This window comes from Ramlibacter sp. (assembly GCF_041916345.1).
Classification (GTDB): Bacteria; Pseudomonadota; Gammaproteobacteria; order Burkholderiales; family Burkholderiaceae_C; genus Ramlibacter.
In genome coordinates this window covers 1-55,873 of sequence record NZ_JAYRZR010000020.1, presented here as the reverse complement: position 1 = coordinate 55,873, position 55,873 = coordinate 1, and the positions used below count along the sequence as shown (strand labels likewise).

38 protein-coding genes are annotated in these 55,873 nt (G+C 72.1%); 18 read left to right on the top strand and 20 right to left on the bottom strand.

Annotated features, from left to right (window positions below; genetic code table 11):
• Positions 1 to 768: YbfB/YjiJ family MFS transporter (locus ACE3T5_RS08020; RefSeq protein WP_374666288.1), on the top strand; the 768-nt coding region annotated here is incomplete at its 5' end.
• Here the strand turns inward: ACE3T5_RS08020 and ACE3T5_RS08015 are convergent.
• From ACE3T5_RS08015 to ACE3T5_RS07985, 7 genes are all read right to left on the bottom strand, one after another.
• Positions 747 to 1,958 carry a nitrate/nitrite transporter gene (locus tag ACE3T5_RS08015; RefSeq protein WP_374666286.1) on the bottom strand — a complete coding sequence of 404 codons (1,212 nt, stop codon included), beginning with the start codon at positions 1,956 to 1,958 and terminating at the stop codon, positions 747 to 749. The two genes, ACE3T5_RS08020 and ACE3T5_RS08015, sit on opposite strands and share 22 nt — an antisense overlap.
• 8 nt (positions 1,959 to 1,966) lie before the next feature.
• Positions 1,967 to 2,665 carry a transglutaminase family protein gene (locus ACE3T5_RS08010; RefSeq protein ID WP_374666284.1) on the bottom strand — a complete coding sequence of 233 codons (699 nt, stop codon included), beginning with the start codon at positions 2,663 to 2,665 and terminating at the stop codon, positions 1,967 to 1,969.
• Positions 2,662 to 3,447, bottom strand: a complete 786-nt coding sequence (locus ACE3T5_RS08005) for a 2-keto-4-pentenoate hydratase (RefSeq protein WP_374666282.1) — start codon at positions 3,445 to 3,447, stop codon at positions 2,662 to 2,664. Before ACE3T5_RS08005 ends, ACE3T5_RS08010 begins: the two co-directional genes overlap by 4 nt.
• A gap of 9 nt (positions 3,448 to 3,456) precedes the next feature.
• Positions 3,457 to 4,248: an SDR family NAD(P)-dependent oxidoreductase gene (locus ACE3T5_RS08000; protein ID WP_374666281.1), complete on the bottom strand. Its 792-nt coding sequence runs from the start codon at positions 4,246 to 4,248 to the stop codon at positions 3,457 to 3,459.
• 2 nt (positions 4,249 to 4,250) lie between these two features.
• Positions 4,251 to 4,895, bottom strand: a complete 645-nt coding sequence (locus tag ACE3T5_RS07995) for a glutathione S-transferase family protein (RefSeq protein ID WP_374666279.1) — start codon at positions 4,893 to 4,895, stop codon at positions 4,251 to 4,253.
• A gap of 80 nt (positions 4,896 to 4,975) precedes the next feature.
• Positions 4,976 to 5,431 (bottom strand): hypothetical protein, encoded by a 456-nt coding sequence (locus ACE3T5_RS07990; RefSeq protein ID WP_374666277.1) that lies wholly within the window; start codon positions 5,429 to 5,431, stop codon positions 4,976 to 4,978.
• Between the two features lie 128 nt (positions 5,432 to 5,559).
• Positions 5,560 to 6,555, bottom strand: a complete 996-nt coding sequence (locus ACE3T5_RS07985; RefSeq protein WP_374666275.1) for a Bug family tripartite tricarboxylate transporter substrate binding protein — start codon at positions 6,553 to 6,555, stop codon at positions 5,560 to 5,562.
• A 167-nt stretch (positions 6,556 to 6,722) separates the two neighbouring features.
• On the opposite strand from ACE3T5_RS07985, the gene ACE3T5_RS07980 reads away from it, so the two are divergent.
• Entirely contained in the window at positions 6,723 to 7,322 is a 600-nt protein-coding gene (locus ACE3T5_RS07980; RefSeq protein WP_374666273.1) for a 3'-5' exonuclease, read from the top strand.
• A gap of 27 nt (positions 7,323 to 7,349) precedes the next feature.
• On the opposite strand, the gene ACE3T5_RS07975 is transcribed toward ACE3T5_RS07980, so the two are convergent.
• Genes ACE3T5_RS07975 through ACE3T5_RS07965 form a run of 3 tightly spaced genes read right to left on the bottom strand, consistent with a single transcriptional unit; the run spans position 7,350 to position 9,275 of the window.
• Positions 7,350 to 7,727 carry a translation initiation factor Sui1 gene (locus ACE3T5_RS07975; RefSeq protein WP_374666271.1) on the bottom strand — a complete coding sequence of 126 codons (378 nt, stop codon included), beginning with the start codon at positions 7,725 to 7,727 and terminating at the stop codon, positions 7,350 to 7,352.
• Positions 7,728 to 7,744: 17 nt separating this feature from the next.
• Positions 7,745 to 8,080 (bottom strand): cytochrome c, encoded by a 336-nt coding sequence (locus tag ACE3T5_RS07970; RefSeq protein WP_374666269.1) that lies wholly within the window; start codon positions 8,078 to 8,080, stop codon positions 7,745 to 7,747.
• Positions 8,081 to 8,135: 55 nt separating this feature from the next.
• Complete coding sequence (locus tag ACE3T5_RS07965; RefSeq protein WP_374666267.1) at positions 8,136 to 9,275, bottom strand: ABC transporter substrate-binding protein; 1,140 nt, start codon at positions 9,273 to 9,275, stop codon at positions 8,136 to 8,138.
• Between the two features lie 169 nt (positions 9,276 to 9,444).
• On the opposite strand from ACE3T5_RS07965, the gene ACE3T5_RS07960 reads away from it, so the two are divergent.
• The 3 genes from ACE3T5_RS07960 (at position 9,445) to ACE3T5_RS07950 (ending at position 13,831) form a co-directional block, all read left to right on the top strand.
• The gene (locus ACE3T5_RS07960) at positions 9,445 to 12,183 is read left to right on the top strand and encodes a S8 family peptidase (protein ID WP_374666265.1); all 2,739 of its coding nucleotides are present in this window, start codon (positions 9,445 to 9,447) and stop codon (positions 12,181 to 12,183) included.
• Positions 12,180 to 13,046, top strand: coding sequence for an alpha/beta fold hydrolase (locus tag ACE3T5_RS07955; protein ID WP_374666263.1), 867 nt, complete (start codon positions 12,180 to 12,182; stop codon positions 13,044 to 13,046). Before ACE3T5_RS07960 ends, ACE3T5_RS07955 begins: the two co-directional genes overlap by 4 nt.
• A gap of 89 nt (positions 13,047 to 13,135) precedes the next feature.
• Positions 13,136 to 13,831 carry a helix-turn-helix transcriptional regulator gene (locus ACE3T5_RS07950; protein WP_374666261.1) on the top strand — a complete coding sequence of 232 codons (696 nt, stop codon included), beginning with the start codon at positions 13,136 to 13,138 and terminating at the stop codon, positions 13,829 to 13,831.
• A 21-nt stretch (positions 13,832 to 13,852) separates the two neighbouring features.
• Here ACE3T5_RS07950 and ACE3T5_RS07945 read toward each other — a convergent pair whose 3' ends face one another.
• Positions 13,853 to 17,608 carry a PAS domain S-box protein gene (locus ACE3T5_RS07945; protein WP_374666259.1) on the bottom strand — a complete coding sequence of 1,252 codons (3,756 nt, stop codon included), beginning with the start codon at positions 17,606 to 17,608 and terminating at the stop codon, positions 13,853 to 13,855.
• A gap of 144 nt (positions 17,609 to 17,752) precedes the next feature.
• On the opposite strand from ACE3T5_RS07945, the gene ACE3T5_RS07940 reads away from it, so the two are divergent.
• Genes ACE3T5_RS07940 through ACE3T5_RS07920 form a run of 5 tightly spaced genes read left to right on the top strand, consistent with a single transcriptional unit; the run spans position 17,753 to position 24,097 of the window.
• Entirely contained in the window at positions 17,753 to 19,117 is a 1,365-nt protein-coding gene (locus tag ACE3T5_RS07940; RefSeq protein WP_374666257.1) for an ATP-binding protein, read from the top strand.
• Positions 19,118 to 19,157: 40 nt separating this feature from the next.
• Positions 19,158 to 21,323 carry an FAD-dependent oxidoreductase gene (locus tag ACE3T5_RS07935; RefSeq protein WP_374666255.1) on the top strand — a complete coding sequence of 722 codons (2,166 nt, stop codon included), beginning with the start codon at positions 19,158 to 19,160 and terminating at the stop codon, positions 21,321 to 21,323.
• Positions 21,324 to 21,334: 11 nt separating this feature from the next.
• Entirely contained in the window at positions 21,335 to 22,150 is an 816-nt protein-coding gene (locus ACE3T5_RS07930; protein WP_374666253.1) for a DUF547 domain-containing protein, read from the top strand.
• On the top strand, positions 22,134 to 23,489 hold the full coding sequence (locus tag ACE3T5_RS07925) for an acetyl-CoA carboxylase biotin carboxylase subunit family protein (protein ID WP_374666251.1): 1,356 nt from the start codon (positions 22,134 to 22,136) through the stop codon (positions 23,487 to 23,489). Before ACE3T5_RS07930 ends, ACE3T5_RS07925 begins: the two co-directional genes overlap by 17 nt.
• The gene (locus tag ACE3T5_RS07920) at positions 23,486 to 24,097 is read left to right on the top strand and encodes a YHS domain-containing (seleno)protein (protein WP_374666249.1); all 612 of its coding nucleotides are present in this window, start codon (positions 23,486 to 23,488) and stop codon (positions 24,095 to 24,097) included. The genes ACE3T5_RS07925 and ACE3T5_RS07920 overlap by 4 nt, the downstream gene beginning before the upstream one ends.
• A gap of 2 nt (positions 24,098 to 24,099) precedes the next feature.
• Here the strand turns inward: ACE3T5_RS07920 and ACE3T5_RS07915 are convergent, their stop codons facing one another.
• The 3 genes from ACE3T5_RS07915 to ACE3T5_RS07905 are packed head-to-tail and all read right to left on the bottom strand — an operon-like array spanning position 24,100 to position 26,483.
• Positions 24,100 to 24,759, bottom strand: coding sequence for a YHS domain-containing (seleno)protein (locus tag ACE3T5_RS07915; RefSeq protein ID WP_374666247.1), 660 nt, complete (start codon positions 24,757 to 24,759; stop codon positions 24,100 to 24,102).
• Positions 24,760 to 24,817: 58 nt separating this feature from the next.
• Positions 24,818 to 25,924, bottom strand: a complete 1,107-nt coding sequence (locus ACE3T5_RS07910) for a transglutaminase family protein (RefSeq protein WP_374666245.1) — start codon at positions 25,922 to 25,924, stop codon at positions 24,818 to 24,820.
• Positions 25,925 to 25,964: 40 nt separating this feature from the next.
• On the bottom strand, positions 25,965 to 26,483 hold the full coding sequence (locus tag ACE3T5_RS07905; protein WP_374666243.1) for a TlpA family protein disulfide reductase: 519 nt from the start codon (positions 26,481 to 26,483) through the stop codon (positions 25,965 to 25,967).
• A 96-nt stretch (positions 26,484 to 26,579) separates the two neighbouring features.
• On the opposite strand from ACE3T5_RS07905, the gene egtD reads away from it, so the two are divergent.
• Positions 26,580 to 27,539, top strand: coding sequence for an L-histidine N(alpha)-methyltransferase (gene egtD, locus ACE3T5_RS07900; protein WP_374666241.1), 960 nt, complete (start codon positions 26,580 to 26,582; stop codon positions 27,537 to 27,539).
• A gap of 71 nt (positions 27,540 to 27,610) precedes the next feature.
• Here egtD and senA read toward each other — a convergent pair whose 3' ends face one another.
• Complete coding sequence (senA, locus tag ACE3T5_RS07895) at positions 27,611 to 28,819, bottom strand: selenoneine synthase SenA (RefSeq protein ID WP_374666239.1); 1,209 nt, start codon at positions 28,817 to 28,819, stop codon at positions 27,611 to 27,613.
• Between senA and senB the strand changes: the two genes are divergently transcribed.
• The 5 genes from senB to ACE3T5_RS07870 are packed head-to-tail and all read left to right on the top strand — an operon-like array spanning position 28,807 to position 36,837.
• Entirely contained in the window at positions 28,807 to 29,811 is a 1,005-nt protein-coding gene (gene senB / locus ACE3T5_RS07890; protein ID WP_374666237.1) for a selenoneine biosynthesis selenosugar synthase SenB, read from the top strand. The genes senA and senB overlap by 13 nt on opposite strands.
• Before the next feature lie 26 nt (positions 29,812 to 29,837).
• On the top strand, positions 29,838 to 32,153 hold the full coding sequence (gene selD / locus ACE3T5_RS07885) for a selenide, water dikinase SelD (protein WP_374666234.1): 2,316 nt from the start codon (positions 29,838 to 29,840) through the stop codon (positions 32,151 to 32,153).
• A gap of 34 nt (positions 32,154 to 32,187) precedes the next feature.
• On the top strand, positions 32,188 to 33,099 hold the full coding sequence (locus ACE3T5_RS07880; protein ID WP_374666232.1) for a patatin-like phospholipase family protein: 912 nt from the start codon (positions 32,188 to 32,190) through the stop codon (positions 33,097 to 33,099).
• A gap of 35 nt (positions 33,100 to 33,134) precedes the next feature.
• Complete coding sequence (locus tag ACE3T5_RS07875) at positions 33,135 to 33,779, top strand: TVP38/TMEM64 family protein (protein ID WP_374666230.1); 645 nt, start codon at positions 33,135 to 33,137, stop codon at positions 33,777 to 33,779.
• Positions 33,780 to 33,831: 52 nt separating this feature from the next.
• Positions 33,832 to 36,837, top strand: a complete 3,006-nt coding sequence (locus ACE3T5_RS07870; protein ID WP_374666228.1) for an AAA family ATPase — start codon at positions 33,832 to 33,834, stop codon at positions 36,835 to 36,837.
• Positions 36,838 to 36,863: 26 nt separating this feature from the next.
• Here the strand turns inward: ACE3T5_RS07870 and ACE3T5_RS07865 are convergent, their stop codons facing one another.
• The 3 genes from ACE3T5_RS07865 to ACE3T5_RS07855 form a co-directional block, all read right to left on the bottom strand.
• Positions 36,864 to 37,706, bottom strand: coding sequence for a glutathione S-transferase family protein (locus tag ACE3T5_RS07865; protein WP_374666226.1), 843 nt, complete (start codon positions 37,704 to 37,706; stop codon positions 36,864 to 36,866).
• Positions 37,707 to 37,751: 45 nt separating this feature from the next.
• Positions 37,752 to 42,452 carry a hypothetical protein gene (locus ACE3T5_RS07860; RefSeq protein WP_374666224.1) on the bottom strand — a complete coding sequence of 1,567 codons (4,701 nt, stop codon included), beginning with the start codon at positions 42,450 to 42,452 and terminating at the stop codon, positions 37,752 to 37,754.
• 160 nt (positions 42,453 to 42,612) lie between these two features.
• Complete coding sequence (locus ACE3T5_RS07855; protein WP_374666222.1) at positions 42,613 to 42,894, bottom strand: hypothetical protein; 282 nt, start codon at positions 42,892 to 42,894, stop codon at positions 42,613 to 42,615.
• A gap of 190 nt (positions 42,895 to 43,084) precedes the next feature.
• Here ACE3T5_RS07855 and ACE3T5_RS07850 point away from each other — a divergent pair, with 190 nt between their 5' ends.
• Positions 43,085 to 44,068 carry a hypothetical protein gene (locus ACE3T5_RS07850; protein WP_374666220.1) on the top strand — a complete coding sequence of 328 codons (984 nt, stop codon included), beginning with the start codon at positions 43,085 to 43,087 and terminating at the stop codon, positions 44,066 to 44,068.
• A gap of 8 nt (positions 44,069 to 44,076) precedes the next feature.
• Here ACE3T5_RS07850 and ACE3T5_RS07845 read toward each other — a convergent pair whose 3' ends face one another.
• Complete coding sequence (locus tag ACE3T5_RS07845; RefSeq protein ID WP_374666218.1) at positions 44,077 to 44,643, bottom strand: histidine phosphatase family protein; 567 nt, start codon at positions 44,641 to 44,643, stop codon at positions 44,077 to 44,079.
• Between the two features lie 63 nt (positions 44,644 to 44,706).
• On the bottom strand, positions 44,707 to 46,302 hold the full coding sequence (locus tag ACE3T5_RS07840) for an MFS transporter (RefSeq protein ID WP_374666216.1): 1,596 nt from the start codon (positions 46,300 to 46,302) through the stop codon (positions 44,707 to 44,709).
• 204 nt (positions 46,303 to 46,506) lie between these two features.
• Here ACE3T5_RS07840 and ACE3T5_RS07835 point away from each other — a divergent pair.
• Positions 46,507 to 55,873 (top strand): YDG domain-containing protein (locus tag ACE3T5_RS07835; RefSeq protein ID WP_374666214.1); only part of this gene is annotated, 9,367 nt, incomplete at its 3' end.

Below are 55,873 nucleotides of genomic sequence, written 5' to 3'. Positions count from 1 at the left end.
ATCGTCGTGAGCGGCCTGGTCGCGAGTGCGCTGGTGGCCGCGCAGGTTCCGGCGGCCAGTGGCTGGCTGGGCTTCGGCGTGCTCGCGGCGGTACTGAGCGCGCTGGTGTGGCGCGTGCTCGATCCCGCCTCGGTGCCGCACGCTGCGCCGCTCAACCCTGCGGCCACTGCCAGCAGCGTGGCACCGCCGGCGGCTGGCCAGGCGGAGGTGGCCCTGCTCGCCCTGGCCTACGGCCTCGCCGGTCTCGGCTACATCGTCACCGCGACTTTCCTGCCGGTGATCGCGCGTCAGGCGCTGCCGGGCTCGCCCTGGCTGGATCTGTTCTGGCCGCTGTTCGGCGCCGGCGTGATCGGCGGTGCGCTCATCGCCTCGCGCCTGCGCGGCGCGATGGATCTGCGCACGCGCCTGGCGCTGTGCTACGGCATCCAGGCGGCCGGCGTCGCTGCCAGCCTGGTGAGCCCGACCCTGGCCGGTTTCGCGCTCGGCAGCCTGCTGCTGGGCCTGCCCTTCACCGCCATCACCTTCTTTGCCATGCAGGAGGTGCGGCGCCTGCGGCCCGCGCAGCCCACGCCGCTGATGGGCCTGCTCACGGCCATCTACGGCCTGGGGCAGATCGCGGGCCCGCCCCTGGCGGCCGTGGCGGTGGCCCGCAGCGCCAGCGCCGGAGCCGGCTTCGCGCTCGCCCTGTGGGTGGCCTGCGGCTCGCTCATCGTCGGCGCTGCGCTCTACCTCTGGCTGGTGCGCCGCTACCCCGCGGCCCGCGGCTGAGCGTCGCGCCCCAGCAGCGGCCGCAGCAGCCACAGGCCCAGCAACGGCCCGAGGGCGAGCCAGGGCAGCACCTGGGCCAGCGGGGCCGCCTGCGCCGCGCGCACGAACAGCTCGATCGTGGCCACGGAGATCGCGAAGCCGATGCAGTTGGTGAAGGTGAGCACGCTGCCCACCACGGCCGGCGGCGCGTTGCGGGCGGTCAGCGTGGAGAACTGTGGCGAATCGCCCGCCACCGTGACACCCCACACCAGCAGCCAGAGCGCGAACACCGGCCACGGCGCCGTCAACAGCCAGGGCGCGAGCAGCCCGCACAACGCGCCGGTACCCAGCTGCGCCCCGGCCACGCGCGCGCTGCCGAAGCGCCCCGCCAGCAGGCCGCCGCCCACGCAGCCCAGGGCGCCGGCCGCGATGACGAGAAAGGCCCAGGCGCTCACGCCCGTGGCGTGCAGCCGCGTGGCCAGCACCAGCGGCACCAGCACGTAGAAGGCGTACAGCTCCCACATGTGGCCGAAGTAGCCCAGCACCGAGGCACGCAGGCGGGCGTCGGTGAAGATCGCGCCCAGTGCACGCGGGTCCACGCGCGGGCCGGGCGGCACCGGGTGCGCAGGGAGCAGCAGCGCCACCGCCACCCCGCCCAGGGCCGCGAGCGCCGAGACGGCCAGCACCACGATCTGCCACGAGGCCAGCGGCCCGGCCCCGCCGACCGCCAGAGCCGCATCACCCCCCAGCGCCCGCAGCCCGTGCGGCAGTGCCGTGCCCAGCACCAGCGCGCCGATCAGCACGCCGAGCGCGGCACCCAGGCCCTCGCGGTACCAGCTCGCCGCGATCTTCATGCCCACCGGGTAGATGCCGGCCAGGAAGAAGCCGACCGCGAAACGCAGCGCCAGCAGCGCGGTGAAGGCGCCGTCCAGAAGCGCGATGGCGCCGTTGCAGAGCGCGCCGAGCAGCGAGCAGACCAGGAAGACGCGCGGCGGCGCGAAGCGGTCCGCGAGCATCAGCAGCGCAAAAGCGAGCGTGCCCGCCACGAAGCCGAGCTGCACCGCCGAGGTGGCGGTGGCCAGCGCCGCCGGCGGCAGCCCCCAGGCCCGCTGCAGATCGGGCATGACCGCGTTCACCGCGAACCAGAGCGAGGTGCCCGCGAACTGCGAGGCCACCAGCACCGGCAGCACGATGCGCGGGACGCGGGTCACTGGGCGCGTCAGCGTGCGACTTCACGGGCCACATCGGCCAGGAAGTCGCCGCCCGCCAGCGCACTGGCGGTCGTCTGGCCCTGCAGCCAGTTCGGGTACACCGCGCGGAAGTCCTCGATCATGGGCGCCAGCGGCACGTCGGTCCAGGCGCCGCGCTGCTTCAGGTACTCCATGTGCCGGTTGCCCGCCTTGTCGAAGGGGTGGTAGATGGAATCGCCGGTACCATCGAACTCCAGCGGCATCAGCCCGAAGCGATCGCACAGCTCGATGTTGAAGGCCGGCGTGGCCTTGCGCCAGGCGCCGTCGATCCACACATCCGTATAGCCATGCCACACGAAGACGTCGGTGGTCATGGACTGGCGCATGCGTTCCGTCGACAGGTGGTTGCGCACGTCGGCGAAGCCCACGCGGGCCGGGATGCCCACCGCGCGGCACGCCGCTGCCATCAGCGCGGCCTTGGGCACGCACCAGCCATAGCCGTTGGCCAGCACCTGGCTCGCGCGCAGGCCTTCCGGCGTGAGCACGATGCGGTACGGGTCGTAGCGGAACTGGTCGCGCACGGCATAGTACAGCGCCACGGCGCGCTCGCGCTCGGTGGCGCCCTGCGCATGGCGCGCGGCGAACTCGCGCACGGCGGGGTGGTCGCTGTCCACCATGTCGGTGGCGGCCAGGCAGGCCTGCGGGGCGGGATCGTGTTGGGGCGTCATTCGAATCGGATCGTCAAGGGTTCGAGCGGCGCGTCGAACGCCGCCTGCCAGGTTTCGCCGGGCTGCACGGGCCAGGCGTCCGTCCAGGTGCCGGTGGTCACGACATCGCCGGCGCGCAAGGCCGGTGCACCCGCCACGCCGCGCAGCGCGCGCACGAAGTGCAGCAGCGCGTGCAGCGGGCCATCGAGCACGTTGGCGCCGGTGCCGCGCTCGACCTCCGCGCCGTCGCGCTGCAGCCGCACGCCGGCGGCGGCCAGCGCGGCATCGAACGCCTGCGCGTCGGCGGGCAGCGCGGCCGCGTCGATGCGTCGCCCCACCAGCAGGCGCGCATGCAGCGCGCTGTCTGCCAGCGTGTCGGCGGTGGTGAAGCGCCAGTCGGCGCAATGGGATTGCACGATCTCGAAGCCGGGGGCGAACCAGTCGATGCAGTCGCGCAGGGCTTGCAGGTCAGCGCGCGGTGGCGGCTCGGCGCGTAGGCCGAACACGCACTCGGGCTCGATGCGCGGTTGCGCGGTGCCGGCCAGCTGGATCGTGCCCTCGCCTTCGCAGAGGTGCAGCGTGGTGTACCACACCGTGCCCCAGATCGGCTCGTGCACGCCGTAGCGCGGCCAGATCGTGCGGTTGGTGAAGCCGATCTTGAAGCCGCGCGGCTGCTCGCCGCGGGCCACGCGCAAGGCCCGCACCTGCAGCGCGCGGGCCAGGGCTTCTTCGTTCGTCAGGCCGCAGCCGCCCGGCCACAGCGTCGCTTCGTCAAGGTGGCGCAGCAGCTCGGCGGGGGTCATCAGGTGCGCCTACCGCGTGGGCACCCGCGCCGAGCGGCCGCCCAGGTGCATGCCGCCATCCAGCAGCAGCAGCTCACCCGTTGTGGTGCGCGCGCCCTCGATCAGCCAGGTGATGGCGTCGGCCACGTCCTCGGGGGTGGCGGCCGTGCCCAGCGGCGCCACGGCCTCGAAGCCGGCCTTCACGCGGTCGAAGCCGGCCTGACCCACGCCCTCGACGAACCACCGGCTGGTGACCAGGCCCGGGCACACCGCATTCACCCGCACATCGGGCGCGAGCGATCGGGCCAGGTGCAGCGTCATCGCGTTCATCGCGCCCTTCGAGGCGATGTAGGGCACCGAGGAGCCGATGCCCAGCGCGCCGGCGATGGACGACACATTCACGATGCAGCCCTTCGCCGCCTTCAAATGCGGCAGGCAAGCGCGCACCATCTGGAAGGTGCCGATGGTGTTGACGGCGTAGATCTGGTGGAAGGCCTCGGCATCGAGCGCGTCCCAGGCGGCGGCATCGCCGAAGACGGAGCGGCCGGCGTTGTTGACCAGGGCGTCGATGCGGCCCCAGCGCTGCACCACCGCGTCGACCATCGCGCGGCAATCGGCGTCCTGCGCGACATCGCCGCGCAGCAGCAGCGTGTCGGCGCCCGCCTCACGGCAGGCGGCCTGCGCGGCCCGCGCCTCCGCCTCGCTCTTGGCGTAGTTGATCAGCACGTTCCAGCCGCGGCCAGCGAGCTGCAGCGCCGTGGCGGCGCCCACGCCCGTGGCCGAGCCGGTGATGACCGCGACGCGGCGCGGCTCGCTGCTCACCCTCAGCCCTTGGTGGTGGCCGCCTTGCGGTCGGCCGCGACGCGCTGCGCCGAGGCGCGCTCACCGATGAACTTCACGTAGGCTCGGTGGTCCACGCCGGCGGCGGTGAGCAGGTCCTCGCCGTAGACGGCCTTGGTGGCCATGCCCACCAGCGGCAGGTTGCAGTAGGCCGAGCAGTCGGCCATGGTGAAGGTGTCGCCGGCCACGAAGGGCGAGAACTTCGCCAGCCGCTTGAAGGCGGCGATGTGCTTGTCCAGTTCCTTGCGGATGCGCGCGGCATTGCCCTCGGAGAGCGGCGCCGCGCCGAAGAAGGCCGCGCCATAGAGCTGGCGGGCACAGATTTCCAGGTGCCAGTCGAGGAAGGTGACCAGCTCACGCACCTTGGCGGCCGCGAACGCGTCCGCCGGTAGCAGGGGCGGCTGCGGGTACTTCGCCTCCAGGTACTCCAGGATCACCTGGCTCTCGCACAGACCGCCTTCGTCGGTGGTGAGGAAGGGGATCTTGGCCAGCGGCGAGACGGCGAGCACGGCTTCGTCCGTGCTCTTGGTGCCGACCGCGTTCTCCTGGAAGGGCAGGCCCTTCTCGAGCAGCGCGAGCTTGACCTTGTTGTAGTAGTTGCTGATGGGCGAGCCATGCAGGGTGAGCATCGTTGTCTCCGGGTACTTGGAACCGGTCGAAGATACCTGATGCCGCCGCGCGGCGCTGCCGCGCGGGGGACAAGCCGGGCTCAGCGCTGGGCCGTGGCCGCCGGGCTGCAGCCGGGATAGGCGGTGCGCAGGCTGTCCAGGCGCAGGCGCTGCTCGCGCTCCAGCAGCGCGACCGGCTTCTTCGGGTCGTTCGACAGATCGACGATCACGTCCGCCAGCACGCGCAGTTCGACCAGCTGGCGCTCGCAGGCTTCCAGGGTGGATCGGCCGCTGCGGCGGGCCTCGACCGTGCATTCGCGCAGCTGGACGGTCACGGCATCCTGGCGCGACTGCGCGTCGGCCAGGGTGAAGCCATTCTTCAGCGCCGCCTCCACCTGGGGCCGGCGCTGCTCGATGTCGGTGGTGATGGCACGTGCGCGCGTCAGCGCCTCCTGCTGCTGGGCGGCCGGCAGGCAGCTCACGTCGAAGCCGGCCGGCTGGGCGGACAGGCAAAGGGGCAACAGGGCGGCGGCAAGCGCAAGGGCAGACGGTTTCACGCGGAAGGACCTCCTTGAGGGGACGGACGGGGACCGCCCGGCCCGCGGCGCATCGCGGACCGGGCGGCCAGTTCGCGCGGGATATTGGGGGCGCCGGAAACCGTTTCAAGGGGCCGTCGCGACAGTCCTCAATCCGGCTTGGCGCCCGAATCCTTCACCACCTTGGCCCACTTGGTCGTCTCGGCCTGCATGAAGGCGGCCAGCGATTCGGGCGTGCCCGGGTTGGGCTCCAGGCCCAGGCCGGCGAGCTTCTCCTTCACGTCGGGCGCCGCCAGCGCCTTCTGCGTCTCGGCGTGGATGCGCAGCAGCACCTCCCGCGGGATGCCGGCCGGCCCGTACAGGGCGAACCAGCTCGTGGCCTCGAAGCCGGGCAGGCCCGACTCCGCGATGGTGGGGATCTGCGGCGCCGCCGGCGAGCGGTTGGCGCTGGTGACGGCAATGGCCTTCAGCTCGCCCGACTTCACCAGCGGCAGCGCCGAGGGCATGTTGTCGAAGATCATCTGGATGCGGCCGCCCAGGAGATCGGGGATGGCCTGGGCGCGGCCCTTGTACGGCACGTGCTGCATCTTCACGCCGGCCAGCGTGTTGAACAGCTCGCCCGAGAGGTGGATGGAGGTGCCGCTGCCGGAGGAGCCGAACGAGAGCGGCTGCTTCCTCGCCAGCTCGATCAGTTCCTTCACCGTGGCGGCCGGCACCGACTTGTTGACCACCAGCAGGTTGGGCGTGGCCGCGAGGAAGCTGATGGGCGTGAAGTCCTTCAGGTGGTTGTACGGCATCTTCTCGTACAGCGCGGCGTTGATGGCGTGCGTGCCCACGGTGCCCACCACCAGCGTGTGGCCGTCCGGCGCGCTCTTGGCCACCAGGTCGGCGCCGATGTTGCCCCCCGCGCCCGGCTTGTTGTCCACCGTGACCGGCTGGCCCAGCGCCGCCCACTTGTCGGCCAGCACGCGCGCCAGGGTGTCCGGCGCGCCGCCGGGCGGGAAGGTGACCACGATGCGGATCGGCCGCGTGGGCCACGCGCCGCTGGCCGGTGGGGCGCTGGCAGACTGGGCGATGGCGGCCATCGGCACGGCCAGCAGGGCGGCGGCGAGCAGGCGAAGGCGCAGGCGGGAGGGCGTGGGCATGGGGCGGTCTCCTGATGGATGGAACGGGCGGGCCGCGTCGGCGGCCTGGTGGCATGCCAACCATTCTGGGGCGCGCTGGCGCGGGCGTGAATGCTCCTGTGCCTGATCCGCGCGCCCGCTGTGCGGAACGAACGCCCCGGCGCGGCCGCGGGCGGCTATGCTGGCGCATGCCCGCCGATGCCCTGCCCACCCGAGAAGAGATCGCCCTGCTGCCACCGTTCGAGCGGCTGGGCCTGGATCGCATCGAGATCATCGCCTCCGAAGCCGCCGCGCGCCGGGCGGAGGAGGACCTGCGCACCCATGACGTCTGGGGCTTCGACACCGAATCGCGGCCGACCTTCCGGGCCGGCGAGACATCGGACGGCCCGCACCTGCTGCAGCTCGCCACGCTGGAACGCGCGTACCTGTTCCAGCTGCACGACGCCGGTTGCCGGGCCGTGGTGGCCGGCCTGATGGGCGGGCATGGCGTGGTGAAGGCCGGCTTCGGCCTGCAGGACGACCGCCGCCACATCGTGCGCAAGCTGGGGCTGGAACCGACCGGCCTGCTGGACCTGGACCACGCCTTCCGCCAGCGCGGCTACCGCCGGCAGGTGGGCGTGAAGACCGCAGTGGCCGTGCTCTTCGGCCAGCGGTTCACCAAGAGCCATCGCGCCACCACGTCGAACTGGGCCAGCCAGCGGCTGACCGAGGCCCAGGTGCTGTACGCGGCCAATGATGCGTGGGCGGCGCTGCGGGTGTATCACGCCCTGGGTCTGGGCGGCGCCTGATGCGCACCCCCGCGCGCCAGCTGATGCTCAGCCGCCCGCCCGCTTCACCGTGAGCCCCTGCGCCTGCAGCCAGGCCACCACGCGGTCGGCGTGATCGCCCTGCACTTCCAGGCGACCCTCCTTGAAGGTGCCGCCACTGCCACACAGGGCCTTGAGCTGCTTCGCGGTCTGCTGCAGCCGGGCCGCGTCACCAGGCAGGCCCCACACGACGGTGACCGTCTTGCCGCCCCGGCCGGATGTCTCGCGGCGCACCCGCACCACGCCGTCCGCGGCGGCGGGGACGGGCGCCGCCGCACGGCAGCGGCAGCGCGCCACCGGCTCGCGGCAGTCCGGGCACATGCGGCCCGCCTCCGTGGAATAGACCAGGCCGGTGGCAGCCGGTCTCGCGGCGGGTCGGGAGGCCACGTCGAGACTCCGCTGCCTCAGCGTGCCCGCGCCTGGGTGCGGGGGAAGCGGTACACCGAGTCGTTCAGGTGCCGGGTGACCGCCTCGATGTCGTCGTCGGACCAGCCGAGCCGCGCCTCGCCCTGCCAGCGGCGCACCTGCACGCGCAGGCTCTCCCAGTCGGCGGCGCGGCGCTGCTCACGCCAGTGGATCTCGCGGTTGTGGCACTCGACGCAGTGGTTCGCGTAGAGCAGGCGGCCCCGCTCGACGGACGGGTCGGCCTGCGCCTGCGCGCCGGCCGAGGCCACCAGGGCCAGACCGAGGGCTGCGCGACGCGCCAGCACGGTCCACGGGGAACAGGGAGAGCGGTTCATCCTGCCGATTGTGCCGCCAGCGGCCGCGCCGTAGGCGGCCCGCGCATGACCTGCGTCAATGCCGGAAGCGCCCCTCGCGCGAGTAGATCGACAGGTCCACCAGCGACAGGCCGGCATGGTCGCCCGGCTCGTAGCGCAGCTTGAGCCCGTTCACATCCAGCCCGCCCGCCTTCTGCAACGCGCTGACGAAACGCTCGCGCGTCGGGTCACGGCCCGCGAGCTGCAGCGCCGCGACCAGCGCCTTGGCCGTGATGTAGCCCTCCAGGCTGCCGTAGGAAAAGGCCTTGCCGGGCCACGCCTTGGCGAACTGCTGCTGGTACTCGCGCGCGATCTCGGTCTTGCGCTCCATCGGATCGGGCACCACCTGCGCAAACACCATGCCATGCGCCAGCTCGCCCAGCTGCTGTGCCATCTGGGCCGAGCCCGAGTTGACGGCACTGAAGGCAGCCCGCACGCCGGCGGCCCTGGCCCGGCGGATCAGCTTCTCGTACATCGCGGGGCTGCCGTGGTTGATGACCACCTGCGCGCCCGACTGGCCGATGCGCTGCGCCATCTCGCCGATCTGCGCGTCGGTGATGTCGCCCTTGAAGGGCAGGTCAGCCACCAGCTCCATGCCCAGTTCACGGCACAGGATGCGCACGTTCTCCAGGTGCTGCAGGCCGGTCTCGGAATCCGACCGGACGAAGGCCGCCCGGTTGGCGCCGGTGCGGCGCGCGTACTCGAGCAGCGCCCGGAACTCCTCGCGGTGCTCGGCGCGCACCGGGAACACCAGCGGCTGATGCGGCCGCCGCAGCGTGGGCGAGCCGGCCATGGGCCCGAAGAACGGAACCCCCAGCTCCACGGCCGCCTTCATCACGCCGGTGGAGGGCCCGCCTTCGATGGAGCCGAAGAGGAGGAACACCTTGTGCTCCTGCACCAGGGCACGGGCATTGGCCTCGGCCTGCGAGCCCTTGTTGTCATCGTCGAGCGTCTTCAGCACGATGCGGCGGCCGTGCACGCCGCCGCGCTCGTTGACGGCATTCAGGTGGGCCAGCACGCCCTCCTGCACGGCCTGCGCATAGGCATTGCGGCCGCCCTGCAACGCGATCGACTGGCCCACCAGCAGCTCGCGCCGGGCCACGCCCTCCTGTGCAGGCGCGGCCAGGGGCAGCAGCGCAATCGCCAGCAGCAGGCGATGCCATCTCTTCAGCAACATGATGCAGTCCTTCCCTCGACCATGGGGCAGTCTGGCAGGCTCATCGCCACCCGGCAAGCAGCGCCGCAGGCGCGCGCTCGGATAAGCCGGCCTTAAGGGAAGCGGGGCAGCGTGCAAGGCTTGCTGCCCGGCTTTGCGGTACGCTCCTTGCCACATCGGAGAGCCCGCCTTGCCGCACCGCCCCCCCGCCCCCCTCGCAGCCGCCCTGCGCGGCGCCGCTGCGCTGCTGCTGGCGGTGCTCGCAGGCTGCGGCGGCGACCGCGAGGCGACGCCTGCCGCGCCCACCGTCACCGCCCGGGGCATGACGGACCAGATCATCGTCCAGCCGGCGGACGACGCCCTGGTGCGCGCCTACCAGTCGCGCTCGGCCGAGTTCGCGCGCGCCCTGGCGGCCGAAGCCGGCCTGCCGCTCGCCGCCGTTCGGCAGACCCACGCCGGCGCCCACGTGCTGGCGCTGCCCGCGCCGATGCGCCTGCAGGAGGTGACAGCGCTGACCGACCGCCTGGCCCGCCGCACCGACGTGGCCTATGCCGAGCCCGACACCCTCCTGCAGGCCACGTTGATCCCGGGTGATCCGGCCTTCGTGCAGCAGTGGCACCTGCGCGAATCGTCAGTGGCCGCTGGCGGCATCAATGCCGTGGACGCCTGGGACCTGACCACCGGCGATCCGAACCTGGTGATCGCCGTGGTCGACAGCGGCGTGCTGCGGCATGCCGAATTCGGCAACCGCCTGATGGCGGGCTACGACTTCATCGCCAACACCTTCAACGCCAACGACGGCAATGCGCGCGACACGGACGCGGCGGACCCGGGCGACTGGCTCACCTACGCGGAGGCGGCCGAGCTCGATCGCACGGCACGCGCCAGCTCGTGGCACGGCACCCACGTGGCCGGCACCATCGGCGCCACCGGCAACAACGGCAGTGGCGTGGTGGGCGTGAACTGGCGCTCGCGCATCCAGCCCATCCGCGTGCTGGGCAAGGGCGGCGGCTACAGCTCCGACATCGCCGACGGCATCGTCTGGGCCGCCGGCGGCACGGTCTCGGGCGTGCCGGCCAACCCCACGCCGGCGCGCGTGATCAACCTCAGCCTGGGCGGCGAAGGCAACTGCTCGCAGACCACCCGCAACGCGATCCAGTTCGCACTGGGCCAGCGGGCCGTGGTGGTGGTGGCCGCGGGCAACGACGGCATCAATGCCTCGATGGCGCAGCCGGCCAACTGCCCGGGCGTGATCGCGGTCGCCGCCGTCGGTGCGCGCGGGCAGCGATCGAGCTATTCCAACTGGGGCAGCGTGGTCACCATCGCCGCGCCAGGGGGCGACCCCGGGCAGGATTCGGGCGTGCTGTCGCTCGGCGACAGCGGCTCGCAGCGCCCGGCCAACGACAGCAGCCTGCTGGCCGCCTACGGCACCAGCATGGCCGCGCCGCACGTGGCCGGCGTCGTCTCGCTCATCCTCAGTGTGAACCCGGCGCTCGGCCCGGACGAGGTGAAGGTGCTGCTGCAATCCACCGCGCGCGCTTTCCCCACCGGCACCGGCCGCGACTGCACCACCGCCACCTGCGGCGCCGGCATCGTGAACGCCGGCTCGGCCGTCCGCGCGGCCGCCAATGCCACGGCGGCCCCGGTGGCGGCCGCCCCGCAGTCCGGCGTGTGGTGGAACCCGGCCGAGAGCGGCCGCGGCTACGTCATCGAGTTCCGTGACGGCAAGCTGCAATTCGGCGCCTACCTGTACGACGCGGACGGCCGCGCCACCTGGGTCGTGTCCGGGCCGGCCGCCATGCAGGCCGCCACCCGCTACAGCGGCCCGCTGGAGGCCTTCAGCGGCGGGCAGACGCTGGGCGGCGCCTACCAGGCACCCAGCGGCCGCAGCACCCTGGGCAACGTCACCATCGACTTCACCAGCGCCACCACCGCCACCTTCACCTGGCCCGGCGGAACGGTGCCGATCCAGCGCTTCCGCTTCGCGCCCGCGGGCAGCGGCGTCGCGAGCTTCGCGCCCGAAGGCGGCGTGTGGTGGAACCCGGCCGAATCGGGCCGCGGCTTCGCCATCGAGGTGCAGGACGGCTGGGCCTTCGTCGCCGGCTTCATGTACGACGGCAGCGGCCAGCCCACCTGGCACCTGGCAGCCGGGCCGATGTCGTCGGCCACCACCTTCAGCGCCCCGCTGACGCAGTACACCGGCGGCCAGACACTGACCGGCGCCTACCGGGCCCCCACCATCAGCCAGCCGAACATCGGCCGTGTCAGCCTGCGCTTCATCGACACCGCCACGGCGGAGCTCACGCTGCCCGGCGGCCGCACCATCCCGCTGGAGAAGTTCCGCATCGGCGCCAGCGCGCCGGGCGTGGTGATGCCGCTCAACCAGGTGCTCACCGCCAAGCTCGTCGGCATCTGGCAGATGGACTACACCATCGTCAGCACCTGGCAGGACTTCTTCCTATTCAACGAGGTGCGCGAGAGCGAGATCTACCCGGGCATCTACAACGTGTGGGGCATCAACCAGTACGACGCGCTCGCGCTCGGCTCGTGGAGCCCGGAGCTGAACCAGCACGTGATCCTGGCCAGCGGCGACACGTTCGACGACTTCTACACGTTCGACCTGACCACGCCGTCCACCTTGAACGGCTGCTACTACCTGGCCTACCGCAACCCCACCAGCCTCTCGCCCTGCTATGCCCTCACCGGCCTGAAGCTGGAGGAGATCGCGCCCTTGTCGGCGCGCTCGCTCGGCCTGGCACCGGCCCTGCCGGCCGCCACCCGGGCCGCCACGCGCGAGCAGGAGCACGCCCAGGCACAGGCATCGCCCGCGCAGGCGCGCAAGGCCGCCGTGCTGGCGCTCAAGCCCGAGGTCGACGCCACCCGGCGCGCCCTGGAAGCCCTGCGCGCCACGCGGCCGCCGCAACGATGAACGCCCCGGCGCCCTCCGGCCTGCCCCCGCTGGCCGGCGAACTGCCGCCCGAGGCGCTGCGCGTGCTCGCGGCGGCGCAAGCCCTGCGCACCCCGGCCGACGGCGGCGAGCTGGTCTGGCACGCCTGGGGCGAAGGCCGGCCGCTGGTGCTGCTGCACGGCGGCAGCGGCAGCTGGACGCACTGGCTGCGCAACGTGCAGGCCCTGGCCGACGCGGGCCGCCGCGTGCTGGTGCCGGATCTGCCCGGCTTCGGCGATTCCGCGCGGCTGCCCGGCGTGCAGGACGCGGATGGCATCGCCGGCCCGCTGGCCCAGGCCCTGCAGCAGCTCGTGGGCGACACACCGTGCGACGTGGTCGGCTTCTCGTTCGGCGGTCTCACCGCGGGCCTGATGGCGGCGCAGGCCCCCCAGCGCGTGGCGCGGCTCGTGCTGGTGGGCGCACCGGCGCTCATCCAGCGCGACGCACGGCTCGCGCTGCGCGGCTGGCGGGGCCTGCCGGCGCAAGCCGCCACCGAGGCGCACCGCCACAATCTGCGCGTGCTGATGCTGCACGACCCGGCCGCCGCTGACGATCTCGCCGTGGCCCTGCAGGCTGCCAACACCGCGCGCGACCGCATGCTGCGCCGCAAGCTCGCGCTGACCGACATTCTGGCGCGCACCCTGCCCGCCCTCGCCTGCCCGGTGCACGGCCTCTGGGGCGAACATGACGCGCTGTACGTGGGCCATCTCGATGTCGTGCGGGCCACCCTGCAGGCCGCGCCGGCCTTCGGCCGCTTCGAGGTGATCGAGGGCGCGGGCCACTGGGTGCAGTTCGAGCAGCCGCAAGCCTTCAACGAACGGTTGCTGGGCCTGCTGGCCTTGTGACGCGCATCACAACTTTTCTGTGCCAGCCGCCCACGCGGCGCGCGTGCCCCCTGCCTAGACTCGAAACCGCCTGATGCAGGAGGTTCACGATGTCACCCACGCTGCTCGCCCCTGAGCGCCACCTGGCCCCGCCGCCCGCCGCGGCAAGGCCTTCCGCCCCTTCCGCCGGCAGGCAGCCGCCTGCCACCGAATTCGCATGGCGCGTGCTGGAGGAGATCGACTACGGGCTGATCCTGCTCGGCCCCACCGGCGTGCTGCAGCACGCCAACCACATCGCCCAGCGCGAGCTGGCGCGGGGGCGCTTCCTGCGGCCGGACGGCGACGGCGTGGCCACGCCCACTGCCCTGCAGACCGAGGCCCTGCGGCGCGCGGTGAGCGCGGCTTCGCAGGGCCGGCGGCAGATGCTGAGCCTGCGCAACGACGACGCCACGCTGCCGGTGGCCTGCGTGCCCCTCAGTGGCCAGGCCGACGACCTGCGGCGGTCCCCGGTGCTGGTGATGCTGGCGCGCCAGCCCGACACGGGCAACCTCGCCCTCTCCTTCTTCGCGCGCTCGCACGGCCTCACGCCGGCGGAGGAGGCGGTGCTCAAGGCCTTGTGCGAGGGCCTGGACGTGCGCGACATCGCGGTCGCCCATGGCGTGACCGAGTACACGGTGCGCACCCAGGTGCGCTCCCTGCGCGACAAGACCGGCGCCGGCAGCATGCGCCTGCTGGTGCAGCGTGTAGCGGCCCTGCCCCCGGTGGTACCGATGTGGGTGGGCGAGTCCGCCGCCGCGGCCACCTGAGGGGGTGAAACGCCGCCTGCCTCAGCGTACCGCCGCCGCCGGCGGACGCAGCGCACGGCGCAGCGCCCGTGCCAGCTCGCGGGCGCGGTAGGGCTTGAGCAGCAGCAGCACGTCGGGCGCCAGCTCGCCGTGGCGCGCGAGCGCGTCGCCGGTATAGCCCGACGCATACAGCACCGGCAGGCCCGGGTGCAGCTCGCGCGCCGCCTCGGCCAGCTGCGGGCCGCTCATGCCGGGCATGATGACGTCGGTGAACAGCAGGTCCACCGTGATGCCGGTGGCCAGCAGGGCCAGCGCCTGCGCGCCGTCGGCGGCGGCGGTGACGCGATAGCCCAGCGCACGCAGCTGGTCGGTGGCGTACTCGCGCACCAGGTCGTCGTCTTCCACCAGCAGCACGGCCTCGCCACGGGCCTGCAGATCGGCGCCGTCGTCCGGGCCGCTGGGCGGCGTCGCGGCGCCCGCGGCGGCACGCGGCAGAAGGACCACCACCTCGGTGCCCCGCCCGGGCACGGACTCCAGCTCGATGTGCCCGCCGCTCTGCAGGATGAAGCCATAGACCATGGCGAGCCCGAGCCCGTTGCCGGAGTTCTTCTCCTTGGTGGTGAAGAACGGCTCGAACACCTTGGAGCGGACCTCCGGCGCGATGCCGACACCGGTGTCGCGCACGGCGATGCGCACGTAGTCGCCAGCGCGCAGCTGGGGGTGCGCGCCCGCCATGGCATCGTCCAGCGACGCGTTCGTGGCCTCGATGACCAGCCGGCCGCCGTGCGGCATGGCGTCGCGCGCATTCAGGCACAGGTTGAGCAAGGCGTTGTCCAGCTGCCCCGGATCGACAAGCGCCCGCCACAGGCCGTCGGCCACACGCACCTGCACCCCGATCTGCTCGCCCAGCGTGCGCTGCAGCATCGACCGCAGGTCCTGCAGGGCACGCCCGACGTCCACCGCCAGCGGCTGCAGCGCCTGCCGGCGCGCGAACGCGAGCAGGCGCTGCGTGAGCTGTGCGCCGCGCTCGGCGGCGCTCACCAGCACACGGGCCAGCGGCTGCAGCGTGGCGTCGCGCTCCAGTGCGTCGCCCAGCACCTCGGCATTGCCCATGATGATGGTCAGCAGGTTGTTGAAGTCGTGGGCCACGCCGCCGGTGAGCTGGCCCAGCGACTCCAGCCGCTGCAGCTGCCGCAGCTGCTCCTCCAGTGCGAGCTGCCGCGTCACGTCGGACATCGAGGCCAGCAGGCGCACGGCGCGGCCGAGCCCGTCGCGCATCACGTGCCCGCGCGTGCGCACGCGCGCCCACTCGCCGTCGGCGCGCCGGAACCGGTGCTCCAGCGAGCAAACGTGGGTGCCGGGCTGCCGGTCACCCTCGATCATCTCCAGCAGCGCGGCGCGGTCCTCGGGGTGGACCCGTTCGATCCAGTCGCCGAAGGTCGGTGCCTGTGAGGCGTCGACCGCGCCGAACTGGCGCTCGAAGTTCTCGTTCCACCACAGCGGGCCGGCGCGCGGATCGACGTCGATGATCGCGTCGTGGGTGGCGTCGGAGACCAGCCGGAAGCGCTCCTCGCTGGCCCGCACCACCTCGGCCGAGCGCTTCAGGTCGTCGATGTCGGTGCAGGTGCCCATCCACTTCACCGCCTCGGCCGGCGCCGGCCGATAGGGCACGGCGCGCGTGAGCATCCAGCGCCACTGGCCGTCCTGCCGCTGCAGCCGCACCTCGGCGCTGAAAGGCACCTCGTGCGCGCCGGCATGGTGCCAGGCGCGCCGCATCGCGCGCCGGTCGTCCGGGTGAACGCAGCGCAGCCAGCCGTCCGGCATGCTGGCCGCCAGGGGCATGCCGCTGTAGTCGACCCAGCGCTGGTTCAGGTAGCTCAGGTGGCCCTGCGTGTCGGACATCCACACGATCTGGGGCATGGCTTCGGCGAGCGCGCGCAGTTCCTGCTCGCGCGCCTTCACGGCCTGCCGGCTGTTGAACAGCTCCGTCACGTCCTGGAAGTACACCGCCAGCCCCTGGTCGCCGGGATAGGCCCGCACGCTGAACCAGCGCCCGAGCGGCGGGTAGTAGGCCTCGAAGTGGGCCGTCACCTGCCGCTGCAGCGCGTCGCGGTACTGCTGCTCGAACACCGAGCCCACGGCCTCGGGGAAGGCCTCCCACACGTTGCGCCCCAGCAGCTGCGACGGCGCCTGCTGCAGCACGCGGCCCGCCTCGCGGTTGACGTAGGTGAAGTGCCAGTCGCGGTCCAGGGTGAAGAAGGCGTCGGTGATGGTCTCCAGCATGGTCGACAGGCGCGTGGAAAGTGCCTGTGTGGCCAGGGCGCCGGCCACCGAGCGCCGCAGCTGCAGCAGCGAGGCGGCCAGCAGCGCCGAGGCGAGCATCCCCAGCAGGAAGACGCTTTCGGGCAGGCGCGAACGCATCCGCTGCAGGTAGCCGCGGCTCGGCCGCACCTCCAGCGACCATTCGCGGCCGAAGGCGTTCACCACCTCGCCGAGGCCGGGCCAGGGGCCCGGCGCGGCCGTCGCCGAGGAGGCGCCGAGCAGCACGCCGCCATCACGCAGGGCGACGCTGTAGTTGCGCAGCGCCGGCGCGTCGATCAGCGCCAGCACGTCGGCCGCCTGCAGCGTGGCGGCGATGAAGCCCTCCGGCTGCCCGCGCCGCTGCACCGGCGCGACCAGGATCAGCCCGGCGCCCCCCGCCCCCAGCGGCACGGCCGGCGTGATCCGCACGCTGCCTGACCTTGCCGCCGCCTCGAACGCCGCCATGCGGCCGTCTTCGGCGGCCAGGGTGTCCCCGCCCTGCGCACGACCGCCCGCCCGCGTGCGCCACCAGCGCACGGCCAGCTGCGTGTCGACGAGATGGATGGCGCTCAGATCCGCGAAGTCGCGCAGGTAGGTGCCGGCCTCATGCTGGAACTGCGCTTCCGAGACCGGCGCGTAGACCTGCCAGCGCTGCGCCAGGCGCTGCAGCGCCAGCGCCCGGGCGGACAGGCGGTCCGACACGTCACGGCGCACGGTGTCGACCGCACTGCGCAGGTCGACGGCCTGCTCGCTGCGGTGGTTGTCCTCCAGCTTGAGCCACGCCACGAAGACGAGCGCTGCCAGCAGCACCGGGATCCACGCCGCATAGGCGTCCAGCCGTGCCAGTCGGCCCGGGCCGGCCTCGGTGCGAGCCAGGCCGAGCACGATGACAGCCAGCAGGATGAGCACGACGCTTGTGCCGACGGCCGCGGTGGCGCCGAGCAGATGCGGGACCGCGGCAGGCGCCCAGGGCGGCGTGGCGAGCAGCAGATGGACGCCCGCACCGGTGCCCGCCAGGGCGCGCGCGGCCTGCAGCGCGATGCCGCTGGCCCGATCGGGCGCCAGCAGCAGCGTGGCAGCGGCCAGGGAGAGCAGCGCAAAGGCATCGGCGGGCGGGAGCGCGACGACACCCGCGGCAAGCCCCGCCGTCGGTGCCACCACCTGCCACCCGAGGCTGACGAAGCCCGCCACCGCGACCATGACGGCCAACCCGGCAGCCAGCGGCCGACCCGTGCGCAGCGCGCCCAGCGCCACCGCCAGCACGGCCATGGCGACCAGGGTGGACGGCACGGGCAGGGACGAGGTCACGAAGGCGGGCAGACCGCCGATGCCGCGCGCCGCGGCCGCCATCAGCACGACCGCGACCGTCACCATGAGCAACGGCGTCACCCAGGCGGCCGATTGCCGCATCGGCCGCTCCAGATCCAGGAACCGGCTGGGCGTGTCGAAGCGGCCCCGCATCAGGTCGGGCTGCGGTTCCAGCGGGCTTTCGGTCACGGGCGTCGCACCTTCCCTCCTGCAGGCAGGGGCGGCGATCTTAAGTCCGGGCATCCGGCGCCCCTTACGAAAATTCCGTAAGCCGGCGGCCGTGGCGGGCCGCATACTCCCTCACCCGTGCAGCGCGCGGCAGGCAGCAACCGGATGACCCATGCATCGGAGCAATCGCGTCAGCGCTTCGTCGTGCCTGCTGGCGCCTGCCAGACGGTGGCGGCGATGGCCGAACGCCTGCGCCAGCTGGGTCAGGCCTGGCCCGACGACGCCGGGATCGCTGCGGTCATGGCGCAACTGGCCGCGCGAGAGGCGGACCAGGACCGCCTCTCGCGCCTGCAGCGGGAGTGCGACGACCTGCAACTCGCGCTCGAAGAGGCGCGAGCGGAAGTCGCAACGCTCGGCGACCAGCTGTCCCACGAACTGCAGGCCGCGCTGACGCACATGGCGCGCTCGGCCGAGGCGCTGGAAGGCGTGGTCGGTCAGAAGCTCGGCCCCGCCGAGGGCGAGCACCTGCGCCACATCCGGGAGGCCGCCCTGAAGGCGCACGGCCTGGTCCGTGACCTGGCCATGCTGGGCCGTGTGCGAGTGGGCCGCGCGCAGGCCTCGGCCGTGGACATCGGCGCCATCGCGCGTGAGCTCGCCGCCGAGCTCACGCCGGCCGGCCGCCCGCTGACGTGGCACCTCGGCCCCTTGCCCACCGTGACCGGCGATCCGGGCCTGCTCACGCTGGCCCTGCGGCACCTGCTGGCCAATGCGGTGAAGTTCACGCGCGACCAGCCGCAGGCCCGGGTGGAGGTCACCACCGGGCCGGCAGGGGACGGCTGCGCGATCGAGGTGCGCGACAACGGCGTGGGCTTTGAAGCTGCGGCGGCGAGCCGCCTGTTCCAGCCGCTGCAGCGCCTGCATCCGGCATCTGCGTTCGAGGGCAATGGCCTCGGCCTGGCCATCGTGAAGGCCGTGGCCGAGCGGCACGGCGGCTCGGTCACGGCACGCACTTCACCGGCGGGCGGCGCCGTGTTCACGTTGCGGCTGCCGGAGGGCGCACGCGTCGACCACCCGGCGGCGCCACCGGCGGAGCCGCCGCCCGCGGCCACGCCGGCGGGCGCCGGGCCTGGACCCGCCGGCCCGCCTTTGTGCATCCTGGTGGTCGACGACGACGCCTGGGTGCTGGGTACCTTGCGCGCCCTGCTCGAACGCGACGGGCACGTCGTCGACACCCTCGCGGATGGCGCGGCCGCACTGGCCCGGCTCGCCGAGCCCGGGCGTGCCTATGACGTCGTCATCACCGACTGGTCGATGCCGGTCGTCGAGGGCCCGCAGGTGGCGCTGGCGGCCCGGCAGGCCAGACCGGGCGTCCACACGATCGTGCTCACGGGTCGTCAACCAGATGCGCCCGGGCAGCTCCCGCCCGGCGTGAACCAGGTGCTGTGCAAGCCGGTGCGCGCCAACGAGCTGCGCCGTGCCTTGGCCAGGGCCGGCCATCCCGCTCCCGACGGGTCGCCAGCGCTTCTGTAAGAATCCCCCGGCCTGCGCCGACGCACGGGCCGGAGGCATGATGAGTTCCAAGAAGATTGTCCTGCTGGCGGTGATGGCCCTGGCCGTCGCCGCCTTCTTTGCGCTGGACCTGGGCCGTTTCCTGAGCTTCGAGTACCTGAAGGCCAGCCAGGCGCAGTTGGCGCAGCAGGTGCAGGCCGCCCCCGGCATGGCCAGTGCGGCCTACCTGGCGATCTACATCGCGGTCACGGCGCTGTCCCTGCCGGGCGCCGCCATTCTCACCCTGGCGGGCGGCGCGGTGTTCGGCTTCTGGTGGGGCCTGGTGCTCACGTCATTCGCGTCCACGCTGGGCGCTACGCTGGCATTCCTCGCCGCCCGCTTCGTGCTGCGGGACAGCGTGCAGGCTCGCTTCGGCGCGCGGCTGGCGGAGATCGACCGCGGCGTCGCGCGCGACGGCCCGTTCTACCTGTTCACGCTGCGGCTGATCCCGCTGGTGCCCTTCTTTGTGATCAATCTGGTCATGGGCCTGACGGCCATGCGCACCTGGACGTTCTACTGGGTCAGCCAGGTCGGCATGCTGGCCGGCACGGCGGTGTTCGTCAACGCCGGCACCCAGATCGCCCAGCTCGATTCGCTGAAGGGCATCCTCTCACCCGCGTTGCTGGGCAGCTTCGTGCTGCTCGGGATCTTTCCGCTCATCGCCCGGCGCATCGTGGCCGAGGTGCAGGCGCGGCGGGTCTTCGCGCGCTGGGCCGGCCAGCGGCCGCGCCGGTTTGACCGCAACCTGGTGGTCATCGGCGGCGGCGCGGGCGGGCTGGTCTCGGCCTACATCGCGGCCGCGGTGAAGGCCAAGGTCACGCTGGTGGAGGCGCACAAGATGGGTGGCGACTGCCTCAACTACGGCTGCGTGCCCAGCAAGGCGCTGATCCGCAGCGCGAAGCTCGCGCACCAGATGCGCCATGCCGGCCGCTACGGCCTGGCCGATGCGCAACCGGCCTTCAGCTTCCGCGCCGTGATGCAGCGCGTGCAGGAGGTGATCCGCGCCATCGAGCCGCACGACAGCATCGAGCGCTACACCGGCCTGGGGGTGGAAGTGCTGCAGGGCCACGCGAAGATCGTGAACCCGTGGACGGTGGAGGTCACGCTGAACGACGGCGGCCAGCAGACACTGACCACCCGCGCCATCGTCATCGCCGCCGGCGCGCGACCGTTCGTGCCGCCACTGCCCGGCCTGGCCGAGGTGGACCCGGTGACCAGCGACACGCTGTGGGAGCGCTTCGCCACCCGCGACGAAGTCCCCCGGCGCCTGGTGGTGCTGGGTGGCGGGCCGATCGGCTGCGAGCTGGCGCAGGCCTTCGCGCGACTGGGCGCGCAGGTCACGCAGGTGGAGATGGCGCCGCGCCTGATGCTGCGCGAGGACGAGGAGGTCAGCGCGTTCGTGCACGACGCGCTCACCGCCGACGGCGTGCAGGTGCTCACCGGCCACAAGGCGCTGCGCTGCGAACGGGCGGGCGAGCGCAAGACGCTGGTGGTCGAACGCGACGGCCAGGAGGTCCGCATCGCGTTCGACGAGCTGATCTGCGCCGTGGGCCGCGTCGCGCGCCTGCAAGGCTACGGGCTGGAGGAGCTGGGCATTCCGGTGGAACGCACCATCCAGACCAACGAATACCTCCAGACGATCTACCCGAACATCTACGCGGCTGGCGACGTGGCCGGGCCCTTCCAGTTCACGCATACGGCGGCGCACCAGGCCTGGTATGCGGCCGTCAACGCGCTGTTCGGCGGACTGAAATCGTTCAAGGCCGACTACCGCGTCATCCCCTGGGCCACCTTCGTCGACCCCGAGGTGGCGCGCGTGGGGCTGAACGAGCAGGAGGCGCGCGAGAAAGGCATCGCCTTCGAGGTCACCCGCTACGGCATCGACGACCTGGACCGCGCCATCGCCGACAGCGAGGCGCATGGCTTCGTGAAGGTGCTCACCGTGCCGGGCCGCGACAGGATCCTGGGCGTCACCATCGTCGGCACCCACGCGGCGGAGCTGCTGGCCGAGTACGTGCTGGCGATGAAGCACGGCCTGGGCCTCAACCGCATCCTGGGCACCATCCACACCTACCCCACGCTGTCGGAAGCGAACAAGTACGCGGCCGGGGAATGGAAGCGCGCGCACGCGCCGCAATCCGTGCTGCGCTGGGTGGCGCGGTATCACGCGTTCCGCCGCGGCGAATGAAAGTGGATGCCATGACCCAACCCCAGCCCCGCCGCCACGCCCTGGTGGCCCTGCTGGCCGCCGCAGCCTGGCCGGCCTGGGCGCAAGCGCCCCACGATCACTCGTATGCCACCTGGGAGGCGCTGCTTCGCAAGCATGTGCGCTGGCTGCCGGATGGCAAGCAATCGCGCGTGGACTACAAGGGCTTCACCGCCGATCGTGCCGCGCTTCAGGCGGTGCTGGCCGGCTGGTCCGCGGTCACGCCAGCGGCCTTTGCGGCCTTCAGCCGCGAGCAGCAGATGGCGTTTCTCATCAACGCCTACAACGGCTTCACCATCGAGCTGATCCTCACCCGCTACCCGGACCTGAAGTCCATCAAGGACCTGGGCTCGCTGCTGCGCTCGCCCTGGAAGAACGAGTTCTTCACGCTGCTGGGCGAGAAGCGTCACCTGGACTGGATCGAGCACGACCAGCTGCGACCGCGCTATGCGGACCCGCGCATCCACGCCGCCATCGTGTGCGCCAGCATCGGCTGCCCGGCGCTGCGGCCGGAGGCCTTCACCGCCGCGCGGCTGGAGGCGCAGCTCGAAGACGGCATGCTGCGCTTCCTGGGCGACCGCACGCGCAATCGCCTGGCAGAGGGCCGCCTGCAGGTCTCCAGCATCTTCAAGTGGTTCAAGGGCGATTTCGAGCAGGGCCACAAGGGCTTCGGCAAGGTGGAGGACGTGTTCGCCCGCTACGCCGACGCGCTGACCGACGCGCCGGCCGACCGCGAACGGCTGCGCGCGCGCCAGGTGCCGATCAGCCACCTGGACTACGATTGGTCCCTCAATGACATGGGACGCTGAGCGACGCAGCCTGGTGCTGTTCAACCACGACTGGGACCGCGAGGCGTTCGCGCGGCTGGCGCCGCACTGGCCGCACGAGAGCGCCGGCTTCGACCTGTTCAGCTTCCCCAGCAATGCGCGGCTGGCGTGGTTCGACATGGACCGCTTCGCCAACGCCTGCGTGCGCCGCATCCGCCGCCGCGACCTGCACGGCGTGGTCTCCAACCACGAGCAGTTCGGCGCGCTGGCGGCCGCCCTGGTGGCCGAGCGCATGGGCTGGCCCGGCACGCCGGTGCAGGCGGTGCTGGCCTGCCAGCACAAGCTGCACGCGCGCACGGTGCTGGCCGAGGTCTGCCCCGAGGCGAACCTGCCGTTCTCGCGGCTGGACGCCGCGTATGGCGGGCCGGTGCCGCAGGGCCTGGCCTATCCGCAGTTCGTGAAGCCGGTGAAGGCCGCGTTCTCGGTGCTGGCGCGCGAGGTGCACAGTCAGGCCGAACTGCACACGCACACCCGCTTCGGCGCCTGGGAGCTGTGGGTGATCCGCCATCTGGTGGAGCCGTTCGAGCGCATTGCCCGCCAGCGCCTGCCCCAGGCTGGCACTGCACACGCCCTCATGCTGGAGCAGCCGGTGAGCGGGCCGCAATACTGCCTGGACGGCTACGTGCTGGACGGCCGGATGCACACGCTGGGGGTGGTCGACGTGCGCATGTACCCGGGCACGCAGGCTTTCCAGGGCTTCGACTACCCGAGCCGGCTGGCCCCTGCGGTGCAGGCCCGCGCCGCTGACATCGCGCGGCGTTTCCTGAAGGCCATCGGCTTCACGCACGGCCTGTTCAACATGGAGTTCTTCCATGACCCGGCCACCGACCGCCTCACGGTGCTGGAGTTCAACCCGCGGCTTGCCTCGCAGTTCTCCGATCTGTACCGGCGGGTGGATGGCATCGACCTGCACGCGTACGCCTTCGCGCTCGCGCACGGCATCGACCCGGCCACCCTGCCCCGCCACGCGCCGACGGCCGGCGTGGCCTCCAGCTTCGTGTACCGGCTCTTCGATGTGCATCGCCGCGTGGCGATGCCCGACCGCCTGCAGCGCCAAGTGCTGCAGCAAGCGTACCCGGATGCGCTGCTGCTGCTGTTTCCCAAGGACGCCGGCTCGATCACCCGCGACTACAAGTGGCTGGGCAGCTACCGCTACGGCATCCTGCACCTGGGCGGCGCCGACTGGGCCGACCTGCTGCGCCGCTGCGAGGTGGCCAGCACGCTGCTGGGCTGGCCGGCCCCGCTGGAGAGCCTGCAGGAACTCGTGGCCGCGCCCGCGGATCCATCCACACGCATGACCCCCCAACAGGAGACCCCATGAGCGTCAACGCTTCCGCCCTGCGCCTTGCCCGGACCGCCGCCGTGGCGGGCTTCGTCGTCATCGGCCTGGCCGGCTGCGGCGCCATGGTGGCGCAGAACCCGTCGGGCACGCTCAAGCCGGTGAACGCCGTCGCCGACAACCCCGAGGGCCGCCTGATGCTCAAGGGTGCCGACGTGGTGGCCTATTTCACCCAGGGCCGCTACGTGCAGGGCCAGCCGCAGTTCCGCAGCCAGTACGAGGGCGTGGACTTCCGCTTCGCCAGCGCCGAGCACAAGGCCCTGTTCGACAAGGAGCCTGCCCGCTACCTGCCGCAGTTCGGCGGCTACTGCGCCAACGGCATCGCCTACGGCATTCCTTGGGGCGGCGACGCAGACCGCTTCAAGCTGATCGAGGGCAAGCTGTATATCTTCGGCGGCCAGGGCTCGCTGGACGCCTGGAACCTGGACGAGCCGAGCAACCTGCAGCTCGCGCGCAAGTACTGGCAGGAAGAGGTTCAGGGCAGCAACAGCTTCATCCAGCGCACGCGCCGCCTGGTGTTCAAGGTGCCGCACTACAAGAGCGGCGAGGAACTGGCGAAGATGGTCGCGGAGGCGAAGGCGAAGAAGTAGCGTCAGCGCGGGTAGCCGAGCGCCGGCTGGCCGAAGCCCTCGGCCGCGCGCCAGCCGGGCGGCTTGAGGAACAGGTTGCTCACCATGCCGCCGGGGTCATAGGCGGGCCAGGTGCGCCCAGGATGCCGCGCCTCCCACTCCGCGCGGATCTGCGCGCCTGTCTTGTAGTGGGGCACCTTGTTCGCGTAGGCGGCGAGCGACTGCGCCCGCCAGCCGCGCGCGGCGATGGCCGGCCACAGGCGATCCGCGTGGGCGATGTTCCACTCCGGCTCCAGGTTCCACGCCGTCTGGCCAATCACGTCGCCGAAGATGAACAGGCGCCCGCCATGGATCTGCCAGGCCGTGGGGTCGCTGCCCAGCTTGACGGCGAAGGCCGCGCCACTGGCGCAGAAGCCCCCGTACTGCGGCTCGTAGCGGGCCGGCTCGGCCTCGAACAGGCGCTTGTGCTCGGCGCTGGCGAACCAGTAGGTGCGCTCGGGCAGACTCACGCGATGCTCGGGCGAGCCCCGCAGCGGCTTTCCCTGCGTGAAGTAGGCCACCGGGTCGTGGCCCAGCAGCATGACGGGGTCGCCACGCGCGTCCGACACGGTGGCCCAGGGCGTGCCGCAGCCGGCGAGCAGCCAGGCCGTGCAGGCGAGGCACAGGGCGCGCAGCCATGTCATGCGGCCCCAGCCGGACCCGGATGCGCGCACGGCGGTGGTCACGGGGCAGCCCGGCGCGTCAAGCCGTCACTTCACGCGCGGTGATCGTGTACTTGAACTGGTCAGGCTCCAGCTCGTCGTACCGGCCGTTGCCGTTCTCGGCCATCGGGTACATGAAGAAGCCGAGCTTGGGCCCGCGCGAGCCGGGCAGCGCCACGTCGTGCGCCACGTTGAAGGCCATCCAGTTGCCCTCCCAGCCGCCGAACAGCGCCTTGTTCACCGGAGCCACGACCGGGTGCTTCGTCGTCTTCACCCACTCGGGCGTCTCCAGCCGCATCACCTTGCCCACGTCGGCCGGGTCCATGGCCACCCAGCCGTGCTCGGCCAGGTGCACCTCGGCCCGGCAATGCTGCGCGCGTGCCAGGTTGGCCGGGTTGCCGGAAAGCTCCTTGTAGCCGAACGCCGAAGGCACGAGGCGGATGCCATAGACGTCACGCGCCGGCACGCCGGCCGCGCGGCAGAGGCCGACGAACAGGGCATTGATGTCGCCGCACTTGCCGCCCATGTTGCCGGTCTCCAGCATGGCCTTGATGTCGCCCACGCCGCAGCCGCGGACCTTGGGCTCGCGATGCGTGTTCTCCACCACCCAGTCGTAGATGCGCTGCACCTTCTGCAGGTCCGTGGAGGCACCGCGGGTGATGTCCGAGGCGGTACGCGCCACGATGCCATCCGTGGGCATCAGGTCCGTCGCCTCCAGCCACATGCGCAGGGCGGCCGGGCTTTCGCCCGAGGGCACCTTGCGGCTCCAGTCGATGGCGCGGTTCTGCGTGCGCACGCGGCTGGTGAGCTGCGCCGTCGGCCGCGCCTCGCCATCGGCGAACTCCGCCATGAAGATGCGCGCGCCGTACTTCGGCTCCGCCAGCTGCTGCACCGAGGTGGCGTTGCCCTCATGCTTGCTGTCCAGCGACTGCTGATAGTCGGACTGGATGGACGGGATGGGGAGCCAGACACGCGTGGCGCCCTTGGGGTTGAGCACCTCCACGCGCGTGGTGAACTCGAAGGTGCGCCAGGTGCCGGGCTGGGGCTCGAAGCGGCGCTCCTGCGCGAAGGCCGTGGCCGGCAGCGCGGCGGATGCGGCGAGGGCGGCGCCGGAGGCGATGAAGTGGCGGCGGGAAGGCTGGTTCATGGGAGACCCCTGGATTGGCGGAAGAAACGGATGGATTTTGCTAGGTTCGGCCCGGGCGTGCCAGCAGCGGCGCCAGCAGGGCCCCCGCCTCGGCGGACGCCCAGTCGAACTCGCCCAGCACCGAAAGCCGGGGCCTGCCGCGCGCATCCACCAGCACCGTGGTGGGGAAGATGCGGCTCGTCCACGCGCGGGCGGCAGTGCCCTGCTCGTCCAGCAGGATGGGAAACCGAAGGTCGTGGCGCTGCACGAAGCGGCGTACGCGCATCGCGCCCTCCTGGTAGTTCACGCCGATGACCTGCAGCTGGCCACTGGCCGCGTGGCGTTGCGCGAGCGCCTGCAGCGAGGGCATCTCGGCCTGGCAAGGCTCGCACCAGGTGGCCCAGAAGTTGAGCACCGTGACGCGGCCGGCCTGATCGGCCAGGCGCCACGGGCGGTCGTCGAGATCCTGCAGTTCGAGGGGCGGCGTGGGCTTGTCCGCAGGCCACGGGTCCACGCGAGAGGCGCCCATGGCCGGCGCGGCGCAGGCGGCCATTGCCAGCAGGAGATGGCGTCGTTGCATGTTGCGCGGCATCGTATACCTGACGGCGATGCGCCCGCGCCCCGGTAAGGTATTGTGTGACCGGGCCGACTCTCCGTCGAAGCCACGGATCCGCGCATGAAGACTCCCCGATTCATCCAGCTCCATCACGAAAACCGCGACACGGTGCGACAGGAGCTCCTGCGCGGGCTCATGGCGCCGGCTGCGCACTGCTCGCCCAAGTACCTGTACGACGCGCTGGGGTCGCGGCTCTTCGAGGCCATCACCGAGCTGCCCGAGTACTACCCCACCCGGACCGAGGCCGCGATCTTCCAGGCACATGGCGCCGAGATGGCCGCCTGCCTGCCGCCGGCCTGCACGCTGGTGGACCTGGGCGCGGGCAACTGCGCCAAGGCGGCCAGCCTGTTCGGCCTGATCGCGCCGCGCCGCTATGTGGCGGTGGACATCTCGGTCGACTTCCTGCGCTCCGCGCTGGAATGCCTGCAGCGCCAGCATCCGGCGCTGGACATGGTGGGCGTGGGCCTGGATTTCTCGCAGGCGCTGGACCTGCCGGCCGCCGTGGATGAGCCTGAGGGCGGCCCGCGCGTGCTGTTCTATCCCGGCTCCAGCATCGGCAACTTCACGCCGGAGGAAGCGCTGGGCTTCCTGCGCCGCGCGAATCAGGCCTGCATCGGCGGCGGGCTGCTGATCGGCGTGGACCTGGTCAAGGACAGCGGCGAACTGGAGGCGGCCTATGACGACGCGCTGGGGGTGACCGCGGCCTTCAACCTGAACCTGCTGCTGCATGTGAACCGGCTGGCTGGCACGGACTTCCGCGTCCGCGACTGGCAGCACGTGGCGCTGTACGACACGACGCAGCACCGCATCGAGATGCATCTGCAGGCCCGCGGCGACCTGGTGGTGCAGACGCCGCTAGGCCCGCGCACCTTCCGCGCCGGGGAACGCATCCACACCGAGAACTCGTACAAGTGGACGGTGCCGCGGTTTGCCGAGCTGCTGGCTTCCGCTGGGTTCAGCGCGCCGCGCCACTGGCTGGATGCGGATGCGCGCTTCGCGGTGTTCTGGGCTGGGCGTTGATCCGCACCGCCGTCATGCCCGCGCAGGCAGGCATCTATGAGGTTCCGGCCGACCACCCCCTTGACAGGGGCTCAGACGGCGCAGCTGCGAAAGCCGGCGTAGATGTCCGTCCGCTCCGGCTGGAAGAAGTTGCGATAGCGCGGATGCTGCATGCCGGGCGCCGTTGCGGTGCAGGCGCCGCGCAGCACCTGGCGGCTGCCGAACCAGGGCTGCGAATAGTCCACATAGGGATGCGGCCGGAAGCCGGGGTACGGCTCGAACGGCGTCGCGGTCCATTCCCAGACCTCGCCCCAGCGAAACCCGGGCTGCGTCATGGCGGCGCACTCCCACTCGGCTTCCGTGGGCAGGCGGCGCCCGGCCCAGGCACACCAGGCCAGCGCGTCGGGCAGGCTCAGATGCCGTGCCGCGGCCTGCAGGTCCAAAGCCCGCCAGCCGCCGAAGCGACGCGCCTCCCAGGCGCCATCGACCTGCCGCAGGAAGGGCGGCAGGCTGCGGCCGGTCGCCTGCACGAACGTGATCCAGCGGGCCCAGGTGACGGGCGCCGCGTCGATGCGGAAGGCGGGCAGCGTCACCGCATGGGCACCCTGCTCGTTGTCGAAGGCGAAGCCCGCATCGACCTCGCTGCCCAGTTGCCACGTGCACGCGGGGATGTCGATCTCCGCAGCGCTGGCCGCCTCGGCCCGACCAGGGGTGACGCCGCCCGGCTCGGCCACGTCCGATGGCAGGGGAATGTCCAGTGCCTGCGCCATGTAGACCCAGGCCTCGTTGTGCATGTCCTCGTGGAACAGTGCCAGTTGCCAGAAGTAGGGGTCGCCGCCGTGCGCGTCGTGCAGCAGCATCAAGGTGTCCGACAGGCCGGCCCGCAGGTAGCCCAGCGTCTCGTCCCAGCCAGGCAACGGCAGTTGCCAGCGGGTCGCGTGCGCCACGGTGCTGGAGTTGTACCAGCCGTCCGCGCCAGCCAGGCGCGATGGCGCACGTGCGTGGTCCGGCTCGGCCTCCACGCCCCGTTCGCGCTGCCGATTGCGGGCGATCCACCAGTCCTGGAACCAGCCGATGTGTCCCAGCTCCCAAAGCGGCGGATTCAACCCGGGCGAGTGTGGCACACGCAGGTCTTCGCCCAGCGCCGCCCGCCAGGCTTCTGCCAGGGCCAGCGTGCGCGCACGGGTCTGCCGCAAGCCCTCGGCCAGCGCCGATGCATCCCCAGCGCGCAATCGGGCAGCGGCGCGCCAACGGGCGGCGGCCAACGGGCTCGGGGACAATGAAGGCCATGCAGTCGTCATCGGTGGTGATTGTGAGCCCCGCCCTGGCCGATGCCAACAACGGGAACTGGCAGACGGCCCGCCGCTGGCAGCACATGCTGGCGCCGCAACATGCCGTGCGGGTCGTGCGTGAATGGCCCGACGCGCAAGCGAGCGAGCGAGACGCCGTGCTGCTCGCCCTGCATGCGCGCAAATCCGCCGCCTCCGCGCAGGCCTGGTCGCGCGCGCACGGCGGCCGCGGCCTGGCGGTGGTGTTGACCGGCACCGACCTCTATCGCGACATCCATGCCGATCCCCAGGCCCGCGCCACGCTGGACCTCGCCCAGGTTCTGGTCACGCTGCAGGACCTGGGGCCGCGGCAGTTGCCCGCCAGCCTGCGCGCGCGCGCCCGGGTGATCCTGCAATCGACGACCGCACGCCTGACCCTGCCCCGCACCACGCGCCATCTGCGCGCGGTGATGGTGGGCCACCTCCGAGCGGAGAAGGATCCCCTCACGCTGATGAGCGCGGCCCGGCTGCTGCGGGATGGCCCGCGCCCGGCCGTGCCCGTGTTCATCGACCACATCGGCGAGGCGCTGGAGCCGGCCCTGGGCCAGGCGGCACGGGCCACCGCCCGCGACTGCCCCGGCTATCGCTGGCTGGGCGGACTGCCGCACGAGGCGACCCGCCGCCGCATCCAGCGCGCCCACGTGCTGGTGCACGCGAGCCGCATGGAAGGCGGCGCCCATGTGGTGATGGAGGCCGTGGCCAGCGGCACGCCCGTGCTCGCCTCGCGCATCGACGGCAACCTGGGGATGCTGGGCGATGACTACGCGGGCTGCTTCGAGCCCGGCGACGCGCCTGCCCTGGCCACGCTGCTGCGGCGCTGCGCGGCCGCCCTCGCCAACGACAACGCCGACGGGCTGCTGGCACAACTCACGCGCCAGTGCGCCGCTCGCGCGCCCCTCTTCGAGCCGGCGCGCGAGCGCGCGGCGCTGCTGCGCCTGGTGGACGACCTGCTGCGCAGCGAGTGAACGAACAACAAGGACTGCAAGCTTCCATGCAAGGAACCGAACAACCGGTGCTGCGCGACATCGTGCTGGTGGGTGGCGGGCACAGCCACGTGGGCGTGCTGCGCATGTTCGCCATGAACCCGCAGCCGGGCGTGCGGCTCACGCTGATCTGCACCGACACGCACACCCCCTACTCCGGCATGCTGCCGGGCTACATCGCGGGCCACTACGACTACGACGACGTGCACATCGACCTCTCGCGCCTGTGCGTCTGGGCGGGTGCGCGCTACATCCGCGCCGAGGTCACCGGGCTGGACCGCGGGCAGAAGCACGTGTTGCTGCGCGACCGCCCGCCGCTCGCCTACGACCGGGTGTCCATCAACATCGGCTCCACGCCGCAGGTGGCGCAGATCGCGGGCGCGTCCGACCACGCGGTGCCAGTCAAGCCCATCGTGCGCTTCAATGATCGCTGGCTGCGATTGCTGGCCCGCGTGCGCACGCACGCGGGTCCGACCACGCTGGCGGTGGCCGGCGGCGGCGCGGGCGGGGTCGAGACGCTGCTCGCCATGCAGTACCGCCTGCGCCGGGAGCTGCAGGCGGCCGGCCGTGACCCGGACGAACTGCGCTTTCATCTGCTGACCGCGGACGAGCGCATCCTGCCCACCCACAACGCGCGCGTGCGGCGCCACTTCGAGGCGGCGCTCGCGGCGCGCGGCGTGGGCCTGCACACGCGGGCCGAGGTGGTGGAGGTGCAGCCCGGCGCGCTGCGGACCACGCGCGCCCTGAATGCGGGCAGCGCACTCGGCGCGGACTGGCTGGACGCCGACGAGATCATCTTCGTCACCCGCGCCGGGGGTGCCGCGTGGCTGCGCGAGACCGGCCTGGCCCTGGACGCGCAGGGCTTCGTGCAGGTGGACGACTGCCTGCGCAGCGTGAGCGACCCCCATGTCTTCGCGGCCGGAGATGTGGCGGCGATGGTGAACCACCCGCGTGAGAAGGCCGGTGTGTTCGCGGTGCGGCAGGGCCGCCCGCTCGCGGAGAACCTGCGCCGGTCGGTGCAGGAGCAGCCGCTGCGCCCGTACCGACCGCAGCGCCGGTGGCTCGCGCTCATCACCACGGGCGACCGGCACGCGGTGGCCTCGCGCGGGGCCCTCGGCTTCGCGGGCGACTGGGTCTGGCAATGGAAGGACTGGATCGACCGCCGGTTCATGCGCCGCTTCAACGATCTGCCGCCGATGCAGGCGTCAGCTGCGCCTTCGCCGTCGCCCGACACAAGCAGCCTCGCGCTCGACGCCGACGAATCGCGGCAGGCCATCTCCGCCATTGCCATGCGCTGCGGCGGCTGCGGCGCCAAGGTCGGCACCGACGTGCTCTCCCGCGCGCTGGGCAGCCTGCAGCCGGTGGAACGCGACGACGTGCTGATCGGCCTGCATGCACCCGACGACGCCGCCATCGTGCGCGTGCCGCCCGGCATGGCGATGGTGCACACGGTGGACTTCTTCCGTGCCTTCATCGACGACCCCTGGGTGTTCGGCCGCGTGGCGGCCAATCACGCGCTGGGCGACATCTTCGCGATGGGCGCGCAGCCGCAGAGCGCCACCGCCATCGTGACCGTGCCGCCCGGCCTGGAGGCGAAGGTGGAGGACCTGCTGCGCCAGATGATGGCGGGCGCGGTGGACGTGCTCAACGCCGCCGGCTGCGCGCTGGTGGGCGGGCACACGGGCGAGGGCCGCGAACTGGCGCTCGGCTTCGCGATCAACGGCCTCATTCCAGAGGGCCTGACCGGCGTGTTGCGCAAGGGCGGCATGCAGGCCGGCCAGGCCCTGGTACTGACCAAGCCCATCGGAACCGGCACGCTGTTCGCGGCGCACCCGCGCGGTGTGGCGCGGGGCCGCTGGATCGACGCCGCGCTCGATTCGATGATGCAGTCCAGCCAGGCCGCCGCGCGCTGCCTGCTCGCGCATGGCGCGACCGCCTGTACCGATCTCACCGGCTTCGGCCTGCTGGGCCACCTGGTGGAGATGACGCGGCCTTCCGAGGTGGACGCGCGCATCGACCTGCATGCGCTGCCCCTGCTGCCGGGCGCGCAGGAATGCGTCGAGCAAGGCATCCTGAGCAGCCTGCAGCCCGCCAACGTGCGGCTGCGGCGCGCGCTGCGCAACCAGGCCGACTACGTGAACCACCCGCGCTACCCGCTGCTGTTCGATCCGCAGACGGCCGGCGGCCTGCTCGCCAGCGTGCCGGCGGACCGCGTGGCCGACTGTCTGCGCGAGCTGCACGCGCTGGGCTATCCGCACGCCTGCGTGATCGGCGAGATCCTGCCCCAGGGCGAGGCGCTGGAGCCGATCGTGCTGGCGGATTGAGGGCATCGTGCCGCCAGTCCCCCTTCGCGCCACCATGACCCGCCCGGTGGACCCTGCGCGCGGGCGCTGCTCGCGGCGCGCGTGGCTCACCGCCTCGGCCGTGGCCCTGCTGGGTGGCTGCGGGCGCGGTACCGGTGCGGCAGGCCACCTGCCCGCGCGACGCGGCGGGCGCGGCCCGTTTCGCACGGCATGGGTGTTCAGCTCCGGCGGGCCGCGCGGCTTCGTCCACGTGGGCATGGCCATGGGCCTGCTGCGGCTGGGCCTGCGGCCCGATCTGGTGATGGGTGCTTCCATCGGCGCCGTGGTCGCGTGCCTGGTCGCTGCCCGCCTGCCGGCTGAACGGCTGGAAAGCCTGGCGCTGGAGATCGGCATGCTCGACGCCGTGCGGCCCGTGCTGGGCCCGCCCTGGCTGGACGCCGGCGGGCTGATCGATTGGCTGCGGGGCACGGTCGAAGCCCGCGAGCTGCAGCAGCTGCCTACGCCCTGCGCGGTGGTCGCGGCAGACGCCGAGACGCGCGAGCCGCTGGTCTTCGACCATGGCGACATCGGCCTGGCCGTGCAGGCCTCTTGCGCGATCGAGGGCCGTTTTGCGCCCGTGCGCCTGGGCAACCGCCGCGCGATGGATGCCGATCTGGTGATGCCGCTGCCGGTGCACGCCGCGCGCGAGCTGGGCGCGGTGCGCGTGCTGGCCATGGACGCGTCGGCGCACGAGTGGAACGCGCCTCCCGGCACGGAGAAGTGGCGCCCTGGGGATCTGCGCAAGCGCGCCTTGACCGAGCCGGATGCCCGGGCCGCCGATCTCCTGCTGCACCCGGACAGCGGCTACTACGCGGGCTTCTCGGCCGACTACCGCCGGCACGCCATGGGCGTGGGCGCGGCCTTTGTCCAGGCCAGGGCCGCTGAACTGCGGCAGTTTCACGCCCGCGCAGCGGGTGCGACGCCATGAAGATCCTCCATGCTGGTGCATGGGCCGGTGCCCTCGTGGCTGCAACCCTCGCGGCGTGGCAGCTCAACCTGCACGACCACCTGAACCTGCGGGTGCTGCAGCAGGGCCATGAGGCCTTTCACCACGCGCTGATGCAACAGCCGCTGGCCGTGACCGCGGCGTTCCTGCTGCTCTTCGTGCTGGTCAGCGCCCTGCCCGTGCCGGGCGCCGGCGTGCTGTGCCTGGCCGCGGGCGCGGGCTACGGGCTGTGGTGGGGCACCCTGCTCGCCTGTGCCGCATGCACCGTCGGGGCCACGCTCAACATGACGGTGGCCCGCCATCTGCTGCAGGCCCCCGTGCGGCGGTGGCTCGGTCATCGCCTCGACGCGGTCGACCGCGGCATCGCTCGCGACGGCGTGTTCTACCTGTTCAGCCTGCGCATGCTGCCGGTCATCCCCTACTTCGTGCTCAATCCGCTGATGGGCCTGACGACCATGCCCGTGTGGACCTATGCGTGGGTCAGCTACCTCGGCATGCTGGCCGGCACGGCCGTGTACGTGAACGCCGGCACGCAACTGGCCGCGGTGCGCTCGATCGACATGCTGTGGTCGCCGCCGGTGATCGGTGCCCTGCTGCTGCTGGGTCTGCTGCCGTGGGCCTCGCGCGCCGCGCTGGCCGGCGTGCGCGCCTGGCGACGCTGAGCGCGCGGAGGGCCGTTGCCCCGGCGCGGGGCCTCATGCAGAATCGCCGGCCATGACGTCCACTCGGGAGGGACCACCGGGCACCGGGCCCGCGCACGCAAGCGGCCAGCGCCGCTATGTCACCGTGCTCTTCGCCGACGTCTCGGGCTCGTCCGAGCATGCCGAGCGGCTGGAGGCGGAGGATTACTCCGAACTGCTGGCCGCCTTCCGCGAGATCGCGCGCGAAGTGATTCCGCGTCACGGCGGCAGCATCGCGCGGCTGCAGGGTGACGGCATCCTGGCGCTGTTCGGCCATCTGCAACCCCAGGAAGACGATGGCCGCCGCGCCACCGAGGCCGCGCTGGAGCTGCATGAAGCGGTGGGCCGGCTGCGCGCCGGCGAAGGCCTCGCGGCGACCAGCATGCAAATGCATTCGGGCATCCATGGCGGTCTCGTGCTGGTGATCGAAGGTGACATCGAGCGCGGCCGCTACGACGTGGTGGGCGAGGTGCCTAACACCGCCGCGCGCCTGTGCAGCCTGGCCGCATCCGGCCAGGTGCTGGTCAGCCAGGAGACATTGGGGCCGCAGGCGCACTTCTTCGACGTGACGCCGCTGCGGCGGGTGCCCATCAAGGGCCGCGCCGAGCCGCTGAACGTGCTGCGCATCGACGGCCGCGCGGCGGTGCAGCGGCGCATCGACGCCGCCGCGCGCCGTGGCGCGCTGCCCTTCGTCGGGCGCGAGGCGGCCCTCTCCGAACTGCTGGCCGCTGCCGAACGGGCCCGCCGCGGGGAGTCACCGCTGGTGCTGGTGCAGGGTGAACCCGGCATCGGCAAGACGCGGCTGATCGAGGAGTTCCAGCGCCGCCTGGCCCCCGCCGAGTTCGAGGTGCTGCATGGCTACTGCGAGGGCTACCTCGGCGCCGAGCCGCTGCAGCCCTTCATGCAATGGATCCGCTCGGCGCTGGGGCGCGGCGCCGCCGCCGACGTGCAGCCGCTGGCCCAGACATTGGCGGGCCGCGACGGTCGTGGCGCGCCGCCGCCGGCCGTGCTGCTGGGTGCGCTGGTGGAGCTCATCTCCGTGCTGGCCCTGCAGCGTACGCTGGTGCTGGTGCTGGACGATTGGCAATGGGCCGACGACGCGAGCCGCACCGCGCTGCACACGCTGCTGGCGCGCCGCATGCCGTTGATGGTGCTGGTGGCAAGCCGCCCGGTGCCCGAGCAGGATGCAATGCTTCGTGATGCACGCGTGCTGGCCCTGCCGCCGCTGGATGCAGGGCAGTCCGCCGCCGCCATCGCGGCCTGGCTGCCGGGCGCGGAGCCCTTCATCACGCAGGAGATCCACCGCCAGTCCGGCGGCACGCCGCTCTTCATCGAGGAGCTGTGCCATGCGGCGGCGCAAGGCGACTTTCACGCCAGTGCGCGGCGTTCCGGCACGGCCTGGATCAGCGCCCTGGTGGCCTCGCGGCTGGCGCGCCTGCCTGCCACGCAGGCGGAGCTGCTGCGTGCCGCCTCGGTGGCTGGCCACGCGTTCCCCGACTGGCTGCTGCAGCAGCTCGCCGGCTTCGACTCACCGCAGACGCTGGCCGATGCGCTGGCCGCCACGGACTTCATCGCACCGGCGACCACGCCGGGCCTGCTGCGCTTCCGCCATGTGCTGACGCGAGACGCGGTCTATGCCACGGTGCAGCCCGCCGACCGCAAGACCCTGCACCTGCGCGTGGCCGAGGCGCTGGAGCCGGGCGCCGATGGGGCCGACGCCTTCGAGCGCCTGGAGGCCCTGGCCTATCACTACGACGCCGCCGGCCACAGCGACAAGGCCGCGCACTACGCCGAGGCCGCGGGCGACAAGGCGCTGGCCGCGATGGCGCTGGACCGCGCACGGGCGCACTACCTCACCGCGCTGCGTGCGCTGGACGCCCTGCCCCAGCTGACGGCGCCGCTCAAGTTGCGCTGGTGCGGCATCGCGCAGCGGCTGGGCCAGACCTGCGTGTTCGACCCCATCGACATGGGCGAGGGCTTCGGCCAGTTCGGGCGTGCGGCGCGGCTGGCGCGCGAGACGGGCGATCCGGATGCGATCGCGCGGGCCGAGTACTGGCTGGCCTACGTCAACTATGGCCGTGGCCGCCCGCGCGAGGCGGTGCGCCATGCGGAGCAGGCGCTGGTGCATGCCCAGGCCTGCGGCGACGCCAAGCTGGTGGCGCAGGTGGAGGCAACGCTGGGTCAGTCGTTAGCCTCGGCCGGCCTGTACGGGCGCGCGCTGCCGCTGCTCACCCGCGCGGTGGAGAGCAAGCGCGCGCAGAGCCGCCCCGGCAGCGGCACCGCCATCGGATCGGCCTACACCCTGGGCCGCACCGGCTACACGCTGGCCGATCTGGGCCGCTTCGACGAGGCGCATGAGGCCTTCGCAGAGTCGCTGCGGCTGCTCGGCGACAAGGACCATTCGGTCGGCGCCTCGGTGCGGGAGCTGATGTGCGTGGCCTACCTGTGGCAGGGCCGCTGGGCGGAGGCGCGCGAGATCGGTTTTGCAGGGGCGGAGCTGGCCCTGCGCTGCCGCAGCCGCTACCTCACCGCCATGGGTCGCGCGCTGGGCGCGTGTGGCGGCTGGGCCCTGAACGGGGACCCCGCCTCGCTGCAGCTGCTGCGCGAGGCGACGCAGTGGATCGAGGAGCGCGGCGGCGCCGTCTCCACCTCGCTCAACCACGGCTGGCTGGTAGAGGCGACCGCGAGCCTGGGCCTGGAGGCCGAGGCACGGCGCCATGCGGCGCAGCTCATGCGGCGCGTCCGCGCGGCCGACCGCCATGGCGAGGCGATGGGCTGCCGTGCGCTCGCCCGTCTCGCCGCGGCACGGGGCGACCGGCCTCGCGCCCTGCAATACCTGCAGCAGGCCGATGCCTCCGCGGCGCTGCGTAGTTCCCCGCGCGAGCAGACCGTGAACGACCTCGCCCGCAGCGAAGTGCTGTCCACTTGGGATGCCCTCCCCGAGGCCCGCGCACTGGCCGAGTCCGCCGCTGAACGCTTCGATCGAATGGGCATGCCGTGGCATGCGAGCCGCGCGCGGGAGTGGCTGGCGCGCTTGTGAGCCCCCGTACCCGGACGCAGGCCGATTCAGGCTGAATTCGCGTCGCCAACGGCTTGCCGCGCCACCATCGCCCGCGCCCACGCGGGCGCCAGCGGGCTGTTGTAGGCATTGTTCTTCGGCCCGGTGGACCACAGCACCTTGCCCTGGCGCACCTGCGCGGCGAACCAGTCAGCGTGGCCATTGGCGAGCAGCCATTCCAGGCGGTGGGTGCCCCAGTTGACGCGGGTCGTGTCCACGTCCTTGTGCTCGCGCTGGGCCCACCAGTCGCGCACGGCGGCGGTGTCGATGCGTGCCTCGGGGCGGGCGCGCAGGGCCTTGAACCAGCGCTGCACATCGGGGTGACGCTCAGGATCGAACTTCAGGCCGAGTGCGCTACCGGCCGCGACGTGCGGGTACAACGCGTAGTCCGCGGCGCCGATCTCTCCGGCCACCCAGGCCCGGCCATCGGCCAGCTGCGCCTGCAACTGGTCGTAGATCACGCCGATGTCCCTCTGCGCCGCGTCGAACAGGCCCGGCGGCATGGGCGGCAGGTCGGCGAACGACCAGGTGCCGATGACGGTGACGATGGCGTCGAGCTGCGTGTCGGCCAGGCGCTCCCAGGCGCGCACCTCGGCGTGGCGACGCGCCTCGCTCGGGTAGATCGGCGCATCAGGATACGCCCGGTCCAGATACGCCAGGATGTCCGGCGAGTTGAACACCGCGAAGTCCCCGTGCAGCAGGATCGGCACCTCGGCGCGCGGATTCCACACCGGCAGGTCCTGCAGGCTGTCGGTTTCCACCAGCGAGAAGGCGAGCTGCTTGTGGTCCATGGCCAGACGGACCTTGCGGCAGAAGGGGCTGAGCGGGCTGTAGCAGAGCGAAAGGTGCATGGGCGCTGAAGTTGGATGGAACAGGTTCGCCCGGCACCCGACGATTCATGCGGGCGGCGCGGCCTCGACAACCTCCGCGATGCGGGCCGCCATGCAGCGGAAGCCCGCTGCCGAGGGATGCATGTTGTCGAGCCAGCCGGCCGCCGGATCCGCGGGTGCCAGGCGCGCGGCCGTGCCGCGCAGATCCACATGGTGCACGTTGTCGAACTCGCGCGCGACCCTCATCAAGGTGATGTTCAGCCGGTCGATCAGCGTGCGCATGATGCGCGCGGTGGCGGCTACGTCCACCCGTCGCCGGTCGTCCGGGGCCGCCGGGTCCCGGTAGCCCAGGTCGTGGAACGGGTGCCGCAGCCACTGCGGAAAGCCCTTGTCCACCGGCACCGGATGGTCGTAGCCGTGCAGCAGCACCGGCACCCGGCAGGGCTGGCCGTTCGGCAAGGTGCGGATGCCGCGGATCAGCGTGCGGTAGTGCGCGGCGATGCCTTCCAGGTGCACGCGCAGCGCAGCGCGATCGACGGCGGCGCCCGGCGTGCCGCAGGGGCGCACCAGCTGCTTCAGCACGCTGTTGACCGAGTCATTCCCGCCGCCTGACAGCACGATAGACCGCAGGCCTTCCGGCAGGTAGCGATCCTGCAGGTCCTGCCTGAAGTCCGCGATGCGCGCCGCCATGTCGGCCACGCGCAGCCAGCGGGCCGGGCGGCAGTAGTCGTCGGGCGCGTCGTAGCCGAAGTCGCGCAGGGCGTCCTGCAGATCGATGCGGCCCAGCACATACCCCAGCCACGAGTCGCCCCAAGCGATCACCAGGCCTTGTCGCGTGCCGGGCGCCGGCAAGGGGACCGGGCAGGCCGCGGCGTTTTCCCACAGGCGCTTGTCGTCGTCGCCGGGGGATGGAAGCGGGGACGCGCGTCGCCGCAGCTCCCCCCGGACCTCGAACACCTGCGGCTGCGGCAGCGCACGCAGATCCTCCGCGCGGCCCACCAGCGCCGCCAGCGTGCCCAGCATCGCGGCGATGCCCTGGTGATAGCCGGGGCAGGCATGGGTGGGATGGCCCGGCCCCTCCTCGCGCACGCCACCGAACATCAACCGCCCATCCGGCAGGCCGTCCACCAGCGATTCCTGCGTGCCGGACACCATGGCCGTGACGATGCGCTCGCCCGGCTGCACGGTGACCGCATGGGCGCCCTCGCCCAGCACGAAGGCCTGCCGCGCCTCACGCCAGCCGATCTGCGGCATGGGCCGCATGCGCGCGGCGGCGGCCATGGGTTCATGCAGCAGCGCGCGGGCATCGGCCAGCGTCGCGAGCGTCGCCATCGCCTGCCCGGCGTGCAGGCTGCGCAGCCGCGCAAAGGCGCCGTCGCGATGCCATTCGCGCAGCACGTTCAGCACCGCACCGATGATCGTGGGCGTGAAGCCCATCAGCACGCCCACCAGCGTGCTGGCGATGAACTGCGGGTCGTCCGCGTGATGCGGATGCCGCCAGGCCGCCGCCGTGATGGGCGCGTCGCCGCCGCCCGGCGCCTGCGGCACGGTGCCTGCCGCACGATGCGCGTCCACCCACTGGCGCATGGCTCGGGTCAACGCCTGACCGTATCGCTCACCCAGCTCACGCGGCACGGGCCCCGGATGCGGCTGGAACATGTAGCGCGACAGCGCGGTGAAGTGGCCCGGGTACAGCGGCCGCTCCCCCTCGCGCCACGCCCAGTCGGTACCGCCCCGCGCGAAATGCGGCCCGTCGCGCAGGCCGAACCACGCCTCGGCCAGATCGGCCAGCACCTCGTCCACCACCTCGCGCGCATCGAACTGCACCTGGAACGACGGCGCACCCGTGTCCTGGGCCTGGCGCCGGGCCTCGTCGACGATGGCGTCGAGCTTGTGGGTCGCGGCCGCGCGCGCGAGCTGGAACACGCCCTCCGGGTCCAGAGCGGCAATCGCGGCGTTGATGGGATCGGCGGCACGCCAGTACGCGTGGCCATCGGCGCTGCCGCCGTCGAAGCCGAGCGCGATGTCGCCGATGCTGCGCTGCATGCGCCGCCGCTGCCCCGAAACCGAGCAGCGATCCCGATCGCGGAACACCTGCTGCAGCAACGCGCGGCTCGCGACCAGCACGCCATACGGCGTGCGCAGCACCCCGCCGTGGTCCTCACGGATCGCGGCCCACAGGGCCGCCGCCTCCAGCCGGTCGATGGCCTCCGGGTCCTCGATGGCGGCCTTCCACGCTTCGATGGCGGTGGCCGCGTCCGCCTCCGCCCCGACGCGCTGCAGGTGCGCCAGCAAGGCCCGCCCGCGCGCGATCTGCCACGGTACGCCGACTGCGGCCGGGCGCTGCCGCGCCGCGTGCCAGGCACTCTGCCCGAGACGCGCCACCACGCCCAGGGACGGCGTGAAGAGGTACAGCCCCCAGTCCAGCCGGGTCACGCTGGCCGGCTCGTCAAAGGGGGGCGTCACCTCCTCGAAGCGCACGGTGCCGACCACTCGTGCGGCGCCGTTGCGTTGCACGAAGGGAAAGACCCGCGGTTCGCCACTCTCCGCCACGCCCACGATGGGGCAGGCCTGCCGCGACGACGCGCCCGTGCTGTTGCCGCCGACCAGCCAGCGCTGCACCACCTCGAACTGCTCGCCCAGGCTGGCGTTGTAGGCCATGAAGACCAGGCCGCGCTCGGCCTGCGGATCGGCCTCGAAGGACGGCCCCCACGACATGCCGCGGCGCATCAACCGCGGCGGCCGCGCGCCGGGCGGCATGGCCTCGCGCGGATGCGCACGGCGGATGTGGGCATGCAGCGGACACGCTTCGCCATGCGGATCCGAGCGGTAGTCGAAGTCGTTCAGCCCGCCCGGCCGGCGCCTCGGCACGAGCGGACGCCCGTCCGGATAGCGGCCCATCAGCTTGGCGAGCACCACCTCCCGCGCACTCGCCAGGTCCGGCAGACCTGCCTCTGCGTGCAGCACCTGCGCGGCGGCGTGGACGGCCGCGCGGAAAGCGGCCACGTCCTGCCGGTACTGGCGCAGCGCCAGGAAGCTGCCATTGCGCAGCCAGCCGAGACGCGTGGCCGCCACGGTGCTGAGCCCCGGGTCATCGGGCAGCGGCACCACATCGGCCACGTTGTGCCAGCCGGCCAGCACCTCGCCCAGCGGCACACGCTGCAGCGGATCGGCGCGGGTGCCCAGCACGTCGGGCTGGCCCTCGCCATCGGCGTAGCCGAAGTGCTCCACCACGCGCGGGGCGCCTTCACCATCCACGGCGATCTGCTGCCGCTTCATCGACTGCACGGCCAGGATGCGCAGGCCTGCGATGCCTGAGGCAGCGAGCCGGCGCAGCAGTTCCTGCAGCGGATGGCCTGCGTCCCAGTGGTGCACGGCCTCTTGCGCCTCTGGCGCCGCCAAGCAACGCCACTGCAGCACGGCATGCACCGCGGCCAGATCCACCTGCGCCTCCCCCGGCGGCTGATCCGCCGCGATGAAGACGCGCGGCAGCCGCCAGCGCCGCGGGTGATTCACGCGCACATCGCCCAGCAGACCGGCGCGCGCCGCCATGCCCTGGCGGAAGTCTTCCGGGAAGAGGTCCAGCGTGTCGTCGTCCAGGCCGCAGGCGCGCAGGCCGGCCGGGGTGAACGCCAGGTTGGCGAACACGGTGCCTGCGCGGGCCGCGTGATCGTGCGCGTCAGCCGTGAGCGTGGGCCGCACCGCGTCGATGAAGCGGGCCGCGGCCTCCGCGTGGTCGAAGGCCAGCAGCACCAGCAGCCCATGCGTCGTGCCCTCGTAGCCGCGCAGGATGCCGCCCTGGATGTCCGCACGGCTGGCCTCGTCCAGCGGCTGCAGCGGGGGGCGCTCGCGCCGTGGCTCCACGTCATGCCGGTCCGCGCCGCCGGGCGCGCCGTCGGGCAAGGGCGGGAACAGCCAGTCCAGCTGCCGCGCGAATCGGTTTCGGGCCTCCTGCCGGCTGTCGTCAGGCAGGCCGCGACCGTACAGCGCCACGAACTCGCGCAGCAGGTTGATGCCCGCGAGCCGCAGCGTGATGCCATCCGGCGTGCCGGGTCGGTACAGATCGGTCAGCCGATAGAGGCCGGCCAGCGCCTGCAGGCCATGGCGCGTCTGCTCCGAGAGTTCGCGCGCCTGCGCATACTCATCCAGCGGCGGCACCGGCGGATCGTCCGGCCTGGCGCCGTAGGGGTTGCGCACCGCCGCTTCGGCCGAGGGCGCCACGGCCGTCCACTCGTCTGCGGGGTGGGTCGGCCCGCGGCGGCGCATGCGCTCCAGCCGGCGATGCACCACCACATCACGCGCGGTGGCGTCGGGCGGGCCGTAGAAGAAGCCCGTCTCCACCTGCACGCGCCTCGCCCAGGCCAGCCAGGCCTCGAAGCCGTGGTCGTGCGAAGTCACGTAGTCCACCGTGCTGCAGAAGATCAGGTCCAGCAGCGGCCCCACCTCCTGCCACAGCACGCGAATGTAGGCATCGTGGCTGCCATCGAAGGTGACAGCCAGCAGCACCTGGCCCTGCGGCGCCAGCACGGCCACGCGCACCGAGTGGATCACGCCCACGCGCTCCACCGCGTCGGAGAGCAGCCGCGCGAGCGCGTGCTCATGCGCCGCTTGCCGCGCGCCATGCAGCGCGTCGAGCGTGCGCCGCACCCGCGTGGTGTAGGTCACCGATTCGAGCGAGGGCACGAAGCCCGGCCGGATGGGCGCGAGCAGCGTCAGGTCACTCGTGCCACCGAGCGAGCGGGAGGCGGGAACCAGTTCTCTTTGCACGGTGCGCCTCCGGACTGCAGGGCTGGTGCGAGGCCCGCGGCGGGGGCGGCGGGGGATCGGTGCAATCTAGCGCAGATGGTGCGAGGCGGCTAGCCCGAAGGGGGGATGCGCCGCGGGCGGGCATCCCGTGTGCGGTCCGAAAGCGCTCGGGCGCCTGCGCCTACTTCTTCTGTGGCGGCTGCGCGCCGCCTCGGGGCCCGCCGGCAGGCGCGCCCTTGGGCCGGCAGGCCAGCGGTCGACCCTCGGGCGCCCAGCAGCTGCCATCTTCCTTGCCGCGCGGCGTGGTGAAGTGGCACGCGTCACCCGACTTCTTCGCCTCACACGCCTTGATCGCCTCGGGCGGCGGGCCGGCAGGGCGATCGCCCTGCCCTTGCGGCTGCGCCTGAGCGATGACGCAGGCCGACAAGGCAGCGAGAGCGGCCAGTGCGGATCGAAGGAACATGGGCATCTCCTTGGCAGAAGCCCGCAAGTTATCGAACCACTATGGAGAAACGATGGACGCGAGCCGGTGGCCGCTGCCCGTCAGGACGTGCGGCTTTCCTGCACCGTCGCCACCAACCTGTGACCAACCGCACAGATTCCGTGTCGCCCCTCGGGTAACCTGCCGGCCAGACAGACGGGAGCAGGATCACATGAAGAACATCATCTGGGGCGCGCTGTTCATCGGCATCGGCCTCGTCACCGGGCGCTCGCTCTTTCTCGGCGTGTTCGGCTGGTGGATCCTGCTGAGGGACGTGCTGGGGGTGTGGTGGCTGGTGCAGGGGCTGTTGAGCCTGCGCGGCCGCGGGGCGGGCCCGTCTGCCGACGAAGGCCCGGCCCCGCCCGGCGTGCCCCCGGGCGTGACGGAGGCGGCGCGCTCCGTCCTCGCCGACATGCGGCGCAACTTCGGCACGCCGCAGTTCATGGAGCCGACTCAGGCCAGCCGCTACCCGCACCTGGACCTGGCCCGCTATGACGCCTACCAGGCCGCGATGGAGCGTCGCGGCTTTCGCATGCTGGGGGACTTCGAGCAGAAGGCGGTGAACAGCTCACCCACCTCACTGCTGGCGCCCACCTTCGTGCGCTGCTGTGTGTCGGAGAACGGCGACCGCGTGGTCAGCTACTACCAGGTGAAGCCCCGCATGGGCCGCCTCCTTCGCATGCTGCTGAAGGGCCTGCTCAACCTGCGCTGGCTGGATGCGCCGCGCACCTTCGCGCAGAACCTGCCGCTGCGCCAGTGCGTGGATGTCGAGACCGAATTCGACGACGGCCGCTTCCTGCAGACCAGCAATGCGCAGGTGGCCGGCCTGCTGGCGCAGCCCCCGTTCATGGAAGGCCAGTTCCTGCCCTTCGGCACCCCGCTGCCCGCCCTACTGGACCGCCATGTCACCGAACTGGCGCGGCGCCTGCACGGCGGCGCGAAGGCCGTGCCGGTGCGCAGCGCGGACGACCTGCTGGCCGTGCAAAAACGCCAGCACGCCTTCAAGATGGCCTGGCGCGAGAGCGTGCAATGGGTCACCCGCGAGGAGCTGCGCGCGATGGCCGGCAACGACGAACTGGCCGACGCGATCCACGCCGAGGTGCGCCGCATCCTGGCGGCCGAGGCGGGCGCGCAAGGGACGCCGGCCGCGGCCTGAGTGCCCACTCAGGGTGTGAAGCTGCCCTGCACCTTCCAGCCGCCCTGCGCGTCACGGGCCAGCACCACCGCCTCACCCGAAGCCGCGCCCAGGCCCGTGAGCGCGGTGATGTTGACCTGGTGCGTCACCACCACCAGCGTGTCAGGGCCCTTCCAGCGCGCCAGCAGTTCGCGCGCCCGCGCCGTCTGCGCCTCACGCGCCGCGCCATCCTTGCCGAAGAAGGAGTTGAACGCGGGCTCGTCGCGCACCGCGTTGCCGAAGGCCAGCCGCGCCGTCTCCCGCGTGCGGCACCACTGGGAGCTGATCACCTGCCCCACCCGCACGCCTTGCTCACGGAACTGCTCGCCCAGCCGTCGTGCCTGGGCGCGGCCCTCGTCGCTCAGGTTGCGTTGCGTCGCGCAGTCGCCGATGCGCATGCCAGGCGGGTCGCCCACGCCGGGGGCCAGCGCATGGCGGATCAGGACGATGGCGCCGGGCTTGCGCAGCTCGGCCCACACGTCGGGCGCGGAGGTCGTAGCGGCCGCGGGCCGCAGCCCTGCCAGAAGCACGAGGACAAGGGCAACGAGGGTTCGCATGGCGCTGAAGGTAGCCGAGCGCCAAAGACCCTGCCCCCTGCGGGCCTCCCGGGCCATTCAGCGTCAGCGCTCGGCCAGGTAGTGCTGCATCACGACCTGCTCGCCCGGCTGCAGGAACTCTCGCACCTGCGCCTCCAGCTGCTGGTCGGCCATGGTGGCCCGGGCGCGCTGGTGCAGGTAGTCGGCCCAGCTGGCCACGATGAAGCGCTCCACGTAGCGCGACGAGTCGCCCAGGTCCCGATACACCCGCCAGATGGTGGCGCCATCGCGCCGGCGCGCCGCGCGCAGCTGCGTCACGGCATGCAGGAACTCCTGCGCCTCGCCGTCGCGGATGCGGTACGACAGCTCCACCGCCACCGGGCCGTCTTCCGGCGCCGGCGGGTCCTGCATGTGCAGCTCTTCCCACAGGCCGGTGGCGGGCGTGATCTCGTGCGCGTCGCCCATGCGCAGCGGAAACGGCCGCGCCAGGAAGATGCCCCCGGCCATGGCCAGCGCCGCCAGCGTCAGCGTGATCGGCAGGCCGGCGATGCCGGAAATGGCGCCCCACAACGCGGAGCCCATGGCGAAGGCCCCCAGCGAGCTGAGGGTGTGCAGCGCCGCCGCGCGTGAGCGCACCCAGGGCGGCGCGCTCGATTGCGTGGCGGTGTTGAAGGTGGCCATCACCGCCATCCAGGCGGCGCCCCCCACCGCGAGGGATGCATAGACCACGGCATGGACGCGCACGTAGGCCGCCACGAGCATGGCCAGCGCGAACAGGATGCAGCCCACGGTGATCAGCCGCTCCAGGCCCAGCCGCGCACGCACCTTGCCCAGCACCAGCCCGGCGGCCACGGCGCCGGTGCCGAGGCAACCCATGAGAATGCCGAAGCCCGCCGCACCGGTGTTCAGCTGCTGCGCCGCGATGCCGGGCAGCAGCGCCCACAGCGCGGAGCCGGCACCGGTGTACGCAATGGCGCGCAGCAGCTGCGCCAGGATGATGGGTGAGTGGCGTGCGTAGCGCAGCCCGCTGAGCGTGCCGCCCCACAGGCGCTCGGCCGGCAAGCGTGTCTCCGGGTGGGGGCGCGGCGGCCAGCGGCGCACGGCCTGCCACATCGCGATGGTGCTGGCCACGGCGGCCGCAAAGACCCAGCCCGCGCCGAGCCAGGCGAACACGAAGCCCGCCACCGAGGGGCCGACGGCGCGCGCGCTGTTCCAGGCGATGGACATGGCGGTGATGGCCTGCGGCATGTCCTGCCGCGGCACCGAGTCGGCCACCGTGGTGTTCCAGGCCGGCGACAGCACCGCCGTGCAGCAGCCGGCCGCGAAGGTGAACAGCAGCAGCGAGGCCGGACCCGCCCAGCCCGCCATCGCGAGCAGCGCCAGCAGCACGCAGACACCGGTCTGCACCGCGAGCGCAGAGAGGATGAGGCGCCGCCGGTCCGTGGTGTCCGCCAGCACACCGGCGGGCAGCGCCAGCAGGAACATCGGCAGGAACACCGCCGTCTGCACCAGCGCCGCCAGGAACGACGAGCCGGTGAGCTCCACCATCAGCCAGGACGCCGCCATGACCTGCATGGCGTTGCCGGTGAAGTAGACGACGCTGCCCGTCCACAGCCCGCGGAAGGCAGGCAGCCGCAGCGGTGACCAGATGGAGTGCGAGGGCGTGGCAGGAACGGTCATCGGGGCAGCGCGGATTATCGGCGCTGGGCGGATCGGCTGCAGGCCATCACGGAGCGCTGGGGTCGTGAACTTCGTCGCTGATTGGCAACCTTTGGCGTGCCTTCTGCTTACAAAGCCTGTAACCGTGTGCTACGGTGTCAGTCCAGTCTTTTTCCCCGCTGCCGTTGGGGCCTTCGCTGGGAGGGCTTCGCCGGGAGAACGCCGATGCCTCGTCCTGCCGCCTCGCCCCGTGTCGCCCTCCGCGGGCGCCGAAAAGTTGCCGCCACCCCTGCCGCCGCGGGCTTCCAGCCGCGGCTGGCCGCGCTGGCGCTGGCCGGCGCGTTTTCCACCGGCGGCAGCTGGGCCCAGCCCTCCGGCCTGCAGGCGATCCATGGCGCTGCCACGGTCACCACCCAGGGCAACCGCACCACCGTCACCACCCAGAACGGGCCGGGCAGCGCGCACTCGGCGCTGAACTGGCAGAGCTTCTCGGTGCCCACCGGCACGGTGACGCAGTTCAACCAGCCCAGCGCGAACAGCACCGCCATCAACCGCGTGCTGGGGCCAGACCCCTCATCCATCTTCGGTACGCTGTCCTCGAACGGCCGGCTGGTCCTGGTCAACCCGGCGGGCATCGCCGTGGGCGCCGGCGCCGTGGTGGACACCGCGGGCTTCACCGCGTCCACGCTGCGCATGACCGAGGCCGACGCCCTGGCGGGCCGCCTGAACTTCGCATCGGATGGCACGGCGGGCCCGTTGCGCGTGGCCGGTCAGGTGATCGCCCGCGGTGGCGACATCGTGCTGATCGCACCCGACGTGCAGACCGACGCCACGGCCGTGGTGCAGGCGCAGGATGGCGCCACCGTGCTCGCCGCCGGCCAGAAGGTGGCTGTCACGGGCCGCGGGCTCGAAGGCATCCAGCTCGAAGTGAAGGCGCCGGCGGACCAGGCCGTGAACCTGGGCAAGCTGTCCGGCGACGCCGTGGGCATGTTCGCCTCCACCCTGCGTCACTCCGGTGCCATCCAGGCCACCGCCGTCACCACCGAGGGGGGCCGCGTGGTCCTGAAGGGCGCGAAGTCGGCCGAGGTGGCCGGCACGATCACGGCGGCGAAGGGTGAACAGGGTGGCTCCGTCCACGTGACCGCCGATGCGGTGCAACTGCGCGCGGCTTCGCAGATCGACGCGAGCGGACCTTCCGGTGGCGGTGAGGTGCTCGTGGGCGGCGGCTGGCAGGGTGGCGATGCTCGCCTTGCCAACGCACGCAACACCACGGCCGAGGCCGGCGCCCGCATCACGGCCGATGCCATGGCTTCGGGCCACGGCGGAACGGTCGTGCTGTGGTCCGACGGATCCACGCGGACCGAGGCCGCCATCTCCGCCCAGGGCGGGCCGCAGGGCGGCAACGGCGGCCAGGTGGAAACCTCCGGCAAGCTGCACCTCGACGCGCGCGTGGCGCCGCAGGTCGGTGCGCGCTCCGGCAGCGGGCGCGGCGGCGAGTGGCTGCTGGACCCGACCGAGATCATCATCGGCACGGCACCGCCGCCGTCCATCGAGCCGCAAGTCACCGCGGCGCCCTCCCCGCTGCCGGCGCCGACGACGACGGAAACCTTCGGCGGCTTCGCCGGCATCCTCAACTCCTACATCTCCCCCTCGGTCATCGAGGCGGTGCTCAACAACGGCGCCAACGTCGTCGTCAAGACGTCGGGGGTGGCTGCCCTGCCCACCAACGAGACCAGCATCCGCGTGGCCGAGAACGTGACGATGACCGGCGCCTCGGCGGCCACGCTCAAGCTCGCGGCGCACGGCGACGTGACGGTGGATCCGGGCGTGTCGATCCGCTCCACGGGCGGCCCGCTCAGCATCAACCTGCAAGCCGGCTATTCCGCGGATTCCCTGGTGTCCTCGCTGCTGGGCGGCTCGGTCATCGTCGGCCCCGGCGCCACGCTGCAGACCAACGGCGGCAGCCTCACACTGGAGGGCCGCGGCGCCGCGCTCACCAACACGGACGGCATCTGGATCGACCAGGCCACGCTGTCCTCATCGGGCGGCACGCTCGGCCTCTTCGGCAGCCACGCCAGCATGGACCGGCGCGGCGTGCTGCTGGATCGTGCCGTGGTGACCAGCGGGACGGGCAACCTCACCGTCAACAGCAGCACATCCAGCGTGCGTCTGGCGGGTGCCACGGTCGGCTCGAGCGGGGGCGCGATCAACATCGGGACCATCGCCACCAGCAACTACAGCGCGCTGGAGATCGGCCCGAACGTCACCGGCACGACGATCACCAACAGCGGTTCCGGCAGCATCAACCTGACCGGCGTGCTGGTCTCAGGCGGCGCCAGTGCGGGGCCTTCGGCGGCTGGCGTGGTGATCACGTCCTCGACGGTGCAGACGACGGGAACCGGCTCGACCACGATCCAGGGTGACGCAGGCTGGCCCAGTGGCGTGACGCCGGTCTCCCACGGCGTCAGGCTGGGGACCGGCGCCAGCGTCTCGGGCGCCAGCGTGCAGGTGACCGGGCGCTCCGGCAGCAGCGCGGCCTCTGGCAGCACGGGTTTGAGCATCGAGTCCGCCGCGAGCGTGTTTGCCGCCGGCAACATCACGCTGAACGGCACGAACAACAATGCCAGTTCCAGCGCAGGGACGGGCCTGCAGGTGCTGGGCAACGTGCAGTCGGGAACGACAAGTTCCGTTTCGCTCACGGGAACGCTCACCACGGGCGGCGGAACGGGAACCGGCATCGAGGTCGGCTCCAGCGCCACGGTGACCGCCGGCACGGCCGGCCTCACGGTCGCCGGTACGGTGAACTCGGCCGACGTGGCCACCGGCCTCATCGCGGCCGACCTCAGCGGTTCGCTGACCACATCGGGCATGGCCACGATCACCGGCACCGTCAACGCGCCGAGCGCAGTCGCCGCCACCGGCGTGAACCTGGCCGGCAGCCTGAGCACCACCACGGCTTCGGCCATCACCATCACGGGCAGCGGCGTGGTCACGGCCGCCACGAACCACGACGTCCGCGTGGCGGGCACCACCGTCAGCAGCGCCGGCGGCACGGTGAAGCTGGAGGGCGACCGCGTGCACGTGGCGTCGCCCGTCGCCACCAGCGGCACAGGCCGCGTCAACGTGTCACCGACGACGGCCAGCCGATCGATCACTTTGGGGGGCATCTCCGAGACGACGGCGATGAACCTCTCCGCCGCGGAACTGCTCTTCCTGAATGGCGGCCAGGCCAACGTGATCGGCAGCAGTACGCACAGCGGCGGCATCACCGTCGGCAACGTGGGCGGCGCCGTGGTGCTAGGCGCCGGCCAGCCGCTCAGCCTCGTCACCGGCCTCTCCTCCAGCATCACGCAGACCGCGCCGATGAACATCGCGCGGCTGAACGTGGACGCCGGCTCGGTCGTGCTGAACCACGGGGACAACCAGATCGGCGTCGTCAGCGGCAAGACCCTCAACGCGGGCTTCAACCTCGCGGCCAACGGGCCGGTGCAGGTGGGCACGGTGGATGGCGTGGTGGGTGTCTCCGCCAGCAGCTCGGGCAACGTGCAGATCAATGCCACCGGTCTCGTCTCCGTGAACGAGAACATGAACACGCCCGGCGGCACGATGAGCCTCACGGGCGCGGGCATCACGTTGGCCAGCGGCAAGCAGGTCATCGCGCCCACCGTCAATCTGAACGGTGCCGGCACCGGCGCCATCAACACGGGCTCGGGCTCGGTCCTGGCGTCTGGCGCAGTGACTTTCAGCAACGCCACCTCGGTGAGCGTCGGCGGCGTGTCGACTTCCGGCAACCTCAGCTTCAACGGCATCGGTGGCGCGGTCACGCAGCAGGCCAGCACGGCGATCAGTGCGGCGGGCGTGGGTGCCAGCACCGTCACGGGCGCCCTGTCGCTGGACACGAATCTCAACGCGATCGGCAGCCTGAACGCCATCAGCGCTGCCGGCGGGGTGAACATCGTCGACAGCAACAGCGGCCTCCTGGTGGGCGGGCCCGTCAATGGCGGCTCGGGCCCGGTGCGGATCACCACGCCGGACGCCATGACCCTGTCGGGCACCATCACCACCACGGCCACGGGCGACGCGGTGGTGCTGAGCGGCAGCGGCATCGCCAACGGCGTCGGCGCGGGCGTCATCTCGGCCGGCAGCGGGCGGTGGATCGTCTACACCAGCAACCCCGGCGCCAACTCGTACGGGGGGCTGACCTCCGGCAACAGCGCAATCTACAACGCCTCCCTGGCTGGCAACCCGCCCGGCACCATCCCGGCCGGCAACCGCTACGTGTTCGCGCTGCAGCCGACGGTGACGATCACGGCGAACCCCTCTTCGCGCGCCTACGACGGCACGGCCACCTTCAGCGGCCTGACCTTCACGCCCAGCGGCCTGATCGACGCCGCCGCCCACGGCAATGTGTTCCTGCAGGACACGTTCACCGGCGCACTCGGCGTGAACACGCCCGCCAAGCATGCAGGCATCTATGCCATCAACCAGGGCACCCTCACGCCGCCGGCCGGCTACGTGAGCAACTTCATCTCGGCCAACGCCACCATCACGCCCGCACCGCTGACGGTGAGCACGACGAGCGTGACGAAGTCGTACGACGGCAACACATCCGCGGCGGGCACGGCCATCGTGACCGGTGGCACCCTGTTCTCCGGCGACACGCTCGGCGGCGGCACCTTCGCCTTCACGAACAAGGACGCGGGCACGGGCAAGACCGTCAACGTCGGCGGCGTGACGGTGAACGACGGCAACGGCGGCAGCAACTACTCGCTGACCTACGCGCCCAACAACACGAGCACCATCAATCAGGCCGTGCTGACCGTGAACGGCGTCTCCGCGGTCAGCCGCCAGTACGACTCGTCCACCGTGGCCCCGCTGACCGGCACGCCGACCGTCACGCCGATCGGCGGCGACGCCGTCACCGTCGTCGGCCCGGGCATCGGCTCGTTCGCCGACAAGACCGTGGGCACGGCAAAGCCCGTGACGGTGACGGGCTTCAGCCTGAGCGGCGCGGACGCGCCGAACTACGCGATCGTGCAGCCCACCGGCCTTACGGCGAACATCACGGCAGCGCCACTCGTGGTGAGCGGCGTGACCGCGCAAGACAAGGTCTACGACGCGACCACGGCCGCCACGCTGACCGGCACCGCGGGCGTGGTTCCGTTCGGCGCGGACATCGTCTCGGTGACGGGCACGCCGACGGCGACCTTTGCCAACAAGAACGTGGGCGGTGCCAAGCCGGTGACGGTGTCCGGCTACACCTTGACGGGTCCCGACGCGACGAACTACACCGTCGTGCAGCCGACCGGCCTGACGGCCGACATCACGCCGGCGACGCTCACCGTCTCCGGCCTGGTCGCCGCGCCCAAGACGTACAACGGCCTGACGACGGCCTCCCTCACCGGCTCACCCACGCTCTCCGGCGTGCTGCTCTCGGACAGCGTGGTCGTGGCCAGCGTGGTCGCGAACTTCGCCGACAAGAACGTCGGTACCGCGAAGCCGGTCACCGTCTCGGCCGTCAATCTCGGCAGTACCGATGCCGGCAACTACGTCGTCACCCCGCCGGTCGGCCTCACCGCCAACATCAACAAGGCCAACCTGACCGTGACCGGCCTGCTGGCCTCGGACAAGACCTACGACGCGACCACAGCGGTCGTGGTGGGCTCCGGCACGCTGGGCGGCGTGATCGGCGTGGATGCGGTCAGCATCGGCGCCGTGAGTGCCGCGTTCGCGGACAAGCACGCCGGCCCGGCCAAGGCGGTGAACGTCTCGAGCGTCACGCTCTCGGGGCCAGACGCCGGCAACTACAACGCCGTGCCGCCCGTGGGCGTGACAGCCAACATCAATCCGGCCTCACTGACGGTGAGCGGCCTCACCGCCAGTGGCAAGGTCTACGATGCCACCACGGCCGTCACGCTCGGCGGCTCGCCGACGCTGGGCGGCGTGCTGCTCTCCGACGTGGTCGGCTTCGGCAGCGCCACCGGTTCGTTCATCGACAAGCACGTGGGGCCGACCAAGGGCGTCAACGTGACGACGGTCAACCTGACCGGGGCCGATGCCGCGAACTACATCGTCACGCCACCGGTGGGGATCACCGCCGCCATCACGCCAGCCTCGCTCACGATCGGCGGCCTCACGGCCAATGGCAAGGTCTATGACGCCACCACCGCCGCCACGCTGGGCGGCTCGCCCACGCTGGGCGGCGTGCTGCTGTCCGACGTGGTGGGCTTCGGCAGCGCCACCGCGGCCTTCATCGACAAGAACGTCGGGCCGACCAAGGGCGTGAACGTCTCGGGCATCACGCTGACGGGCGCGGACGCGGGCAACTACACGGTGACGCCGCCGGTGGGCCTGACGGCCGCCATCACGCCGGCTTCGCTCACGCTCAGCGGCCTGAGCGCGTCCAGCAAGGTGTACGACGCCACCGCCGCCACCACGCTGACCGGCATCGGCAGCCTGGGCGGCGTGCTGCTGACGGACAACGTCACCTTCACCGGCGCCACCGCCAGCTTCGCCGACAAGAACGTGGGCGGCGGCAAGCCCGTCACCGTCTCGGGCATCACCCTGGGCGGTACCGACGCGGGCAACTACACGGTCATTCCGCCATCCGGCATGAATGCCGCGATCACGCCGGCCACGCTCACGGTCACCGGGCTGAGCGCTTCCAGCAAGGTGTATGACGCCACCACGGCCGCCACGCTGACAGGCACTGCCAGCCTCGGCGGCGTGCTGCTGTCCGACGTGGTCACCGTCTCCGGCGGCACCGGCACTTTCGCTGACAAGAACGTGGGCGCAGCCAAGCCCGTCACCGTGACCGGCGTCACGCTCGGTGGTGCCGACGCGGCCAACTACACGGTCACGCCGCCGGTGGGCCTCACGGCCAACATCACGCCGGCCAGCCTGACCGTCACCGGCCTCAGCGCCAGCAACAAGGTCTACGACGCCTCGACGGCCGCCACGTTGAGCGGCACGGCCAGCCTGGCCGGCGTGCTGCTGTCCGATGCGGTCACCGTCTCGGGGGCCGTCGGCAGCTTCGCCGACAAGAACGTGGGCGCAGCGAAACCCGTCACCGTCACCGGCCTCACGCTGGGCGGTGCCGATGCCGGCAACTACACGTTCACGCCGCCGGCGGGCCTGACGGCCAACATCACCCCGGCCAACCTCACCGTCGCGGGCCTGAGCGCGAACAGCAAGGTCTACGACACCACGACCGCCGCCACGCTGAGCGGCACGGCCAGCCTGGGCGGCGTGCTGCTGAGCGACGTGGTCACCGTCTCCGGCGGCGCCGGCAGCTTCGCCGACAAGAACGTGGGCGCGGCCAAGCCCGTCACCGTCACCGGCCTCACGCTGGGCGGCGCCGACGCCGGCAACTACACCTTCACGCCGCCGACCGGCCTGAGCGCCAGCATCACGCCGGCCAGCCTCACGCTCGCCGGCTTCTCGGTCAGCAACAAGGTCTATGACGGCCTGCTGACCACCGGCCACACGGGCACGCCCTTCGTCAGCGGCGTGCTGGGCGGGGACACGGTCACGCTCAGCGGCGTCGGCTTCAGCTTCGCCGACAAGAACGTGGGCGCGGGCAAGCCCGTGTCACTGTCGGCGCACACGCTGGGCGGCGCGGACGCCGGCAACTACCTGCTGACCCCGCCGGTGGGCCTGACCGCGACCATCAGCCCGGCGACGCTGTTCGTGACCGGCCTCGCCGCGAACAACAAGGTCTACGACGCGACCCCCGCCGCCACCCTGGGCGGTACGCCCCTGCTCTCCGGCGTGATCGGTGGCGACACGGTCACCGTGTCGGGCGGCACCGGCAACTTCGCCGACAAGCACGTGGGCGCCGCGAAACCCGTCACGGTGACCGGCGTGACGCTGGGCGGCGCGGATGCCGGCAACTATGTGCTGACGCCCCCCGCGGGCCTCACCGCCAACATCACGCCGGCGACCCTGACCGTCAGTGGGATCAGCGCCGCCAGCAAGGTCTACGACGCCACCCCGACCGCCACGCTGACCGGCACGCCCACCCTGGGCGGCATCCTGCTGTCCGACGTCGTCACCCCCACCGGCGGCACCGGCGCCTTCGCCGACAAGAACGTCGGCACCGCCAAGCCGGTCACGATCAGCGGCCTCTCGCTGTCCGGTGCCGATGCGGGGAACTACACGCTGACCCCGCCGACCGGCGTGACCGCGAACATCACCCCGGCGTCGCTCACCGTGAGCGGCCTGCTGGCCCCCAGCAAGGTCTACGACGCCACCACCGCCGCCACGCTGACCGGCACGCCCACGCTGGGCGGCATCCTGTTGACCGACGTGGTCACGGCCTCGGGCGGCACCGGCAGCTTCGCCGACAAGAACGTGGGCGCCGGCAAGGCGGTCACCGTCTCCGGCGTCGTGCTCGCCGGCGCGGACGCGGGCAACTACACGCTCACGCCGCTGGTCGGCCTGACCGCCAACATCACGCCCGCCTCGCTCACCGTCAGCGGCCTGAGCGCCACCAGCAAGGTCTACGACGCAACGACCGCCGCCACGCTGGGCGGCACCGCCACCCTGGGCGGTGTGCTGCTGAGCGACGTGGTCACCGTCTCCGGCGGCACCGGCAGCTTTGCGGACAAGAACGTGGGCACGGCCAAGCCAGTCGCCGTTTCCGGCATCACGCTCGGCGGCGCGGACGCCGGCAACTACAACGTCACGCCCCCCATCGGCCTGACCGCGAACATCACGCCGGCACCGCTGACCGTGACCGGCCTGAGCGCCGCGAACAAGGTCTACGACGCGACGACCGCCGCCACGCTGAGCGGCAGCGCCACCCTGGGCGGGGTGCTGCTCACCGATGTGGTCACGGCCTCCGGCGGCACGGGCAGCTTCGCCGACAAGAACGTCGGCACCGCCAAGCCGGTCACCGTGAGCGGCATCACCCTGGCCGGCGCAGACGCGGGCAACTACACGCTGACGCCGCCCTCGGGCCTGAGTGCCAACATCACGCCGGCCACGCTCACGGTCAGCGGCCTCACTGCCTCGAACAAGGTCTACGACGGCACGACGGCGGCCACGCTGGCCGGCACGCCCACGCTCGGCGGCATCCTGCTCACCGATGTCGTGACGGCCTCCGGCGGTACCGGCACCTTCGCCGACAAGGACGCCGGCACCGGCAAGCCGGTCACCGTGTCGGGCGTCACGCTGGTGGGTGCCGACGCCGGCAACTACACGGTCACGCCGCCCCTCGGCCTGACCGCCAACATCACGCCTGCCGCGCTCACGCTGACCGCGAACAACCAGACCAAGACCGAGGGCACCACCTTCAACTTCACCGGCACCGAGTTCAGTGCCAGCGGCCTCGTGGGCAGCGAGACAGTGGCCAGCGTCACGCTCGCCAGCACCGGCGCACCGGCCGCCGCCACGCCAGCCACCTATCCCATCACCATCGCCAGCCCGGTCGGCGGCGCCGGGTTTGTGCCCGGCAACTACACGGTGACGCTGGTGCCGGGCGACATGGTGGTGAGTTCGACGCCTGCGCCGACGCCCGCCCCCACACCGGCACCAACTCCGGCGCCGACGCCCGCGCCCACACCGGCACCCACCCCGGCTCCCACGCCGG

Excerpts from the sequence above, each read along its gene's own strand:
- ACE3T5_RS08010 (WP_374666284.1), bottom strand. The coding sequence starts at position 2,665 with ATGACGCCCCAACACGATCCCGCCCCGCAGGCCTGCCTGGCCGCCACC.
- ACE3T5_RS08005 (WP_374666282.1), bottom strand. The coding sequence starts at position 3,447 with ATGACCCCCGCCGAGCTGCTGCGCCACCTTGACGAAGCGACGCTGTGG.
- ACE3T5_RS07995 (WP_374666279.1), bottom strand. The coding sequence starts at position 4,895 with ATGCTCACCCTGCATGGCTCGCCCATCAGCAACTACTACAACAAGGTC.
- ACE3T5_RS07985 (WP_374666275.1), bottom strand. The coding sequence starts at position 6,555 with ATGCCCACGCCCTCCCGCCTGCGCCTTCGCCTGCTCGCCGCCGCCCTG.
- ACE3T5_RS07980 (WP_374666273.1), top strand. The coding sequence starts at position 6,723 with ATGCCCGCCGATGCCCTGCCCACCCGAGAAGAGATCGCCCTGCTGCCA.
- ACE3T5_RS07970 (WP_374666269.1), bottom strand. The coding sequence starts at position 8,080 with ATGAACCGCTCTCCCTGTTCCCCGTGGACCGTGCTGGCGCGTCGCGCA.
- ACE3T5_RS07965 (WP_374666267.1), bottom strand. The coding sequence starts at position 9,275 with ATGTTGCTGAAGAGATGGCATCGCCTGCTGCTGGCGATTGCGCTGCTG.
- ACE3T5_RS07955 (WP_374666263.1), top strand. The coding sequence starts at position 12,180 with ATGAACGCCCCGGCGCCCTCCGGCCTGCCCCCGCTGGCCGGCGAACTG.
- ACE3T5_RS07950 (WP_374666261.1), top strand. The coding sequence starts at position 13,136 with ATGTCACCCACGCTGCTCGCCCCTGAGCGCCACCTGGCCCCGCCGCCC.
- ACE3T5_RS07940 (WP_374666257.1), top strand. The coding sequence starts at position 17,753 with ATGACCCATGCATCGGAGCAATCGCGTCAGCGCTTCGTCGTGCCTGCT.
- ACE3T5_RS07935 (WP_374666255.1), top strand. The coding sequence starts at position 19,158 with ATGAGTTCCAAGAAGATTGTCCTGCTGGCGGTGATGGCCCTGGCCGTC.
- ACE3T5_RS07930 (WP_374666253.1), top strand. The coding sequence starts at position 21,335 with ATGACCCAACCCCAGCCCCGCCGCCACGCCCTGGTGGCCCTGCTGGCC.
- ACE3T5_RS07925 (WP_374666251.1), top strand. The coding sequence starts at position 22,134 with ATGACATGGGACGCTGAGCGACGCAGCCTGGTGCTGTTCAACCACGAC.
- ACE3T5_RS07920 (WP_374666249.1), top strand. The coding sequence starts at position 23,486 with ATGAGCGTCAACGCTTCCGCCCTGCGCCTTGCCCGGACCGCCGCCGTG.
- ACE3T5_RS07915 (WP_374666247.1), bottom strand. The coding sequence starts at position 24,759 with ATGACATGGCTGCGCGCCCTGTGCCTCGCCTGCACGGCCTGGCTGCTC.
- ACE3T5_RS07910 (WP_374666245.1), bottom strand. The coding sequence starts at position 25,924 with ATGAACCAGCCTTCCCGCCGCCACTTCATCGCCTCCGGCGCCGCCCTC.
- ACE3T5_RS07905 (WP_374666243.1), bottom strand. The coding sequence starts at position 26,483 with ATGCAACGACGCCATCTCCTGCTGGCAATGGCCGCCTGCGCCGCGCCG.
- egtD (WP_374666241.1), top strand. The coding sequence starts at position 26,580 with ATGAAGACTCCCCGATTCATCCAGCTCCATCACGAAAACCGCGACACG.
- senB (WP_374666237.1), top strand. The coding sequence starts at position 28,807 with ATGCAGTCGTCATCGGTGGTGATTGTGAGCCCCGCCCTGGCCGATGCC.
- senA (WP_374666239.1), bottom strand. The coding sequence starts at position 28,819 with ATGACGACTGCATGGCCTTCATTGTCCCCGAGCCCGTTGGCCGCCGCC.
- selD (WP_374666234.1), top strand. The coding sequence starts at position 29,838 with ATGCAAGGAACCGAACAACCGGTGCTGCGCGACATCGTGCTGGTGGGT.
- ACE3T5_RS07880 (WP_374666232.1), top strand. The coding sequence starts at position 32,188 with ATGACCCGCCCGGTGGACCCTGCGCGCGGGCGCTGCTCGCGGCGCGCG.
- ACE3T5_RS07870 (WP_374666228.1), top strand. The coding sequence starts at position 33,832 with ATGACGTCCACTCGGGAGGGACCACCGGGCACCGGGCCCGCGCACGCA.
- ACE3T5_RS07865 (WP_374666226.1), bottom strand. The coding sequence starts at position 37,706 with ATGCACCTTTCGCTCTGCTACAGCCCGCTCAGCCCCTTCTGCCGCAAG.
- ACE3T5_RS07855 (WP_374666222.1), bottom strand. The coding sequence starts at position 42,894 with ATGTTCCTTCGATCCGCACTGGCCGCTCTCGCTGCCTTGTCGGCCTGC.
- ACE3T5_RS07850 (WP_374666220.1), top strand. The coding sequence starts at position 43,085 with ATGAAGAACATCATCTGGGGCGCGCTGTTCATCGGCATCGGCCTCGTC.
- ACE3T5_RS07845 (WP_374666218.1), bottom strand. The coding sequence starts at position 44,643 with ATGCGAACCCTCGTTGCCCTTGTCCTCGTGCTTCTGGCAGGGCTGCGG.
- ACE3T5_RS07840 (WP_374666216.1), bottom strand. The coding sequence starts at position 46,302 with ATGACCGTTCCTGCCACGCCCTCGCACTCCATCTGGTCACCGCTGCGG.